47 protein-coding genes, 1 tRNA gene and 4 pseudogenes are annotated in these 57,671 nt (G+C 54.7%); 31 read left to right on the top strand and 21 right to left on the bottom strand.

From position 1 onward, the window contains the following. The first annotated feature begins 168 nt into the window (after positions 1-168). Positions 169-1,245 carry a peptide chain release factor 1 gene (gene prfA, locus OSO_RS0105960; RefSeq protein WP_010582559.1) on the top strand — a complete coding sequence of 359 codons (1,077 nt, stop codon included), beginning with the start codon at positions 169-171 and terminating at the stop codon, positions 1,243-1,245. A gap of 410 nt (positions 1,246-1,655) precedes the next feature. Further along, complete coding sequence (gene prmC / locus OSO_RS0105950; protein WP_040591995.1) at positions 1,656-2,558, top strand: peptide chain release factor N(5)-glutamine methyltransferase; 903 nt, start codon at positions 1,656-1,658, stop codon at positions 2,556-2,558. Between the two features lie 128 nt (positions 2,559-2,686). On the opposite strand, the gene OSO_RS0105945 is transcribed toward prmC, so the two are convergent. The 8 genes from OSO_RS0105945 to OSO_RS0105895 all read right to left on the bottom strand — a co-directional run bounded on the left by OSO_RS0105945 (position 2,687) and on the right by OSO_RS0105895 (position 13,317). Further along, complete coding sequence (locus OSO_RS0105945; RefSeq protein ID WP_010582557.1) at positions 2,687-3,748, bottom strand: ZIP family metal transporter; 1,062 nt, start codon at positions 3,746-3,748, stop codon at positions 2,687-2,689. Positions 3,749-3,785: 37 nt separating this feature from the next. After that, positions 3,786-4,343, bottom strand: coding sequence for a DUF2760 domain-containing protein (locus OSO_RS0105940; RefSeq protein WP_010582556.1), 558 nt, complete (start codon positions 4,341-4,343; stop codon positions 3,786-3,788). 301 nt (positions 4,344-4,644) lie between these two features. Continuing rightward, complete coding sequence (locus OSO_RS0105930) at positions 4,645-6,654, bottom strand: ABC transporter transmembrane domain-containing protein (RefSeq protein WP_010582555.1); 2,010 nt, start codon at positions 6,652-6,654, stop codon at positions 4,645-4,647. Positions 6,655-6,919: 265 nt separating this feature from the next. After that, complete coding sequence (locus tag OSO_RS0105925; RefSeq protein ID WP_010582554.1) at positions 6,920-7,873, bottom strand: ABC transporter permease subunit; 954 nt, start codon at positions 7,871-7,873, stop codon at positions 6,920-6,922. Positions 7,874-8,413: 540 nt separating this feature from the next. Continuing rightward, entirely contained in the window at positions 8,414-9,247 is an 834-nt protein-coding gene (locus OSO_RS0105915) for a thioredoxin family protein (protein ID WP_010582552.1), read from the bottom strand. A gap of 535 nt (positions 9,248-9,782) precedes the next feature. Then, positions 9,783-10,544, bottom strand: a complete 762-nt coding sequence (locus tag OSO_RS0105905; protein WP_010582551.1) for a hypothetical protein — start codon at positions 10,542-10,544, stop codon at positions 9,783-9,785. Between the two features lie 251 nt (positions 10,545-10,795). Next, the gene (locus OSO_RS0105900) at positions 10,796-12,049 is read right to left on the bottom strand and encodes a hypothetical protein (protein WP_010582550.1); all 1,254 of its coding nucleotides are present in this window, start codon (positions 12,047-12,049) and stop codon (positions 10,796-10,798) included. Beyond that, positions 12,049-13,317, bottom strand: a complete 1,269-nt coding sequence (locus tag OSO_RS0105895) for a hypothetical protein (RefSeq protein ID WP_029246697.1) — start codon at positions 13,315-13,317, stop codon at positions 12,049-12,051. The genes OSO_RS0105900 and OSO_RS0105895 overlap by 1 nt, the downstream gene beginning before the upstream one ends. Positions 13,318-13,641: 324 nt before the next feature. Here OSO_RS0105895 and OSO_RS0105890 point away from each other — a divergent pair, with 324 nt between their 5' ends. The 9 genes and pseudogenes from OSO_RS0105890 (at position 13,642) to OSO_RS0105845 (ending at position 21,449) form a co-directional block, all read left to right on the top strand. Then, entirely contained in the window at positions 13,642-15,846 is a 2,205-nt protein-coding gene (locus OSO_RS0105890; protein WP_010582548.1) for a cyanophycin metabolism-associated ABC transporter, read from the top strand. A 489-nt stretch (positions 15,847-16,335) separates the two neighbouring features. Then, positions 16,336-16,677 (top strand): COG3415 family protein, encoded by a 342-nt coding sequence (locus OSO_RS42335; protein WP_010582547.1) that lies wholly within the window; start codon positions 16,336-16,338, stop codon positions 16,675-16,677. Beyond that, complete coding sequence (locus tag OSO_RS0105870; protein ID WP_010582546.1) at positions 16,641-17,261, top strand: IS630 family transposase; 621 nt, start codon at positions 16,641-16,643, stop codon at positions 17,259-17,261. Before OSO_RS42335 ends, OSO_RS0105870 begins: the two co-directional genes overlap by 37 nt. 266 nt (positions 17,262-17,527) lie before the next feature. Then, complete coding sequence (locus OSO_RS0105865) at positions 17,528-18,370, top strand: hypothetical protein (protein ID WP_010582545.1); 843 nt, start codon at positions 17,528-17,530, stop codon at positions 18,368-18,370. A gap of 148 nt (positions 18,371-18,518) precedes the next feature. Continuing rightward, a pseudogene (tnpA, locus tag OSO_RS42330) lies at positions 18,519-18,950 on the top strand (IS200/IS605 family transposase). Positions 18,951-19,153: 203 nt separating this feature from the next. Continuing rightward, complete coding sequence (locus OSO_RS52530; protein WP_390510697.1) at positions 19,154-19,312, top strand: hypothetical protein; 159 nt, start codon at positions 19,154-19,156, stop codon at positions 19,310-19,312. A 143-nt stretch (positions 19,313-19,455) separates the two neighbouring features. Further along, on the top strand, positions 19,456-19,779 hold the full coding sequence (locus tag OSO_RS52525) for a hypothetical protein (protein WP_390510853.1): 324 nt from the start codon (positions 19,456-19,458) through the stop codon (positions 19,777-19,779). 159 nt (positions 19,780-19,938) lie between these two features. Continuing rightward, positions 19,939-20,103, top strand: a complete 165-nt coding sequence (locus tag OSO_RS52520; RefSeq protein ID WP_390510695.1) for a hypothetical protein — start codon at positions 19,939-19,941, stop codon at positions 20,101-20,103. A gap of 251 nt (positions 20,104-20,354) precedes the next feature. Next, positions 20,355-21,449 carry a hypothetical protein gene (locus OSO_RS0105845; protein ID WP_157605057.1) on the top strand — a complete coding sequence of 365 codons (1,095 nt, stop codon included), beginning with the start codon at positions 20,355-20,357 and terminating at the stop codon, positions 21,447-21,449. A gap of 44 nt (positions 21,450-21,493) precedes the next feature. Here the strand turns inward: OSO_RS0105845 and OSO_RS49710 are convergent. Beyond that, positions 21,494-21,753, bottom strand: a pseudogene (locus OSO_RS49710) (transposase); the annotation flags it as partial. A gap of 380 nt (positions 21,754-22,133) precedes the next feature. Between OSO_RS49710 and OSO_RS0105825 the strand changes: the two are divergent. The 3 genes from OSO_RS0105825 (at position 22,134) to OSO_RS0105815 (ending at position 24,147) form a co-directional block, all read left to right on the top strand. Further along, a complete protein-coding gene (locus tag OSO_RS0105825; RefSeq protein ID WP_157605056.1) occupies positions 22,134-22,571 on the top strand; it encodes a hypothetical protein in 438 nt (145 codons plus the stop codon). Positions 22,572-22,738: 167 nt separating this feature from the next. After that, positions 22,739-23,350, top strand: a complete 612-nt coding sequence (locus OSO_RS0105820; protein WP_010582539.1) for a phosphoesterase — start codon at positions 22,739-22,741, stop codon at positions 23,348-23,350. Between the two features lie 101 nt (positions 23,351-23,451). After that, the gene (locus OSO_RS0105815; protein ID WP_010582538.1) at positions 23,452-24,147 is read left to right on the top strand and encodes a type III secretion system chaperone; all 696 of its coding nucleotides are present in this window, start codon (positions 23,452-23,454) and stop codon (positions 24,145-24,147) included. 414 nt (positions 24,148-24,561) lie between these two features. Here the strand turns inward: OSO_RS0105815 and OSO_RS0105805 are convergent, their stop codons facing one another. Further along, positions 24,562-24,747 (bottom strand): hypothetical protein, encoded by a 186-nt coding sequence (locus OSO_RS0105805; protein ID WP_010582536.1) that lies wholly within the window; start codon positions 24,745-24,747, stop codon positions 24,562-24,564. A 330-nt stretch (positions 24,748-25,077) separates the two neighbouring features. Between OSO_RS0105805 and OSO_RS42315 the strand changes: the two genes are divergently transcribed. From OSO_RS42315 to OSO_RS0105785, 4 genes are all read left to right on the top strand, one after another. Next, positions 25,078-25,236 carry a Flp family type IVb pilin gene (locus tag OSO_RS42315; protein WP_157605055.1) on the top strand — a complete coding sequence of 53 codons (159 nt, stop codon included), beginning with the start codon at positions 25,078-25,080 and terminating at the stop codon, positions 25,234-25,236. A gap of 169 nt (positions 25,237-25,405) precedes the next feature. Then, a complete protein-coding gene (folK, locus tag OSO_RS47500; RefSeq protein ID WP_010582534.1) occupies positions 25,406-26,194 on the top strand; it encodes a 2-amino-4-hydroxy-6-hydroxymethyldihydropteridine diphosphokinase in 789 nt (262 codons plus the stop codon). 310 nt (positions 26,195-26,504) lie between these two features. Beyond that, on the top strand, positions 26,505-27,572 hold the full coding sequence (locus tag OSO_RS49370) for a lipid-binding SYLF domain-containing protein (protein WP_010582533.1): 1,068 nt from the start codon (positions 26,505-26,507) through the stop codon (positions 27,570-27,572). Positions 27,573-27,770: 198 nt separating this feature from the next. Beyond that, positions 27,771-28,250, top strand: coding sequence for a cupin domain-containing protein (locus tag OSO_RS0105785; RefSeq protein ID WP_029246692.1), 480 nt, complete (start codon positions 27,771-27,773; stop codon positions 28,248-28,250). A gap of 40 nt (positions 28,251-28,290) precedes the next feature. On the opposite strand, the gene OSO_RS0105780 is transcribed toward OSO_RS0105785, so the two are convergent. Continuing rightward, positions 28,291-30,492: a tetratricopeptide repeat protein gene (locus OSO_RS0105780; protein ID WP_010582531.1), complete on the bottom strand. Its 2,202-nt coding sequence runs from the start codon at positions 30,490-30,492 to the stop codon at positions 28,291-28,293. A 373-nt stretch (positions 30,493-30,865) separates the two neighbouring features. Between OSO_RS0105780 and serC the strand changes: the two genes are divergently transcribed. The 6 genes from serC (at position 30,866) to OSO_RS0105740 (ending at position 36,286) form a co-directional block, all read left to right on the top strand. Beyond that, positions 30,866-31,954, top strand: coding sequence for a 3-phosphoserine/phosphohydroxythreonine transaminase (serC, locus tag OSO_RS0105775; RefSeq protein WP_010582530.1), 1,089 nt, complete (start codon positions 30,866-30,868; stop codon positions 31,952-31,954). Between the two features lie 247 nt (positions 31,955-32,201). Beyond that, positions 32,202-32,420 carry a translation initiation factor IF-1 gene (infA, locus tag OSO_RS0105770; protein WP_010582529.1) on the top strand — a complete coding sequence of 73 codons (219 nt, stop codon included), beginning with the start codon at positions 32,202-32,204 and terminating at the stop codon, positions 32,418-32,420. A gap of 246 nt (positions 32,421-32,666) precedes the next feature. Beyond that, a complete protein-coding gene (rnhA, locus tag OSO_RS0105765; RefSeq protein WP_040591612.1) occupies positions 32,667-33,146 on the top strand; it encodes a ribonuclease HI in 480 nt (159 codons plus the stop codon). Between the two features lie 423 nt (positions 33,147-33,569). Further along, positions 33,570-34,907 carry a hypothetical protein gene (locus OSO_RS0105760; RefSeq protein WP_010582527.1) on the top strand — a complete coding sequence of 446 codons (1,338 nt, stop codon included), beginning with the start codon at positions 33,570-33,572 and terminating at the stop codon, positions 34,905-34,907. 181 nt (positions 34,908-35,088) lie between these two features. After that, positions 35,089-35,871 carry a PIG-L deacetylase family protein gene (locus OSO_RS0105750; RefSeq protein ID WP_010582525.1) on the top strand — a complete coding sequence of 261 codons (783 nt, stop codon included), beginning with the start codon at positions 35,089-35,091 and terminating at the stop codon, positions 35,869-35,871. Positions 35,872-36,196: 325 nt separating this feature from the next. Continuing rightward, positions 36,197-36,286, top strand: a tRNA-Ser gene (locus tag OSO_RS0105740). A 101-nt stretch (positions 36,287-36,387) separates the two neighbouring features. Here the strand turns inward: OSO_RS0105740 and OSO_RS0105735 are convergent. Further along, entirely contained in the window at positions 36,388-37,338 is a 951-nt protein-coding gene (locus OSO_RS0105735) for a site-specific integrase (protein ID WP_010582524.1), read from the bottom strand. A 67-nt stretch (positions 37,339-37,405) separates the two neighbouring features. Between OSO_RS0105735 and OSO_RS51320 the strand changes: the two genes are divergently transcribed. Further along, entirely contained in the window at positions 37,406-37,819 is a 414-nt protein-coding gene (locus OSO_RS51320) for a hypothetical protein (protein ID WP_010582523.1), read from the top strand. 89 nt (positions 37,820-37,908) lie between these two features. On the opposite strand, the gene OSO_RS47490 is transcribed toward OSO_RS51320, so the two are convergent. The 4 genes and pseudogenes from OSO_RS47490 to OSO_RS52510 form a co-directional block, all read right to left on the bottom strand. Next, positions 37,909-38,376, bottom strand: coding sequence for a transposase (locus tag OSO_RS47490; RefSeq protein ID WP_157605053.1), 468 nt, complete (start codon positions 38,374-38,376; stop codon positions 37,909-37,911). Positions 38,377-38,432: 56 nt separating this feature from the next. Beyond that, positions 38,433-38,687, bottom strand: a pseudogene (locus tag OSO_RS52515) (transposase); the annotation flags it as partial. Between the two features lie 278 nt (positions 38,688-38,965). Next, a complete protein-coding gene (locus OSO_RS0105715; RefSeq protein ID WP_010582520.1) occupies positions 38,966-39,499 on the bottom strand; it encodes a hypothetical protein in 534 nt (177 codons plus the stop codon). Positions 39,500-39,987: 488 nt separating this feature from the next. Beyond that, a complete protein-coding gene (locus tag OSO_RS52510; RefSeq protein ID WP_010582518.1) occupies positions 39,988-40,389 on the bottom strand; it encodes an ISAs1 family transposase in 402 nt (133 codons plus the stop codon). Positions 40,390-40,496: 107 nt separating this feature from the next. Between OSO_RS52510 and OSO_RS0105700 the strand changes: the two genes are divergently transcribed. The 4 genes and pseudogenes from OSO_RS0105700 (at position 40,497) to OSO_RS50635 (ending at position 41,935) form a co-directional block, all read left to right on the top strand. After that, positions 40,497-40,772 carry an IS3 family transposase gene (locus OSO_RS0105700; RefSeq protein ID WP_029246688.1) on the top strand — a complete coding sequence of 92 codons (276 nt, stop codon included), beginning with the start codon at positions 40,497-40,499 and terminating at the stop codon, positions 40,770-40,772. 99 nt (positions 40,773-40,871) lie between these two features. After that, positions 40,872-41,048: pseudogene (locus tag OSO_RS52505) on the top strand (IS3 family transposase); the annotation flags it as partial. A gap of 107 nt (positions 41,049-41,155) precedes the next feature. After that, positions 41,156-41,584: an integrase core domain-containing protein gene (locus OSO_RS51865; RefSeq protein ID WP_237729256.1), complete on the top strand. Its 429-nt coding sequence runs from the start codon at positions 41,156-41,158 to the stop codon at positions 41,582-41,584. A gap of 60 nt (positions 41,585-41,644) precedes the next feature. Continuing rightward, entirely contained in the window at positions 41,645-41,935 is a 291-nt protein-coding gene (locus OSO_RS50635) for a hypothetical protein (RefSeq protein ID WP_010582514.1), read from the top strand. A 168-nt stretch (positions 41,936-42,103) separates the two neighbouring features. Here OSO_RS50635 and OSO_RS47485 read toward each other — a convergent pair whose 3' ends face one another. From OSO_RS47485 to OSO_RS0105660, 4 genes are all read right to left on the bottom strand, one after another. Continuing rightward, positions 42,104-43,153 carry a class I SAM-dependent methyltransferase gene (locus tag OSO_RS47485; protein WP_010582513.1) on the bottom strand — a complete coding sequence of 350 codons (1,050 nt, stop codon included), beginning with the start codon at positions 43,151-43,153 and terminating at the stop codon, positions 42,104-42,106. Positions 43,154-43,347: 194 nt separating this feature from the next. Further along, a complete protein-coding gene (locus OSO_RS0105675) occupies positions 43,348-44,415 on the bottom strand; it encodes a glycosyltransferase family 4 protein (RefSeq protein ID WP_010582512.1) in 1,068 nt (355 codons plus the stop codon). A gap of 443 nt (positions 44,416-44,858) precedes the next feature. Continuing rightward, complete coding sequence (locus OSO_RS47480) at positions 44,859-46,004, bottom strand: DUF1559 domain-containing protein (protein WP_010582511.1); 1,146 nt, start codon at positions 46,002-46,004, stop codon at positions 44,859-44,861. A 451-nt stretch (positions 46,005-46,455) separates the two neighbouring features. After that, the gene (locus tag OSO_RS0105660) at positions 46,456-51,897 is read right to left on the bottom strand and encodes a WD40 repeat domain-containing protein (RefSeq protein WP_162130513.1); all 5,442 of its coding nucleotides are present in this window, start codon (positions 51,895-51,897) and stop codon (positions 46,456-46,458) included. Positions 51,898-52,367: 470 nt separating this feature from the next. Between OSO_RS0105660 and OSO_RS0105655 the strand changes: the two genes are divergently transcribed. Beyond that, complete coding sequence (locus OSO_RS0105655) at positions 52,368-53,753, top strand: hypothetical protein (RefSeq protein ID WP_010582509.1); 1,386 nt, start codon at positions 52,368-52,370, stop codon at positions 53,751-53,753. 151 nt (positions 53,754-53,904) lie between these two features. After that, a complete protein-coding gene (locus OSO_RS0105650; RefSeq protein ID WP_010582508.1) occupies positions 53,905-55,662 on the top strand; it encodes a hypothetical protein in 1,758 nt (585 codons plus the stop codon). Positions 55,663-55,809: 147 nt separating this feature from the next. Here OSO_RS0105650 and OSO_RS50630 read toward each other — a convergent pair. Next, on the bottom strand, positions 55,810-57,671 hold a 1,862-nt coding region (locus OSO_RS50630), incomplete at its 5' end, for a beta strand repeat-containing protein (RefSeq protein WP_010582507.1).

Raw genomic sequence — 57,671 nt, 5'->3', positions numbered from 1 at the left:
CGATCTGCGGTCCTTTTGGATTGCCATCGGGCAGAAATGCGATTGCTCGACGTTTCGGTCGATTTCAGGCCGTTGCGAACCGGGTCTGGTCGGCTCGATATAGATGTTTTTTCTGCATTTGCAGCGTTCTGCCGCTTTTAACGGCGGGTCATTCAGCGTTTGACCATCATGTTCCCGACCCTTCAAGTTAAGCTGGCTCGCTACGAAGAGCTGGAACGGATGCTGCAGGATCCCGTGATCCTCGCCGACACGGCCAAAATGCTGGATTGTCAGCGTGAGCATGGCGGGCTGGGGAAAATCGCGCGTTCGATCCGCGAGTTCAATCAGCTCGAAGGGGACGTTGCCGCCGTTCGCGAGATGATCGAATCTGCTGACGATGCGGAAACGCGAGAATACGCTCAGGCTGAGTTGAGCGAACTACAAACGCGCTACGACGCGCTGCGAACCGAGCTGGAAGATATGGTCACGGCCGGTGATTCGCTCACCCGTGGCAGTCTGATCATGGAAATCCGCGCGGGGACAGGCGGAGATGAAGCTGCGCTGTTCGCTCGTGACTTGTTCGACATGTACACGAAGTTCGTGGAAAAGCGGGGCTGGAAATTCGAGGTTCTCGAACTCTCGGCCAATGAACTGGGGGGCATGAAGGAAGTCGTGCTATCCATCACCGGAGAAGCGGCGTTCCATCAACTTCAGTTCGAAAGCGGCGGTCATCGCGTGCAGCGTGTTCCGGAAACGGAAACACAAGGTCGTGTGCATACGAGTGCCGCTACTGTTGCGGTGATGCCCGAAGCAACCGACATTGATGTCGAGATCCGTGATGAAGATCTTCAAATCGACACGATGCGCGCGGGTGGTCCTGGCGGACAAAAGGTGAATAAGACCGAATCCGCCGTCCGAATCACTCACGTTCCAACTGGTATCGTGGTTCGAATTCAGGACGAAAAGAGTCAGCACAAGAACAAAGCCAAGGCAATGCGCGTGCTGCGCAGCAAGTTGATGGAAGCGCGACAGGCCACGCTCGATAAAGAACGATCCGCCCAGCGCCGCACGTTGATTGGATCAGGTGACCGCAGCGAGCGAATTCGGACATACAACTTTCCACAGAATCGCTTGACCGACCACCGGATTAATCTGACGGTGCACAAGCTGGATCAAATCATTCAGGGCGATCTCGACGAAGTCGTCCAGGCACTTGTCCAGTTCGATCGTGAAGAACGCCTTCGCGGCGGAACGGCGCTCGCCTAGTCGAGCTTCACGTCTGTATGACACCTTCTGGCCTTCGCAACGACGAGCAGGACAACGAGGGACGCCGTGAAGCTTTTGTCCGAATGAACCGTCGTAATCTTGCGGGGCAAGGTGCGTGATCAATTCTTCAGGCTCAGGAGGCTTTTGAAGCAGATCCTGTTATGCGGCGCCCAGAATCGGTCCGTCCCACGCATGTCAACGAAAATGGAGTGTGCTTTGAACAAGACGTTCTTCCGTTGATTGAGGAGCTCATTGCGGCGTGCTCGTGGAACTGCCGACCCTCGAGATGCCTGGTGATGTCACTATCTTTTCTGAGCGTCTCGACCTAAAAGATCAGGACACTTTGAATCTCCACGAGAACCCGTTTGCCGAGCGAGGATTTTGCCTCGATCGAACAAGGAAGTCGATCAGTGACGCAACAACCTGTCACGTCGCCACCAACGCCCGAAGAGCCGTGGACGGTGCGACGGGTGCTGGAATGGACGACGGCTCACCTGAAGAAGAGCGGTAGTGATACGCCGCGTCTCGATGCCGAAATTCTGCTCGCCCATGCGCGGGGTTGCCAGCGGATTCAGTTGTACACACAGTTTGACGAACCGCTCAACGACGCCGTTCGTGCAACGATGCGGGGGCTTGTGCAGCGACGGGCGAAAGCTGAACCGGTGGCCTATCTGGTTGGGCAACGTGAATTCTTCAGTCTGAAGTTTCGCGTCACTCGAGATGTACTGATTCCGCGTCCCGAGACCGAGACGCTCGTGATCGAGATTCTGGATGCTGCAAAAGTTCGACCCAATCCGACCATCCTCGATCTCTGTACGGGTTCGGGCTGTGTGGCGATTTCGACGGCGAAGAACAACCCGCAAGCCAAGGTGACGGCTGTTGATATCAGTCGCGCCGCAATCGCGATCGCGCGAGAGAATGCGGCTGCTCACCAGGTGACGGATCGCGTCGAGATCATCGAATCCAACATATTCGAAGCACTTCCGGCCGGGAAGCAATTCGATCTCATCGTGGGGAATCCGCCCTACATCCCTTCCGCCGAGATTGATCAATTGGATGCTGAAGTTGCCAAGCATGAGCCGCGTCTGGCCTTGGATGGCGGGCCAGACGGAATGGACATTCTGCGACGAATCATCGAGCAAGCTCCACGATTTGCGGCCCCCTCAGCACTATTGCTGCTGGAATTCACACCCGAGCAAGCCGAGGCACTCGAACAGCTGACCGTCGCTCATGGCGGCTACGAGGACGTCTCGATCGTCAAAGACCTCGGCCATCGAGCCCGGGTCCTGAAGGCCCGCATTCGCGCAGTGTAGGATTTATTCGCGCCATCTCAAGTACATCGAGCGAAACGTGCGAGGTGCGTTCAAGTTTGGGTGGGAACTGGATGCCAATCTAAGATTCAGTTGGTGACACACGGCCGACCGCATCCACTCAGGCGAATTCAATGTTGATGTTCAGGCTGCATTTCTTGGATTGCAGGATTTGTGGTCGGTCCATGCGAATGTTTCGGTTCGAAGTATCCGATGAGCCAGGCCGAGCCGACGCCGACCAGCAGTGCTAATGAAAGTCTCAGCCGGTCGTGCGAGTGAAACTGAACTTCGGGCAACAAGTCGCTGAGCGAGATACAAAGAAACACTCCGGCCGACATGGCCAACGCTCCGGCAACAACGTCACCTCGAACGCCCGAATAGCGTTGGATTCCGATGCAAAACAGTGCGGCTCCAATCGGGCACATCAATGAATAGCCGACATTGACGATCTGCATGGCCCGTCGAGTCCAGCCTCCCGTTGCCATGAGAGATGCGATCGACAACGAGTCGAGTGGTTTGTGAAGCACGACACCCAAAAACGTGCCGAACCCGAATGGCAACGCGAATCCAGAGTGTTCGTGAAAATGCAGCGCGTCGGCCTGTACGGCGGCCGCCAAGGCGACTCCGTCTAATAACGTATGCAGCGACAAGCCCAGAAAAATTCCAATCCAGCTCGCCTTTTTCGGAGAATGCGAATCATGGCCATGTCCATGGTCGTGCGAATGTCCGTGATCGTGATCATGGGCGCAATCGTGCGTGTGGACGCCATCTTCCTCCAATGGTTCATGGCTATGAAAGTGAAACATCCGAAGCATGAAAAACGTGAGGAGGAGTCCGATCATCAGCCACCACATGCACCAATCCAGTGCGGATGTGCCGCCTTCCGTCTGCGCAGGCATGATTGCGACGGCGTGTGGCAACTGATGGAAGATGCCAACTCCCAGCATCAGGCCGCCAATCAGGCTGACCAGAAGCTGCATGCGGACATGGGTCAGACGAATCAACGTCGGCAAGACCCCGCCACCCAGTGACGACAATGCGATAAGACCGCAGTAGACCGCGAGAATCGTGATCGATGTCATGGAGAAAAACGTACCGTCCGCAGCACGACCGTGCTCGCCCGCGCACAGGATGGACGGTGAGACCAGCATGGTGACAATGGCCGCGACAGCGGACAGACGACAGATTCCCATCAAGGCATTCCTTTGACGAATTCACTTCGCCGCGAACTTACGGCTGAACTTCCACTTCAGCGGGGCAGATCGTCTTCGCCGCGGATTCATTGCCGATGAACTCGGGAAATTCGCTACGGGTGACAATCCAACCATGATGGCGGAGCGTCCCGCGGAAGGGCGCTTGCCCACTGATCTTGCCCGTCAGGCGATAGCGGGCGGGATCGAATCCCTCGGGCACTTCGACCGATGCGCCCTCGTCCTGCTCCAAGACGGGCTGGATGGCAAACATTCGGTTCAGGACTGAAGCACTCTCGCGATGAATTTCACGGACGGCCGCACCAATCTGCTCGTCAGAATATCCGCTGATCTCTTCTTTCAGAAAATCGACGAGCCGTGCTTCACGTTGAAGCGTGGCCAGCAACGTGACCGCTTCATTTTGTTTTGGTCGTTCGGGGGCGGTCTTGACCGGTTCCGCTCGAGAAGGCAGTGCGGGTGCAACAGGGCTTTCTGTTGTCGGTTGATCCTTAAGTGCATGATCGATCCGCTCCGCGGCTTCCCGATTTGCCAGCGCGGCAAAAAACGCACGAAACGCTGTGGAAACTCGACCAGCCACGAGATACTCCTCGGATAAGGATGACGATGCATTGCGAGCCAATTCAGGCCAGATTGGCAAGTAGCGCTGGTCCGCCCCGAAATGTCAACCAATCGAAATGTCCGGGATGGGCCTGAGCTACGAGAATTCGTTGCCGGTTCAGGATCACGCACGGGATCTGCGGGCGACTCTCTGAGTTCCGTCTTCGCCGGATTGGTGACCAACTTCCCTGAAGAGTGACACGATGACGTGAGCGAGTCTCATCTGGAGATGAGATGATTTCGGTTGGGTTATTCAGTTTAAGTTGTTATGCCATTGACGATTACGTGGCTTCGTCTTGGCCGTCGTGGCGAAACTCGTTGAAGTGAAGGTATTCCCAGTGTCGGTAGACTAGCGACTGGGTCACCAGTTTCGAGTGTGGTCCCAATGCGACAACTTTGCCTTCGTGTAGGACGATCACTTGATCGGTTCGCCGCACCGTCGACATGCGCGCGGGCAGGAAGATGACGGTCCGCTCACGACAGATTCGATCGTAAGCATCGACCAGCAGGGTTTTGGTGTCTTCATCGAGCACTTCGGTGGGTTCTTCGACAATCAGCAAGGCGGGGCCGCGCGCAATGGCACGTGCCAGATTCAGCCGAAATTTCTGACCCGCGTCTAACGAGTCTCCGTGACCGGTCAGAATGGTCTCGTATCCGTTGAACAACTTGACGATGAAGTTGTGGGCATGCGTCATTTTCGCGGCCTCTGTCACCTGCTGCAGTGTCAGCTCGGCCTGCCCGCCGCGGATATTTTCCAGAACCGTCCCATCGAATGGCGGGTCGTTTGCGGACACGAAGACGGTTTCGGCTCGTAGCGATTCGAGCGTGCCCCAGGCAATATCTTCGCCATCGATCAAGACGCGTCCCTGGCGGGGCTCAATGAACCGAGGCAGCATCAATGCGACGGCACGTGCCTCAAGCGGATCGAGTGATACGATTGCCGTGGTCGTGTCGACGGGGATTTTGAAATCGATGCCATCCAGGACCAGGCGTCCGGCAGGGGTTTGGTACTTCACATTTTCGAAGTGCAGTGTCTTACTCATCGGTTGCAGGAATTTCGCGCCGACGGCCTGACTGACGGACGGAATCTGTTCGAGATATCTGCGAATCCGTTCCGCGACCAGGTTCACTTCGCGACGAATTTCGGGCAATGATCGAAACGCACGCATTCCGGGGATTGCGAGGAAGGCCGCGAAGATAAACGTGAAGGCATCGCATGCCGCCATCCGTGTCGAGGAAGGCAGTTTTCCAACGACCAGGACGTTTCCACCCACAAGAAACAGCAAAAATGCGAGCAATCCCACACAAATCAGAACCACATTTCCTTGAGGGTGGGCCACTTTGTCTGCGGTGCGTGCTGCGTCCATCAATTGCGAATGGTAGCGGTCCAAATGCTTCTGAAACTGCTCAAGTTCGGTCTGTTCGATTCCCAGCCCTCGTGTCAGGCGGGAATTCTGCAGTCGCGAAAGCAGGGTCTGTTCTTCGTCGCGGATGCGATCTTCCGCCAAGTTTTCTTTTTGTTGTGCCTTGCGTCGCACTCCGTCGACGAGCAGCAGAACGAGAGTGGTCGGAGCGATCCATTGCAGTGCCAGTCGCCAGTCCAGGCTGAAAAGCACGGTCGCCAGGCCGAATAGTTCCGGTGCATATCGAATCGTGGAGCAAATCACATCGTGCAGGCCACGACGAATCGTTTCGACTTCGGTCGTGAACAAGTAGGTCGCGGTGCTTTGCTCAGAACCGTCGAGATCTTGCGGCCCAATGCGAAGTACCTGTCGGAAGAGATTTCGGCGGGTGGCGGTGACGGCTTCAATCGAGCCGCGCTGACAACTCAGTCGCATCTGGCGCAAAGACCCGTCACGCAGCAGATACAGTCCTGCCGCCGACGAGAGCAGGCAGACGAGGGCGAGAATATTCGACTGCAGCCATGGCACCTGTCGGTACAGGTAGGCAATTCCAGGCCCCCACCAAAAATCGCGATTGTGCCAGACTGTCGGCAGAATTCCATGTTCATCGTAGTAAACGTGAATCGGTTCTGGTGGTGCCTCTTCGGCGGGGACCGCGTTCGCGGGAACGGTGAGCTTGACTTGGCCATCGGCGGGCGCTGTCGCACGAATGACACTCAGGCCGGACAAGCGTTCAAACCGTTCGATGTCGGGAGGCAGCAGCGACAGGTCAATGTGGCCGCGATCAATGAGTAATCCCATGAGCAGATTGAGGTTACCCAGGAGCAAAACTAATGCGATCGCCGCGAGGATGGACCAGCATCCGGCGATCCGTGCCCGACCGCGCAAGAGGCTTCGTCTGGAGAGAATTCTCTCAACCGTATTGATAGGAGCCGCGTCCACTAGCGTTGCCGATCTGCAAATGATTTAGCAGTGGTGTCCGTACGCCGAGGTCAGCCGAATCCAGCCAGTCCGTTATGGGCAAGCATCGTCTGTCGAGAGCTCTTGTCTTGAAGTCTCTTAAGGCAAAGCGCGCCGTTGGATGCTTCGATTGATTGTCGCTCCTAAGGCCCCCCCAAGGGAAGTGTTCACGTGGGGGGGATTGCTCCGATTTTCAGGCCAGATCGCGATCTTCGAACAGAATAAACGCCAACAGGATCGCGGCACAGCAGTAAGAAGCGCAGTAGATCGCCGACCAGCCAAGGTAGTCGGGCGGAACGGTCGCCCCGGTGGCAACGGCCGCGCTGATATTGAAGAGGTCCAGCGATGGCAGGATCGTGGCAATCAATCGTGCCATAAACTGAACAAATTCCAGCTTCAGCACCCCAGCTTGTACCAGCAATCCGGTCAGGTGTCCCACGACGAAGATCGCGAAACAGCTTGTCAAATTCACGACCATGGGCAGACGCGTCGAGATGGCAACGCTAACGGCTGACATGACAGCGATTTCCATCAACAGCAGGCCGACGCCCGGCAACACCTGGTACACTTCGACAATTCGTTCGGCATGGGTCGGAATCTCTTTCGAGCCTTCTTTGGCGTCATAGCTGACTTTGAAGTAGATCAGGACCAGGAACACGGTGACAACAGGCAGCATATACCAGAGAATTGCCTGAAAAATCCCGATGTACTTTCCAAGGACAAACTGACGTCGATTGATCGGTTTTGAGAGTAGCGTCATCGCTGTCTTGCCTTCGATTTCGTCGGCAACACTGGTGCTGGCCGTCCAGACCGCGATCAACAGGCCCGTGATCAGAATCGTGGCCAGTCCGCAGTCTTTCAGCATCTTGACGTCTTCACCCAGTGTGAAGAACGGCACGACATAGTTAATCAATAGCACGACCACGGCGAGTGCCAGGCACAACAGAAAGACTGGCTGGCGAACCGCCTCTTTGGTCGTTGCGCGAGCGATAATGCCCGCTTTTGTCATGTAGGAAAAACAGATCAGGCCCACGAGCAGCAGCACGCAGACGATGATCGTGGGGATCCAGTTCACCGCACCGACAGTCGCGATTCCCCCATTTTCCGCGGCCAGAACGCAAAATGACCAACATGACGGCGTCAGCATGAACATCCTCGCACGAACAAAAATGCACCGAAATATCTACACCGTGACCGAACTACGCGGCGCAGAGTACGTCGATCCAGGAGAGTTTGTTGGACCGAACTCAAGAATGTACCGATCGCGGAAGCCGAAGAAAACTCGCTGCGACGAAATGTTCCAATCTTTCGGCGACGGCATGTCCGAACAGACCGTCTGTAAGATCCGGGAACATTCGCGACGATGTCGGAGTTCGCACGATCCCTGCGGAATGGGCCAAGTTTGGCGAATGAATTCTTCGTACGTGTGGAACGGATGTTGCGGCTAGCAAGTTGCGGCTAGCGATGAGCACGAGACGAATAGGCCAGTGGCACGCACGATACGAATTGTGATTTTCTGAGATTGAAGGCGACGAACGTCGCGAAAGAATATGCAAAATGTAAATTTTATTGACGTTACGAGCGAAACACGCCTCGGCTGCTCAACCCACTTCGAGCAACCGAGGCCAGAGGCTTCGCAGTCCCCAGCCCAATTAACCCACTTTAATCGGCAAAACGTCGTTCGAAATTACATCTCGTTGGCGTAGTACGACGGAGTCTGAATGAATCGTCGTTGCCGTTCGCGATCACTGAACATCCAGATTCGTCCTCGCCATGTGACGGCCATTCGCGGATCACCTTTCCCAGCCCGGGAACCTTCACGCGAACTGACCAGACATTGACCGTTGGCGACCGGCCAATATTTTTCCGGATCTTCAAGGAACTTCTGACGTCGTTCTGCCGTTTCGAAGCAAAGCATCTGACCACGATGCTCAGCCACGAATTCGGCAGAACCTTTCCGAACCCGAGTTTCTTCCAACAAGCTGACCAGGCAAAAACCGTCGAAGGCATATTTGACGGCATTGGAAGGCTCGAGTGCCGAAACCGCATCGCCGGCTATTGCCGTCGTCTGGGTTTCGGGCAGCGACCGCGATAGCGTCGCCAACGTGTTGGCCAGACTGTCGGCCGATTGATAACCCGCCATCCGTTTCAGGATTGTCAGGTCGGGAGCAACGATAATCGTGGTCGGGTACGCTTCCACGCGAAATCCCGAGACCAAATCCGGTTGTTCGTCTGCGTCGATGAGCAGCGGCACAAAGTTCGATCGAACGAGTTCGACGACGCGTGAATCCGTGAACGTCAGCTGTTTCATCTGCTGACAAGGAGCACACCAGCTAGCCGTCACCCTCACGAGCACTGGTTTGCCATCACGGGCGGCTTCATCGGCGGCTTGCCGATAAGACGTTTGCCACGAAATCGAATTGCTGGATCCTCCCGAGTCTTGGGCTTGGACAGACAACGCTGTCGCGGCAACCAAGATCAGGCTCCGAAAAAGAGCGGATTCCATTCGCGATTTTCGCATACCAACCTCCTGGGCCGAACCATTGGTTCTCAAACCGTCCTTGTCCCCGCTCGGTCAGCTCACGGCCCATCCTGTCGCCACCGAGTCCAGAGGAGCGGGACAGAATAGTGGTGCTCCAGGGGGGCTGCCACCGACCTGACCGCAGCCAACCTTTCAGTTTTGTAATGTTCTGAAATGTGTCTTGAAAAACGAATCAAAGTTGCTCTGTCCGTTCTCTCAAGGATTTACGCCACCATCCAAAGATTGTTCTGTCAGATGCATAAAGACTTACGGCGAGCCGTTGGCCACTTTTTTTCAAAGATTTAAGTCAGATTTGAGAAAGTTTTTCGTCAAATCAGCGAAAATGCGGCGTCTTTCCGGCCATTTCACGTCCGGTTTTCACCCATTTTCCAACTGTCCAGCAACGGCATCGGCGATGTCAAAGAGTAAAAAAACCGCAGGCACGCGACTGTGCCTGCGGTTTTCGGGAGATCGTGGTCTGACTGCCGAACTCCTCCCGCCAGATTCATCCGGCGACCACGATCGGGACGTATTTTCAAGCCGACGGAGGCAACAACAGCGGCATATCCTCTGTTCCGTCTGCTTCTTTATGATGATTTTCAGGAAGGCCGAGAACTGGCTCGTGTGAACGGGCGTTCTTCGAATTGCTCGTGCTGCGGGGCCCTGCGGGCCATTCACGGATTACGCCATGACGCGTCTTGATCGGCGTCTGGAGTTTGGGTGGTTCAATGACCGGTTGATCGAAGACATCACCTTCATCATGGCCGGGCGAGATCACGACGTCATGCTCATCGACGTCATCGACTGGAACTGCGGCCGCGAGTTCGGGTTGAGAATCCGTGTTTGCCGAGCGTGCTCGGACGACTTCGCCGTTGTTCGATTTACTTGTCCACTGTGAACTTCGTATGCCACCCAGTTTCGCCGAACCGTTTTTCCCCTCTGATTTCGCCGCCGTCTGGTTGACCTGACTTTGCTGGGCAAATGTTGGCAGCTTGGGCTTCCAGCGAGATTTCTGCGCCGAAGGTGCTGGAGGAATCGCGGGGGTTGGTTCGGAATATCCTGGAACGGGAGGAATTGCGTCTGGTGGAATTGGTTCCAGATTTGGTGACTCGACATCATCGTAGGGGCGCGGTGACCGTTCGAATGATCGATAGAACGGAGCACCCCAAGAGCCTGACGAAGAACTCGCCCGGTCAGGCGAGTTCACTGAAGCACTGCGACAACCGGACACGAGAATCAGGCTGGTGACGAATGACACCATTGCGGCAATGCGTTGCGTATGAAAATAGGTCTTCATGGGAAAGTACCTTCAAACCATGCGGCTGTGGTCCCCGGCCTTCCCTGACCTGGTTTGCGAGTCCTGCTGCGTCTCGCTGTTTCAGAAATCGGCTTAACTTGCCGAAGTCAAGCAGTTTTCTTGGCAGAAAACGGCAAATCTGGCCGCCAAATTCTGCCTGGTGCAGTTGGGTGACCTCTGACGCGCGTCTGAGAGCCCCGCGCAGTCGGAACGGCTATCGTTCAAGGCAACTTGGGCGTCTGAGCCGCTTGCTATCCGCCGAATAACGACACGTCACGGCCGAAGTACGAAATATTCAGTTCCGGCGTCTCGATCCGTCGGTGTCCTTCGACTTTGGAATCAAGGCACCGATCGAGCAAGGCACTGACGATTTCGGTCCGTTCCACTGGATATGGGGCCACGCCGGTCGTAATCATCTCTTCGATTTGCGCGACCAAGCATGCGGAATAGGTGACATTGGGTGTCGGTGGCAGGAAAAACTGTGTGGAGACGATGTCGCCACCTTTAATCTGTGCGGCGAATGTATAATCCTCGACGGCACCATTCAGCATCAGCAGCGTGGTGCGAAGTCCGTCGCGGCGCTTGATCAAATAGGCTGCTGGTTGTGTGACAAGTTTCTGCAATTCGCCATTTGTCGCCAGGTTCTGCATGCGAGAATCCAGCTTTGTGACACCTTGAGTTGTGTCGGATCGCGTCAGGGCGGCTTCCAGCAACCGCTTCGACCATAGACCTTCTTCACCCGCCTTCCAGACCGCGTCCCCTTCGATGAGTTGCACCGATTCGATACCGGTCTCACCGCCCTTTCGGCGTTCGACCATGCACTGCATGGCTTCGAGGGCATGGTAGTCCATGGGATCGGAGCCGCCGACACCCACCATCAGTGCTTCGTCGAGTTCTGCACCGTACGGAACTTCCACGGGCGGCAGTCGCCAGGTGACTGGAAGTGATGAACCAGCCAGGAACGGAAATTTCAGGCGTTTGGAGTCCGCCACCATCTTGCGGGCTTTTTTTCCGTCGTATGACAGGTGTTTGTCATTGAAGATTGGAACGGCGCGTCCGTCTTTTTCGAAAACCTCGACGGCCTGTTGAAAGAACTCAAATCGCGGGTATTGAACTTGTCCCTTGGCATTAATGGGATATTTCCCGTGTTCCCCGATGATCACGACCCCATCGACGGCCAGCTTGTCGCCACCGCAACGCAGTGCTTCGGCAATGGTGGGATAGACCTGAAATCCATGCGCTTCGGCTCGTTTCGCACTGAGATCGCCCTCGGGGCGCTGGTCGACATACAGGGAGACCACCTTCAGAGGCGGGGTGTGCCATTGGCCATGACGTGGGTATCCAATCAGAAAACGATCGCCCATGTGCTGGGCATGTGACTGATATGTAAATACCGTCGTGACGATGGCGATTCGCTTCGGTTCCGCCGCAGCCGCAAACAACGAACGGGGGCCAACCAGCGCCGCGGTTCCCATCGCCGCGAGAAATGTCCGTCGATCAAGCATCAGGTTCTCCGGAATGTGGATTCTCGAGTGGGCTGGTAGGCAACCGACAGATGTGGCGTTTCCAATCGGCGTTCCTTTTGGAACAGCGAATCGATGGCGGCCGCGGTCATGCCTGTCGTGAGCAAGGTGCGTTCGATCGGATAAGGCGATTTTCCGGTCAGGAACAGCGACTCAATATGATGAACCTGCGGATTGAAGAAGTTTCTCGTCGTGTAATACGGCAAATAGAACATCAACGAAAAATACTCGCCTCCCTTGAGCTGCGCGGCCATACTGCAATCGCCGACAAGGCCAGGGAACTGCAGGATCGACACCTTCATTCCGTCGTTGTATTCGAATCGGTAGGCATAGGAATCCGGCGCCAGGCGACGAATATCTTCGAGGCCAGGGTACGTGTGACTGTACGTTTCACGATTGGATTTCAGTTGATTGCTGCGCGACAGGCAGGCTTCGAGCAGTTTCTGATCCCATCCGCCGCCACTCCATGTTCCTGAGGCCAGCGCCTTCCAGAACCGGTCGCCCTTAAACGCCTCGACCGCTTTCACACCCGTCTCGCCCCCCTTGCGGCGTTCAACGACGGATTGAAGGGCTTCAATCACATGGATATCGCCACCATCGATCCCGCCAGTCCAGATTCCGACGGCTTCCTCAATTTCGGCACCGACTGGCAATTCCACGGAAGGCTGACGCCAACTGACAGGCAATGACGAACCCGCCATGAAGCCAAAATTCATGCTTTTCGCAGTGTCATACATCTCCTGGGCGTACTGCCAGTTCCAGGACAGATGCTTGTCATTGAAAATCGGCGCGGTTCGTCCGCTGTCACGATAAACCTTGACGATCTGTTGGAAATACTCGTAACGGGGATAGAGCATCTGCCCTTTTTCGTTGGTGGGATACTTTCCGTGTTCACCAATCAGCAGAACTCCATCGACCGCAAGCTTGTCACCGCCTTGTGTCAATGCCTCGGCGATCGTCGGGTAGATCTTCATTTCCGGGTGACGCGCGGCTCGTTCGCGGCTGAGGTCGTTTTCGCCCACCTGCTCGACGTACAGGGAAACCACATCCATCGCCGGAAGGTGATGCTTTCCATTCCAGCCATATCCGTCCAGGAAGCGGTCGACGATGTGTTCGGAGTGGGAATACTTATGGTAGATCGTGGTCACCGCAGCGATTCGCAAGCGACGATCTGCCGCCCAAGTTGTCAGCGGCATTGCTGCCAGGCCACCGGCCGCGGTGAGCAGAAAATCTCGTCGATTGCCAAGCATGTCTGATCCTTGCGTGACGACTGACGCGCCGAGGCTCTGGTTTGTCCCGAGCCAATCGAGAACGTCCGTCGGGGGCACTCGTATCATCGAATTTTGATGATTGCGTTGCAGTTCGTTCACGTCAATCGAGTTGACCGAATTGCTGCGGTGACAACGTGCGATGGCTGGTGGATTCGTTTGAATATTTCTCGTTTGGACTGTTCTGACAATTCAGGTCCAAGGGATTCCGCGCGAACGCTTACGGTGTGCCGCGGCGTTCGTTAATCTGTCGAGCGAACCGTCGTTTACGCTTCATTCCAGGATTGGAATTCACCTTTGAATAACATGCTTGAACCGAACGCTGGCCCGCCCGAGGGTTGGACGCGTGTCGCGTCTTCCTTGCGTGAACCCCTGATTGCGCAGCTCGCGGCAGACGAAATCGTTCTGGCATACATGATTTCTGATATCGATCGTGAACGGTTCTACCGTTCGACTCTATTGGTGCTGACGAACCGTCGGTTTCTAAGTTGTTCCATCGCAAGCGGTATTCAAGAGTGGCCGCTGTCTGCGATTGAGAAGTTGAAAACCAAAGATCGTGGCGGCCTGGGAACGCTCGAGATCCTCGGCACGGAAGGTCGGCTCGGGGTTTGGCACTATACGATTGCTCAAGGTCCCTCGGCGCTTGTACTAGGGGATCGATTCGAGGAACTGAGTGCGAAGGGCGGACATATTGAACGGCCTGAGGAAGATGAAATTCCCATGGCCGAGGAACACGAACCGCCTCCTGATACCGCGGCATTGTTCCGACTTTGGCAATTTGCGCGGCCTCACTTGGGATGGATGCTGTTGGCGCTCGGCATGTCGTTGACTGCTTCGATTGCCGAAGTCAAGACGATCGAGATGACCGAACCGCTGGTCGATTTGCTGCGAGAGCATACCGTAGGGCCAGGGCAACTCTTTGCAAAATGTGGGTTCTATCTGGCTGTCATGCTGGGCGCCGCGGTGGCGGCGTGGTTGCTGGGATGGGGCCAGGGAGCGCTGCTCGCATGGATCAGCGAACGCATTACGGGCGACCTGCGACGCCGGACGTACTCTCATTTGCAGAGGCTGTCACTTGAGTACTTTGGTGGAAAACGTACGGGCGACCTGATGTCGCGAATCAGCAGTGACTCGGATCGGTTGTGTGCGTTTCTCTCTGACAGCATTGTTGATTTCATTGCGAATTCAATTCTGTTGATGGTCGTGACCTACGCACTTTTTAGTTCGAATTTCAAGGTCGCGCTTGTGGCGCTGCTGCCGTTTCCCTTCATCGTCTGGTTGATGTACTACGCCCGTGACAAGTTACAGATCGGGTTTCAAGCCTCCAGTCGCGCGTGGGGGGCGATGTCGAGCGTGCTGGCCGATACGATTCCGGGTATTCGCGTGGTCAAAGCGTTCGCGCAGGAAGATCGCGAAATCGAACGGTTCTCGGTTGCCAATGAACTGGTCGTTTCTTCGAACAATCGCGTCAACAGGCTTTGGACCTTCTTTTGGCCGCTGATTACCTTCTTGAATCACCTTGGCGTGTTTGTGGTTTGGGTTTGTGGTGTCTGGCTGATCGGTAATCACGATGAATCAGGATTTAGCGTAGGCGCCCTGGCGAAAGTGGTGCTGCTGAGTGAGCGGTTCTATAGCAAGCTGGAAATGATGAGCCGCATCGTCAATGCGTCCCAGCGGGCCGCGGCCAGCGCACAGCGAATCTTCGAGATTCTGGATCGCGTTTCGAGTGTTCCAGAGCCCGCAAAGCCGATCAATATCGACAAGCTTCGTGGTGATCTCGAGTTCCGCCACGTGGGTTTCCGCTATGGAAATCGCAAGGTCATCCGTGACTTCTCGCTGAAGATTGAAGCGGGCGAGATGATCGGTTTGGTGGGGCATACCGGCGCAGGGAAAAGCACGCTCATCAATCTCGTCTGTCGATTTTTCGACGTCGCGGAAGGCGCCATCCTCGCCGATGGAATCGACATCCGCAGTTACAATGTCGAGCAGTACCGACGCAACGTGGGGATCGTGTTGCAAGACCCCTTCTTGTTTTACGGCACGATCGCGGAAAATATTGCGTACGGATCGCCAACGGCCACGCGCGAACAAATTATTGAAGCCGCAAAGGCGGCCCGCGCGCATGAATTCATTCTGCAACTGGCGGATGGTTATGACTCACTGGTCGGCGAACGCGGCCAGTCGTTGTCCGGCGGCGAGCGACAGCGAATCAGCATTGCCCGCGCGTTGCTGATCGACCCGCGAATCCTGATTCTGGATGAAGCGACGTCCGCACTCGACTCCACGACAGAACGTCAGATTCAGGAAGCGTTGCAAAACCTGGTTCGTGGCCGAACAACAATTGCGATTGCACACCGCCTGAGCACCTTGCGGCAGGCCAATCGCATCATGGTGATTGATCGTGGCCGCCTGATGGAAATCGGGACGCACGACCAATTGCTGAAACGAGACGGCGCCTATGCCGCACTGCATCGAGCTCAGCAGGAACTGACGAAAGACATTGGCTGGTAGCCTGAAAAGGGTTTATGAATGTCACCTTTCCTGTGTGTGCGATGACAATGACATTGGCGGCCATTCCGGCCAGGATACTGTAAAAAACAGAGGAGTCGGCACATTGGGCTGCATACTGTCATGGCGTTTTTTGAATCCTCGAGGAGTCAGTCCCTGCTGCGTCATGACGAACTGTTGGCCATCGAATCAGCAATTCTACCAGTCGCCGTCGTTCCCATTCAGTGGGTTTATGGATGGCGGGCAAGCATGGAGATGTGGGGTTGAGATTCTTACGAGCCTGTTTCAGTTTTAGCTGACAATCAATGTCGCTTTGCTGCCGATGCAATTGCATTGGGTGGCCTCTTCCGCATCGCGCTCGATGTTCCCGCAAAAAAGCATCCGGCCATTTTATTGGTTAGAAGCGATTCTCTGCGAATGCGCGTGCTTAGAGTGGTTCAACCGATACCCTAGCGCCCTCTGCGTAGTCTTGGTCTACCAAGGAGGTGGCGGATGTCCTATTCGAAGGAATTTCGCGGCGCGGTTCTGGCGGCATGTGATGCGAATGAAGGAACTCAATCTGTTGCGTTGCGATTTAAAGTCTCAGAGTCGTGGGGACGTCGAGTCAAGCAGCAGCGTCGCGAGACGGGCCAAGTGGCGGCAAAAACGACTCGCAATCGCAAGCGAATTTGGCAGGATTGGGCAGACTGGCTTCTGGCAAAGATTGACGAGCGACCTGACGTATGCTTGCGTGAACTGCAGGCCGCTTTGAAGGCGGAACGCAATGTCGTCGTCTCATTGCAAACGGTCTGCAATGCTTGTCATGCATTGGAACGAAGTCGAAAAAAACTCTGATCGCCTCCGAACAGGATCGGCCCGATGTCGTTGAGCAACGAGTTCAATGGCACGCCACACAGCCAACGATCGATCCGAGTCGTGTGGTATTCATCGACGAAACCTGGGCCAAGACAAACATGACGCGTCCATACGGCCGTTCGATCATCGGAACGCGTCTGATCGAAAAGACCCCGTGTGGTCGATGGCAGACGACGACGATCTTGGGGGCTTTACGAGCGACGGGGTTCATTGCTCCTCTGACTGTCGAAGGGGCGATCAACGGAGACATCTTTCGAGCCTGGATCGAGCAGCATTTAACTCCGACACCGGCACCGGGCGATATTGTCGTGATGGACAATCTCTCCAGCCACAAGGTGGCCGGCATCCGCAAAGCCATCCAGGCTGTTAGCGCCGAAGTTCGCTACTTACCGCCGTATTCGCTAGACCTGAATCCCATTGAACTCGCGTTTTCAAAACTCAAAAACCTGCTCAGAGACGGTGCAGAACGAACGACGGAGAAACTCTGTGGGAAAATCCTCGATTTCTTCTCTGAGCACGAATGCCGAGGTTATTTCAAGCACTGCGGATACCGCTACGATTAATGCTGAACCGCTCTGGAAAGATGCTCAAAGTTCGTGTTGAAACGCGGCGCGCTCCTTTTTTCATGTGCCGTCAATTTCACGTAATTTTTACTGCGAATGGTTGACGTTCTGTGTGTGGTGTAATAAGTTGCATGTGGCTAATAATGGTGCGTTGTGTTTCAGTTTGCGTTCATGGGGTAGTTGTCGCGAATTGCTAGGGGATAGAGGTGGTAGCTAGTCATTGGTGCTCGTTACCGATTTTGTTTCGCAACTTGTGGAGGTGTATTATGTCTCGTATCAACACTTTCTTAACTGTCGTTGTCGCTGCGCTTTCATGCATCAGTAATGGCCCGTCGTTTGGTGCCGGAATGACCTGCAAGCGCATCGACACATATTATCAAGATCTCACATTTTTAGATACGACTGTCGCCGCGCGATCGTCATCAAATCTTATGTGGGCGTCGGATGGAGATGGGTTTAATTACCTTGGAGATCCAACGTTGGCTACATATCCCGTAAGTTTACAAGCGAGCAACGGAGGCAGTTCTGCCGGGCAGGTTGCGAACTTGACTTCGGCAAACATCTACCCTTTTGGGACAGCTAATATCGTAGAGCCCCAGGTCTCGTTTTCAGCTGGTACTGCGATGAGCGCCGATATTTCAGCAAGCGACCCCAATGCTCAGGCTCAATCAGTCCTTCATTTCGGGGACGATGGATGTGGGGCGAGAGGGCTTTTCCAGGCTCAAGGGACTCCAGGTCAAACAGGGACATTCAGTGGTAAAATGGATATCATCATTGGTTTTGATCCGGTAGTAGGGAACGCTGGAGTGACTTATGGTGGGTGGAAAATCGTATGCGGAGGTAGCTCGTTGCAAGGCACGCTTGCTCCGGGGGGCGCTGGTTGGGATGTAACCGGAACGATCACTGTCAGCGGTGTATCTCAGGGGGTGAGTGCATCTTGGCCATTGGATGTTAATACGATAATAATTACCAGCCAGCCAGCGCATGCGGGAGATGTTTTTCGTCTTGAGGCCATCTCATACTATTTTGAAATTATTGCAATTGCCAATCCTAATTCGGCGGTAACCGCAGGCATATCACTTGCGCCATCTTTTTCGATACAACCGTGAGTAGGGGTTGTGCTCCAGGGTCAGTGCCCACATTGGGGGCCGTTTAGAGAACTTGCGCTTTGGCCGTTTGTTGTCCTCGCGATGAGTCTAAACCCCTCGCCTTCAGGCGAATCCTTTAGGTTTTACGCTCTCCGGTTAATATGTGGGCATGGAGAACTATCGATCAAGTACCCATGGTCGTTTCGACATCAAATACCGCTTTGTATGGGTGACAAAGTACCGCAAGGGAATGTTGGCCGGTCCGGTTGGGGTTCGCCTTCGCGAAATCTGTCGGACGCACGAGATTGAGATCCTGCAAGGAGCTGTCTCATGAGACCACGTGCACGTGTTGCTGTCTTGCCCGCCGAACATCTCTTACAGCAAAGTGATGCAATATCTCAAAGGAAAAACCTCCCGAAAACTCATGATTGAGTTTCATCATCTGCAGAAGCAATGCTGGGGTCGTCACTTGTGGGCTCAAGGCTACTTCGTGGCTTCCAGCGGCACCGTAACAGATGAGGTGATCATGGAGTACATCCGGCAACAGGATGGAACGGAACCGAAGGATGGTGGGGCTGATTTTAAGGTAACTCAATCGTGAGCGAAGGACTTCAGTCCGTAGTTCACGATTTCTTCGAACCTACCGGCTTACAGCCGGTAGGCTTCAATTGCTTCGTGTACTATCCCATTTGGATTGCTGAGGATCGGGCCCCTGTTCATTCAGGTTTGGGAGTTGTCAGTCAGCATTTTTAGAGCTTGGAGGATCCTCGTTCCGAGATCAATCTTCAGCATCCTTTGGTGATCATGATTGTGAATTCGATCATGGCGATCCTCGCGGGAGCTGATGGTCCGACATCGATCCCAAAGTGGGCTTTGCTGAAAAGTGACTTCCTGTTGCATCACCTGGATTTGCCTACGGCATTCCTCGAATGGATGTCTTCCGTCGTGTCCTTTCCGCCTTAAACCCGCTCGAATTTTTAACCTGCTTTGCGTCCTGACTGCACTCCTTGCGGGATGCTGCCACTAAAGCCCTCGGGGTCGAATAGTCAATTCTGGCGATCGACGGCAAGACCTTGCGACGGCGCCATAAGCGTTCGGCCGGGTTGGTGGCCTTGCACTCCGTGAGAGTCTGGGCATCGGAATTTGGCCTGTCGCTCAGATTAGTGGCCTTTGAGGAGAACTCGAATGAAAACGCTGCGATTCCTGATGTTTTGAAGCTGGTGGAAATCCGAGGTGCGATCATCACGATCGATGCCATGGGCACACAGGCGGCCATTGCGCCGCAGGTTGTCGGCTTGTATTCGCACTCAAGGGCAACCAGGAAACGACACACCAGGGCGTGGGCGACTACATCGATTAGCAAGCAGAGTTCGATTTTTCCCACGTTGCCGCGAGCAGTAATTAAACCGTTGAAAGGGGTATGGCCGTGAAGAGATCAGAACCTACATTCAAATGGCCACTCCGAAGACCCTGTCAGGCTTCAGTCCTGGAGGGGCTTCAAGTCGATTTGAGCCGTGTTACTCATCTGAAATTGGAATGGGAAGGAAATCGCGGAGTCACGCTATTCTCTGAGCAGCCTGAGTCTGGATGTGAAACAGTTCACCCGAGCAGTCCGGGCTCACTGGGGCATTGAAAATGCATGCCACTGGTGCCTGAACGTGGCTTATCGCGAAGATGAAAATCGAATACGAGACGAGAACCTTAGAGAGGGCTTTGCCTGCTTCAGACGCTTCACACTCTCCCTGCTGAAGTAAGCCGCAGGAAGCGAAAGCGTTGCCATGATGCGACGCTTCTTCGGATGGGACGACAACGTTCTACTCAATGTTGAAAGGGCTTTGTGGCCGCTGGCCCTGGGGGTGCTCATGGGAGGGGTAGCGTTGACGCTTTTTGCTTGGCAGGTGCGACGAGGGTGTTAGCGATCTTCAGAGGAATCTCCAGGGTCGCATGTTTCAGCGAGCAAGAGTTGTCCGCTGATTTGTCTCAATTTCACGCGTGGAGTGTATCTGTGCGAGCGACTTTCTTTTTCATCGTTGCAAGTTTATCCGCCGACGTCTCGGTGGAATTAATGCCCAATGCATCAATTGCTGTGAAATATTCAGAGATCTGTAGAGGCTACGATCAAGCGATGGCAATTGCGCGCGGCAAGAATGCGCCCTCTAGCGAGCTGCGCCGCATTGGTGAGATACGCCAAGAAGCGTTTCGTGAATTGATTGTGGTTGGACAAAGGGCGGCGGAGGAGATGGTTGCTGCAGACTGGGCGGCGATTTCAATGGCTGCCGAGAGCTTATTTCAGCGCGACGAGTGTATCAGATGCGCGGTACGGGCAATTGAGTTAGATCCTCAGACAAGGGAGGCGTACGCCCCGCTGATTCGTTCTTTGTTGAATAGCAATCGGCTTGGCGATGCAGAGGCTATTTTGGTTTCCGCGAAGAAACGTTTTAATGATGGAAGCAAGTGGTATGGATTTCATTACTTCTTGTTCATAAAGCATCGAGATCAGAAGCATTGGGTACAGGCAGTTCCTCACCTTCAAGTAATGTTGGACGCAATATTGTTGGAGGGGAGCAACAATGCGATTGAAATGAGGAATGCGCTCAAGTACTTCAGCGAGTATCGAATCGCCACTCAGCAAGCGTGTTTGGATGAGAGCGGCCGCCGCCAGCTTGAAGTATGGATACTCAAATGTGCGGATGCGATCGATCGGAAATTGAACGATGATGGTGCTGGCACCCACGATTTGGCGCAATGTGCAGCACTCTGTGAAGCCCGATGCGCAATTGCTAAATGTTCTCCTGAAGTTGATTGTGATGAGTGCATCATTGCGTGGGCCAAAGTTGTCTTCGACGGACGGTGGGCTTCTCACGAAAACGCTAGTAGATTAGAGCAATTGTATTTTAGAAAATATTTTGAATCCAATGCCGCGAATGTCATCAGCTGGAGCAAGATTGCTGCGGGATTGTCGGAGGTGCTAAGTAATCACGTCGCCATCGAGAATGGTGTGGATAAGTACGCTGCAAAATCGACTTTGAAGAAACTTCAGGAGTTTGCGCGCGACCGTATTTCAAAAGGCCCCGGTGGCAACGATGATGCGATACCGTAGGAATCGCATGTGTGTCGAAATAGAGCTCGCTTGTGGACCCATCAACGCTGCTCGCGAGCCTTGGAATATACCTCGCGAGTTGCCGCCCAGAAGCCCAAGTCGCCGATCACCAGCTTGGGCTCGATCGTCAGTCCCTCTGCTTCAGGTTCAGCAGCAATTCCATCCACCTTTGCTTGCTCTCCCGATGGCCAGCAATGACGGCGATCAGTTCCTTCCCCACTTTGGCCATCGCTCCCATCAACACGAGCAGACATTGACGGGAATTGGCCTCATCTTCCAAGCGGACATTCACATAGATTCCGTCTTCCCGTACGTAGGCATAGTGCCTGCTCGAAAGGCTACATTTGCGCCATGCGTCATACTCCTTCGTGAGTCAGACAACAACATTGGCGCTGAACCCGCTTGCCTTCGGACCGATCAGTGATTGCAGGGCTTCCGAGAAATCACCTGTCGAGATTCCCTTGAGATAGAGCCAGGGAATCAGCTCTTCAATCGACTTGCTCTTTCTCAGGCACGGGGGATGATCGATGACGAAAAACGAACACGGTCTGTCCCGTCTGCCAACTTGTCGCGGACTCGAGGCTGAAAAACTTCCAGAGGTCTGGCTCCGGTTACGATCTCGCGAGAGGGCAAGTAACGGTTCCGAACAATTTGTCGTCGGTCCTGCTCGTCGACACGGCCCCAATGCTGCTCCAGGAAGGATTCCACTTCACCCTCCAAGACGCTTGCGGCATCTTCCTCGCGCCCTCCCGAACTCATGTATCCATGGGGCTGCGGCTCTCGTCATTTGCAGGGAAATTGATCGGAGATCAGTCATTTGCTTTCCTTCCAACCGCTGGGCTCTCAGTCTCGTTCGTACTAGTCTGTCGCATCAGTGGCGTTCCTTTCGTGCCCCGGGTGGGGCTGCTGATGTTTCATAAAACAGCAGGAGACGCCGCCTTTTCCCGTTCTCGACTCAAACACGGCTTTCAACAATATCTCGTGCGCGATTCTCGCTCATTCATATTTCGTATTGATCTGCGTGATCTCCAGGGCTCGCAAAAAATCAGAAGAAATGTGCCGAGAAAAATTCGCCGCCTCAACTTCGTGAAACTTTTTGAAGTTGGGGGCGGTTGTCGTTAATCATTTCTAGGTGCTTTTGTGCGGTGGCATGGTGAGCGAACTCACGAGAAATTGGAAGCGCGTCCTCTGATCTCACGAGATCCACCGCTTGGATATCACGGCGAGGCTTCTCTATGATGCCGGCCGGATTTCCTTTGAATTCTGCATGAACATTGAGAGCACCTGAAATGTCAGTTTCCGCGACGAATGAACCGATCGAGCACGTTCTGGTTGTGCCCACCGCCCTGTTTCGCGAGGTTGGGTACTTTCAAGGGTTCAATGCCAACGTCGATCGCTATATCTCGACGCTGCTCGATCCAGCTCATACCAGCTTCCGTCCGCGGAATGAAGTCGAGGAAGATCCCAGCTTCAAGCAACTGATTCCCTACTGCATTTTTCGTCACAATGGACAGGTGTTCTTCTATAAGCGGGGTAAAAAGGGCGGAGAAGGACGGCTGCATAGCAAGCGGTCGGTCGGGATCGGCGGACATATTTCGTCGACGGATCGGATGTCGGGTGACCGTCGTTATTTGGAGGCAATGCATCGCGAAATCAGCGAGGAAGTCTATTTGGAATCAGGGTTTAAGGATTCCTGTGTTGGTCTGATTAACGATGACGAGACCCCGGTCGGACAGGTTCATTTGGGGATTGTTCACATTTTTGACCTCGACGCGGCCAAAGTTCGCCCACGGGAAGAGTCGATCTTAGAGACAGGATTCGCAGAACCCGCAGAATTGTTACAGGTGATCGACCAGTTCGAAACATGGTCGCAGATCTGTCTCAAGCATTTGTTTGGGTAGATCCTTGCCGGTCTCCGCCTGGTGTTCGAGTGAAATTCATTCGGCCACAGTGTGTTGTCGCTGGCAAATCCGATGTTTTTGGGGCCAAGGAGGGTCAGGTAATGGCGATGATTTGGAGTCGACGATCGGTATTGGGAGCGGCCCTGGCAGCGGCGATTCCCGCAGTGGCAGGCGCGGCGACCCCTGATGAAAAGTCCGCGCCAACCGCCAAGGGCAAATTGACGGATCAATCGCTCGGCACGCTGCTGAACGCGATGGGATACGAGACGAAAGTCGAAGACAAACGCTACGACTTTGTATTCAAAGCGACCATTGAAGACGAAGAGTGGGATTTGTCGATGTCGACAGTTCTGAGCCAGGATTCCAGTTCGATCTGGGTGATGGCATGGCTCGACGAACTTCCCAAGTCGGCCGCCGACGTGCCGCGCACCGCGCTGCTGCGTCTGTTGTCCGACAACGACAAGCTGGGGAAAGGCAAATTCTTCACGTATATCGCGGCGAATCGTCGATTCGTCCTGCAGCGCGTGATTCCCAATGACAGCATGACGTCGGAAAAATTCCGCGCGGTGCTGGATGATCTGGGGCAGTCCGTTGTGGCAACGCATCCACACTGGAAGGTTTCCAACTGGACCGCGCCCGTCACGGATGATCCTGCCCAATCGGCTCAAACGGGCACTCAAGTGAAAGGAAGCGTTCCGGCCAGCGGGGTGTCTGCTTCCGGGGCCAAAAACACGGCTCCTAAAGTGGACAGAACCGCCGTCAACGATTCAAAGTTTGGTTCGTCGACGAAGAAGTGATTCCATCGGCAGCCTGTTGAATTACCGGGGACTGGATCCACTGCGGATCAAAAACGCCATGCCATCGTCAAGCGCGGTGTGGCTGTGCTCCTCGTTCCAGCAAGCTGTCACGCCAGGGCGACACTTGGCGGCGGGAATCGTCGATTCGGAAAGAACAAAGCCCGCTCACCTTTATGAGGGAGCGGGCTTGATTCTTTTCCACACCAATCTGCGTTTGGTCGAATTGGGATTCAATTCAACACTCGTTTCGCACCAACGTCACGTGCACAAGACATCGCGAGTGCTTTTGGCATGACAGTCCACTCATTTCCCGTTGCCGTGTCGATCAACTCACATTCGTAGGATCAACATTTCCAATGGTCCGTCGGCCCAGAACTGGCATGGGACAAAACTGATGCAATCGTCGGAAGCCTCTTATCGCGGTTTGATTTGCGTCTCGCGGTCCTTGCGAAACATTTCATCCAAGACAACTGGATGCCAGTTGCCGTCACGTTGTTCGGCGGGTGCATAGTGCCGCCGGGCCCAAGTACGCATTCTCATCTCTTCCACAGGATCGACGTCATGGCTACTGACCTGCTCTAGCATCACCAGCGCACTCACGATCTCCTCCTCCACCGCTGAACGGCTCCGAATTGCGAAAGACCCGGACGACCGAACTCGTCCGACAGCTTTGATGCTACAACTTTGAACAAAATCCGCAAGAAAAAATCAAATCAACCGTTATTTTTCTGGACAAAACATCGTTCCGTCACGCCTTAATTGACTGATCGATTGAACAACTCAATACCACGTTGGGTTTTCTGTCCGTTTCGATTTGACCTCCTTCCAATCTCGACCTAATGTTGAAACTGCCGAGTATCATCAGGCGATGCTTGTCCGTCACCATTCCGTCGGATGCACCTCGTCATCTACAATCGGAAAGTCGGAACAATGGCTGCGATCAAGCGATTTTTGCTCGACGAAGAAGCGGCATCGGCAACCGAGTACGCGATCATGCTGAGTCTGTTGTTGATGGTCATTGTTTCCACCGTGGCGACGTTGGGGACGAAGGCGAACAACGCATTTAATAACGCGGCATCCAATTTGTAGCGAATTTCGTCGCATTCGTTACGATCAAGAGCGGCCGAGTTCGACTGTCATTTCAGATGATTACGTGGCATGTCTCAATGACTTGCTGGTCCGTCACTGTCGGGTGTCCTGACTGAAAAAGCTGGCTTTCAACGATGATCGAACCGCGTTCCACGGAGGGATCGTGACCATGTTCTCGCGAACATGTCTCGCATTCGCGAACGAGACCCCTTCTGATCAGGCGAATTTGGATCGCGTGTGTTGCTGGATTTCATTCGGCGGAAACGTCGGTGATGTGAAAGCCACATTCGACGCGGCACTGGCATTGTTGAGCTTGCATTGCCACATTCAATTGGGACAACGATCCGGGCTCTATACCACGGCTCCAATGGGTTCCAGTGCGGGTCGGCCCTTCATCAATTCCGTCTGTGAGCTGACAACGAAGCTGTCGCCGCTACGCTTGTTGAACGTCCTTCAGTGTGTCGAGAATCAGTTGGGCCGCGTCCGCGACATTCGCTGGGGGCCGCGAACACTCGATCTGGATATTTTGACATACGGCCAGTATGTGCACGATGAACCCGACCTGATCGTTCCCCACCCCGCCCTGACCTATCGTCGATTTGTGCTTGATCCACTGGCGGAAGTCGCCACCGATTGGCGGCACCCGGTCAGCGAAATGTCTGCCAGGCAATTGGTGGCGCGGCTTGAACCGCGACCATTGCGTGTCGCTCTGCCCGAGATCTCTCCCTCGCAGCTCGACAAGCTGAGCGGTCAGCTTCGCACTCGATTTCCCGAGGTGAAATTGGTCCACGCGGATGTCGAGCAATCCGACGTTCTGCGAGTGCGAACCAGCAGTCCGGCCACCGAAGGCGAACGTGCTGTCATCGATTTGCGGAGATCGCCCGGAGATCTGCTTGAGCAATTGACATCGACACTGACGGCGGCGCTTGATGCCCCTCAGCGCCTGTCTGATTGGTAGACGCTGGACCGACATGTTTTTTCGGTTCCCTGCCTGTCGAAAACTGACGTGTCGAGCCTTGTCATTTCTCCAATTATCATGGCCCAATCGAAGCATGGCAGCGTTCGGCGGGGACCGGAAATTGACAGGTCATCGTCCCGTGGAATGTTGACGAGGCGCTTGGATCATAGCGACGACTTCCCTGCGCAATTCTCACATAGAGAAGAGTTAAGTTCAGCTCCCCATCCAAAAGGCGTGCAGAGTTCGCTAGAATTTGGTGCGGGCAAAATGTCCAAGGAATTGTGAGTGGTTTGGAAATGGAGTTCGAACGATGCGCAAGTATTTGATGCTGGCGACACTGGTTGCCGTGGGAATCTCGGCATGTGCGACGTCCTTCGCGCAGGGGCCTGCCGAAAAAGTCGTTGAGGCGGAGCAAGTCTTGAGCGAGCTGATGGCCATTCCGGCCAAGCAGATTCCGGCTCGGTTGCTCGAAGACGCTCAAGGCATCGTCGTGGTGCCGAATGTGATCAAGATCGGATTCATTGCCGGTGCTCGGCGTGGCCATGGTGTTGTCATGACGCGCGATGCCGACGGAGAGTGGAGTTTACCGCAGTTCGTGACCTTGACCGGTGGAAGTGTTGGGTGGCAGGCAGGCATCCAGGGAACCGATGTCGTGTTGGTTTTTACGACGCGGAAAGGTGTTGAAGGCCTTTTGAGCGGCAAGTTCACGGTCGGCGTTGATGCGGCGGTGACTGCGGGGCCAGTTGGACGTGAGGCCGCAGCGGGAACAGACGAAACACTTCGGGCCGAGATCTATTCCTACTCACGCAGTCGAGGACTTTTTGTGGGTGTTTCGTTAGATGGCTCGGCATTGGAAATTGATCACGAGGCACATGCTTTCTTTTATGGATCGCCATCAGGTGAGCTTCCACGACGTGTTCCCGCTCAGGCCGCAGAGCTGCGTCACTATTTGACGGAGATCACCCCGCATGGCGTTCATGTCGGACCGGGCAATGATCGCCCCGTCAATGATCGTCCTGTGATTGAACGCCCTGCTCCAGTGGCGTCGCCGCGACAACTGGAAACCATCCGTCGTTCACTCCTACGAAGCTCCGATCAACTTCAGGCCATTCTCAATCCAGAATGGCGTCCCTATCTCGGCTTGCCGAACGGGATTCAAGAGCCGGGGATGCTTCCAACGCCAGAGCATTTGTCTCTGGCCCTTCAGCGATTCGCGCATGTCAGTAACTCTCCGGAGTACCAGCGGCTGACCAAACGGCCCGAGTTTCAAAATACGTTCGAGCTGTTACGGGAATACGAGCAGGCGGTGGCATCGATTCGACCGACGCTGCAACTGCCTCCTCCGCCAGTTCACTTGCACGAAGTTCGGCCAAATTGAAGCCGGTGGAACTCGGTGAGCGATTCTGAGGGCTTATTTGCGATCTTGGCGGAGTGGAAGTCGTTTCCTCCGCCGAGATCGCAAGTGCGACGATGACATCCGAATTGTCATCCACTGATCTCGATGCAAACCTGTTTGTGTGATTGGCACCTGATCAACATGTCGCTGCATCCTGAAAAACGAAGGGCGATCGACTTCATGTCTCGACAACCAACAATCGTCAATGCGACCGAAGGGCGAATGATCGCCGTCGTTGGCGACGTGTATCGATTCCTTGTGACAGGTGCTGAGACGGAGGGGCGATACGCAATGTGGGAGGCGACCGTTCCTCCGGGTGGTGGACCACCCCCGCACGAGCACACGCGTGAAGAAGAATCGTTCTATATTCTCGAGGGAGAAGTCACTTTTCAGCTCGGCGACCGGCGCATCGTGGCCAGAGCCGGCGAATTTGCCAACATGCCGGTTGGTGTCGCACACTCGTTCAAGAATGAAAGTCAGCAGACCGCGCGAATGGTGATTTCGGTCGCCCCGGCTGGACTGGAACAGATGTTTTTCGAAGTGGGAACACCCGTCGCACCGGGCACGACGACAGCGGCACCACCCACGAAAGCCGAAATCGAAAAGCTGTTAGCAGCCGCACCCCGTTACGGAATCACGATCCATGTCCCAGGGCATTGAATCGTTGTACACCGCGCTCGCTAGCAGGGCCTGAACGAGGTCATTTCGGCGAAGCGTTCGCCGGGGTCGTGGCCGACACCGAATCAGGTGATTCTTTGGTCGAGGCGGCGGGGGCCTTCGGAGGTGTCAGGCCCGCTGTGGACGGTTCTGGATTCAGCGGTGGTGGTGGAATGAAATCGAGCGGCGCGGGGACGTCGATCGATTTGTCTGATGTTGTTGCCGGTGGTTGTCCGGGCGCAGGCGGCTCGGATTTCTTCGGCAGCTTGTCCTCAAAATGCTGAAGGACCTTCTGAGCAACTTCATCACGTGGTGCGAGTGCGACGCACTTTTGCAACTGCTTCACCGCATCGGCGGCGTAACCCAAAAAGCCATAATGATAGCCCAGCAGGAATCGCATGCTGGGTTCATCGGGCTTCTCTCGCGCGGCCTTTTCCAGAGCTCGAAGCTGGGACGTATAGTCTTCGCCCTTGCCGTAGAGATCACGGAAATTCTTGATGACCACATCCCATTTTTCAGGGGGCAAGGCCTGGACGGCTGCCTGTACCGCGCCTGCGGATTCGCTGTACTGTTCGGTTGCGAACAATGCCTGCGACAACATCATCACCAGGATGGCGTTCTGTGGATCATCAACCAGTCCATGTCGCCAAGCACGAACGGCGCCTTTGTAGTCACGATTCTTAAACGCGGTTTCGCCAATCTGTGCGAACTGTTCCGCCGTTGGCAGGCCGCTCGATGCTCCCGAGGTGGTGTCCGCAGGTTGTGCCGCCTGCACCGTCGACGCGATGACGGCGGGTGCGGCGTCCGTCGCGGTGGCGACACCGAGCGCTTCAATTTGGGAGGTCGGGCCGTATGCCAATCCCGAGGAGATCAACGTACTTGAGGTTCCGTATCCGGCGTTGCCTGCCAGATTGCCGACGCCGTACGTCTGATACGCGCAGTTTGGCATGTAGCCAATGGAGTTGCATCCAGCATAGCCATAGTTCGGGCTGTAGAGGTTGCCATTTAGGCAATAGCCGTATCCGTTCAGGCCATACCCGTATCCACCATAGCCGTAACCGTTATAGCCATACCCTCCATACCCGTAGCCCCCGTAATAGCTGGGCCAGTAGCTTCCGTAGTATCCGCCGTAGTACCCCAGGCCGTAACCGCCGTAGTAACCGCCATAGCCTAATCCATATCCCAAACCGTAACCGAGCCCCAGGCCCAGGCCGAATCCAGACCCGTACCCGTAATAGGGATAGCGCCAGTAGTTTGATCCGCCGTACCAGCCGTGATTGTGGTAGTAGTGGTTCGAGTTCCAGTAGCCATTGTGATTGTTATGGTTGTGGAACCCGTTGTTCCAATTCTGGTGGCCGTTGTTCCAGCCTTGATGATTGTGGTTTAAGGCTCCATGGTGCGCCATCGAGACGGCAGAGGCCTGATTCGCATGGTGATGGGACAAGAAGTTGTTCGAACCAAAATTGCTCGAGCCATGGTGCAGGCCCGCGCCACCCAACCCCAGTCCATTTCCCGAGCCATGATGCAGCATCGCGCCATTGAGCCCCGCACCCGACTGATGGGCGTGGTGCGAGAGGAATTGCGATCCTTGATGGGCCGACGAATTGAATCCATGCACCGCGTGCCGGGTGCTGACGTTCTGATAGAGCCCGTTTGCGCCCGAATGCCCCAGCCCGTTTTGATGTCCGTGGTTCTGATAGAAAGGCGCATGGAGCTGATGTTGAGTCCCCTGGTTATGCATGTTCGCATAATGGCCTTGTTGGCCGAAATGTTGATGCTGACCCAGGTTCTGGCCGCCCAGGTTTGGTGCTCCCGTGTGCGACAGATGCTGATGTGTTGAATTGAAGCTCTGGTGTTGCTGGCCGAAGTTTTGTTGTCCGACACCTTGATGTTGATTGAATCCATGGTTTTGGACGTTGCCCATGTGCTGCTGCACCTGATGCTGGACGCCGCCCATGCTGTGTTGTGCACCGATATGCTGCTGCACGCCGCCATAGTGGCCGGTGTGTCCGCCGCTGAATCCAGAATGCCCGCCACTGAATCCTGAATGGCCACCAAAGGTGTGTCCGCCCCCGCCGCCACCAAAATGGCCGCCCCCGCCACCCATATGCCCGCCGCCCATATGCCCGCCGCCACCGCTGTGACCACCACCGCCGCCATGTCCATGGTTGGCAAGAACCAGCGGCTGGCCCATCAATGATGTTCCGATCGCGACGACCAAACAGAACCGGATTCCGCGAATCATGCTCGCATCTCCTCTCGAAAGCGTCGGCAGGGGCCGCGCTTGTACCGCCTTCTGGCGCATGGACTTATTGTGCATGAACTTTACAGGGCGCAGAAATACTCTGCCATGGGGCAGTCGATCGACCTTGCTGATTTTTAATCAGACAACAAATGTCTGGTGAACCTGTCGCGACTGTGACCTGTCCGACGGTCTCGGCTACCGTCGTCGTAAATCGCGTGACGGTCTCGATTTTGTCCTGTTGTGGACTCTGGCACTTAGTCCGGCATTTGGATTCCGGAACATCGGTTTGACGGATACGGCGCTTTCCCGACATACTACGTGCAAACAGGCTCCATTGTAGTGAGCTTTCGATTTTGTGAAGGATATATTCAGCATGACTCAGCGGATTTGGAATTTCTCAGCAGGCCCGGCCGTTCTCCCCGAATCGGTGCTGGAAGAGGCAGGTCGCAATCTTTTGTCGCTGGGCAACTCCGGAATCGGTATTCTCGAACACTCCCACCGCGGCAAGGCGTTCCTGGCCGTTTATGAAGAGACCGAAGCTCTCGTTCGAGAAGTCGGTGGTGTTCCCGCCGACTACAAGGTCTTGTTTTTGCAAGGTGGCGCATCGACACAGTTCTTCCAGATCCCCATGAATTTTCTGACCTCGGACCGAACCGCCGACTATCTGGTCACGGGTTCGTGGTCTGAAAAAGCGGAAGAGGAAGCCCGTCGGTTCGGGATCACGAACGTGGCGTGCTCGAGCCAGGACAAGAACTATTCCTATATCCCCTCACAGTTTTCGTTCAGCGAGAAGCCTGCGTACGTTCACTACACGTCGAATAACACGATTTTTGGCACACAATGGCCGGGATTGCCGCCGGTTCCCGCAGGTCTCGATTTGATCTGCGATGCCAGCAGTGACATTTTCTCCCGTCCGATCGATGTGTCGAAACACGCAATGATCTATGCCGGGGCTCAAAAGAATCTTGGGCCGTCAGGTGTGACTCTTGTCCTGATGCGTAATGAACTGATCGAACGCGGCGCCAAAAACCTGCCAACAATGCTGCAGTATCGGACGCATGCGAAGAACGATTCTATGTATAACACCCCTCCAACCTTCGCGATTTACCTCGTCGGACTGGTGCTGAAGTGGATCAAACAAGGCGGTGGATTGTCGGCGATCGGCGAACGTAACCAGCGCAAGGCCGGAAAATTGTATGCGTTCCTCGATCAAAGCAAGTTGTTCAAGCCCACGGCCGCAAAAGAGAGCCGTTCGCTGATGAACGTCACGTTCGTCACTGGCGATGCGGACGTCGATGCAAAATTCTGCTCGGCCGCGACCAAAGCTGGATTCGACGGGCTGAAGGGACATCGAAGCGTCGGCGGAATGCGTGCGAGTATCTACAATGCGTTTCCCGAAGCGGGCGTTGATGCGCTGGTTGACTTCCTCAAGAAGTTCGAAGCGGACAATACCAAGGCGTAATGCGGTGCAGTTCATCAAGTACTTCGATTCAAGGCGCCGGTGTGATGCACCGGCGCCTTTTTTTACGCCTGTTTCATAGCCGCTGCGACAGGCGCTGGCGTCGTTTTCACTAAGGGAACGCAAAGGATCGGATATTCTCTGGCGCGAGAGGGTTGGTTTTGCTGCTCCGATGGAGCTATAATGCCATTTCTCTTTTCGCGGCCACGGATGTGGGCCGCTCATCAACGAATCTCGGAGGTTGCTGTTTATGGCCAAAGAAGAGGCCATCGAAGTCGAAGGCGATGTTGTCGAGGCACTCGCCAACACGCAATTTCGCGTGAAACTAAAAACGGGCCATATGGTTATGGCTCACGTTGCGGGCAAGATGCGCAAGAACTTCATCCGAATCGTGCCGGGTGATCATGTCGTCGTCGAAGTTTCGCCATACGACCTCAATCGCGGACGGATCGTGTTCCGTGAACGTTAATCGCCATCAATGGGGTCTTCATTCTCCTTGAAGCGGCCGACGATTCTTGTTCTAACGATGGGGCATCGAGTCTGTTCATTGTGTCTCTGTGGGATCAAATTCGATGCCACAGATTGTTACTCGCATTGAACAGATCGCTGGGTTGGATCGACCTGACGTTGCTTTCCAGGGTATCAGGCTGCGCCGGTCTAAATGCACGCCGTGATGAACTGGCCGATTTGACGACTCTGTTTGGCGTTTTATCCCATGTCGGCCTCCACCTCGAGTTCGTTGCCATTTGTGCATCTTTTTACGGATGGCGCCTGCCGCGGGAACCCTGGACCTGGTGGTTGGGGGTGCATTTTGCGTCATCCCGCTTCCGGCGCGGAGAAGGAGCTTTCCGGCGGGGTTCCCCTGACTACCAATAATCAGATGGAACTGCAGGCTGTGATTTCCGGCCTCTTGGCGCTCAAGTCGCCTTCCGAAGTGGAAGTTGTGACAGACAGCAGTTATGTCGCCAAGGGCAGCGCGGAATGGTTACCGGGGTGGAAACGCAACGGCTGGAAGCGTAAAGAGGGGACGAGTTGGAAGCCGGTGAAGAACGTCGAATTATGGCAGCAACTCGACAAGCTTCTCGAGCTCCACAAGGTCCGGTTCAAGCTGGTGCGAGGCCATACGGGCCATCCGGAAAATGAACGCTGCGATGAACTTGCGGTTGCCGCGGCAATGAATTTCATGGGCGGCTGACGTGCCGCGGGTGCTCGATCGGGCTTCCGGATCTGGGCTCGCATCGCTGCGACCGGGCCCTTGTCGAAATTGACGCGGACATTTCGCGCCGCATGAACCTTCTCTTCCGTGGTCCTACCAGCTGTGATTCTCGTTTCTCAATGCAGATTTCGGAGAATTTCACTACCCGGATCATCGGCCACAACTCGGAAAGTCGATCTTGAGGTTTCCCGTCTGAATTGCGATTACGGATTGAACTCCGTCGGCCGCGCCGTATTCTATTGGGGTGGGAATCGTCCATAGGGAGACCTCGGACGACGACGTTTGTGAGCCGTGCAGGGGTGTCCGTCTCACAGGCGACAATTCACTTTTGTTTCCAATCCGAATCGGATGCGGTTCCTCTTTTGCCGTCGTCGCTTCAGGACAACGGGATGAGGTGCGGGTATGGAAGAAATTCTCAGCGGTTACTACGTCAATGAACCGACGTGGTTTTATTTGTCGTTGCTACTGATCCTCGCCGTATTTTTCAAATTCGGTCGCATGTGGTCTGTTCGCAATCTCGACTTGGCCCTTCTGCTGTCTTTGGCGCCCGGGCTGCTACTGATTAATTCGACCAAATCTGGCTCGACGTTGGGTTACTGCTGGTTGTTCGTGGTCAGCGGTTGTCTGTTGTTCCGCCTGCTGTTTGATTGGGCCTTGACCCGCCGGCCGCGGATGGAACAGAACTTGAATCCCGCCGGCATGGCGTTCCTCTGTGCGGCAGCCATGCTGTTTCAAACAACCAAGATCGCAACGGAAGCGCCTGACGCGGGTGCGATGCAGACCGTGAAGAAAACGGATGAACTCCTGAAACGCCACGATGCGTCTGCTGCGGCGAACGTTGCAGATGGCGAAGTCAGTGAAGTGGGTGAGGTCACCGGTCCCGCTGGACCGCTTCTTGCGTCGACCGTCGTCCCGTTAATGGGGGGCGCGGAAATCGCCGCCGCGCGGGCAATGGCGTTTCTGTCGCACTTGGCCGTGTTGTTTGGGCTGATTGCCGTCGGACGCTGGCACTTCAGCGACACGAATCTTGGGCTGGCGATGGGGACTTTGTATCTCTTACTGCCGATCACGGCCTATGACGTGACAAAAGTCAATCACCTGTTACCAGCGGCTTTGATCGTCTGGGCAGTGGCCGCACATCGCCAACCCACGGTTGCGGGGGGATTGCTGGGGCTCGCCTGTGGTACGCTGTTTTTCCCAATTTTTCTGCTGCCGATTTGGATGTCGTTTTATTGGGGTCGCGGGGCGATGAAGTTTACGCTTGCGCTGGTGCTGACGGGGGCGATCCTGTTGGGAAGTCTGGTTCTGACGTCGGCAGACTCACACAGCTTTACCCGGCAAGCGATCGGTTCGATCGACTGGAGTGTCTTGAAGTTTCAGGCTGATGACGGAGTCGGGTTCTGGAGTTTGTACAACCCTGCCTACCGAATTCCTGTATTCGCAACGTTCGTCGTGTTGCTGGTATCGCTTTCCATCTGGCCGCTCAGAAAGAATTTGGAGACGCTGCTGGCGAATTCAGCTGCGATCATTGTTGCAACACAGTTCTGGTACCCGGATCAAGGGGGGATTTATGTCCTCTGGTACCTGCCGTTGATGTTGATCGTGACCTTCAGGCCACGCCTGGCCAATCTGCCATCTGATCCGAAAGACGCTGATTCCAGGTTGTCTTTCTCAGATGGCGGCAAAAACGTCCGGCAAGATGTAATCGCTGGCCTTCCCAAACCGCAAATCTATCGGTGATGATGACAAGGGCGAGCAAAGGCGTCGTTCAGATTCGGGCTCATTCGGTCGCGCAGGGCGTCGTGTCCAGACGCGTGGCCGTGTCTCCAGTCGGCTCCCTATCAGACGATTTGTTGTTAGGCCATTTGACGTCTCAAGATGACCGAGAACTGTTGGTGCTTTTCTTCGAGGAATTTCGTTAATGTCTGCCCGTACAGGCCCGGTTCGCGTTTTGGCGATTCATGCTCATCCTGACGATATCGAACTCCAATGCGCCGGAACGCTCGTGCTGCTGAAGCAGCTTGGGTGTATCATCTCTGTCGCGACCATGACGCCTGGCGACTGTGGCAGTGCCGAGCTGTCGGCCGACGAAATTGCATCGGTACGACGCATGGAAGCCGAGCGTTCCGCAGAAATGTTAGGGGCCGACTATACATGCGTTGAGTTCCGCGACCTGAGCATTACTCACGACAACGACAGTCGGCGGCGTGTGACCGAGCTGATACGTCGAACCAGGCCGGATTTGGTGATCACCGCACCACCCATTGACTATATGAGCGATCATGAAGTGACCAGTCGCCTGGTGCGGGACGCCTGTTTCAATGCCAGTTGTCCCAATTACGTCACGCTGCAGTGGGATCCCGCGGCTCCGACAAGCCAGATTCCGCATCTGTACTACGTCGATGCGATTCAGGGGATTGACTACTACGGACGACCTCTGGCGACGGATTTCATCGTCGACATTTCGACGACGTTTGAAGAGAAACTCAAAATGCTGGCGTGTCACGAAAGCCAACGCGAATGGCTTCGCCGCCAGCATGGTCTGGATGAGTATCTCGATGGCTGCCGAAGGTGGTCCGCGGCGCGTGGTCTGCAGATCCGCGTCGAGTATGGCGAAGCGTTTACTCAGCATCGTGGCCACCCCTACCCGCACGACAATCTGCTCGAATCCCTGTTGGGGCCCAAAGTAGTCGTGGCAACGTGAATTCATGGAGAGGCATTTTTCGTAGCCCGGCAACCTGCTAAAACCAGGGGCACAGAGATCCAGGAATTTCGGATTTCATGGCGTTTTCGAGTCAATGTGGAACGCATCACCAGGATTTTGGCGGGCCGTCAGGGGGCGAAATTGGGGACAGATGAGTGCCGAGGCCCGTTCCGTCCGATCCAAAATCGGAGGCCGGTCGCGACCGAGAAGAAATCAGGCAAATCCGATTGGAGGAATGTCATGAAAATGCCGAAATTCAAGGGGCCTGAGCCCGACTTGTTTTTCAGGCATCAATAGATATAGTTGTCGACGCTCCAAGCGAGCCGGAGAGGTGGCTGAGTGGCCGATAGCACCGCTTTGCTAAAGCGGCGTCGGGGTATTCCCTCGACCGGGGGTTCGAATCCCCCCCTCTCCGCTAACCCATCGTGAAACGTAGTGTTTCCGGTGGGTTTTTCTTTTGGTGGTCACTCTTCGACCACCGTCGAAACGGGTCGCGCGCAACACATTTTGCAACAATCAGGCAAGCTTCACTCCGAGAACCCGGTCCATGTCATCGGCGGCACGATCCTGCATGCCTTTCGCGAGGTGGGAATAGGTGTCCAGCGTCAGGCCAATTTTGCTGTGCCCGAGACGCTCCTGAACGATCTTCGGGTGACAACCTGATTCGAGAAGGTACGTCGCCGAACTGTGTCGGAGATCGTGAAAAACGACCGTGGCGGGAATTCCGGCCGCGAGACGACATTGTTTCCACGTTCGCTCACCGAAGTTGCTCTTCCTGAGGAATTCGCCGAATTGATTCGCGAACACAATCGGACACGCCGCCAGCCCGTTGGCCATCTGCCATTTCTTGTGTGCCCACCGCGCCGCGATTGCCATTGCGGGAAGTTTGACTAGCCGCTTACCGGATTTCGATTTCGGTTCCTTCACCCGAAGCACGCCCTTGAGTTCCTCCAGGCTGCGCTTCACCGAGATCACCCCTTCATTGAGGTCGATGTCTTCCCAGTGCAACGCGAGCAGTTCGCCCTTGCGCAATCCAGTCGTGAGGGCCAGTACGAACACCGCTCCGTTCGCCACGTCCTTCGAAACTTCGATCAGCTTTTTCGCTTGTCCAACCGTTAACGGGTTGATTCGTCGCCGTACGACCTTGGGAGCGTCTACGCAACTGCATGGGTTTCGAACCATCAGCCCCCAGCGCATCGCCACGTTGAACGCCCTTCGAATGACTTGGAACGCGTATCGGCGGGTTTCCTCCCCTGCATTCTTCTCCTTGAGTGATGTGAGCATCGATTGAACGTGAAGCGGGCTGAGTTGCGAAAGCTTGCGATTGCCGATCAGCGGGATGATGTGCTTTTCGACGAGACCGCAGTACCGACACAGGGTCACCGCTCCCGCCTTGTCCGGCGCGGACTCCTCAAGCCATTTGAGCAGCAGTTGTTTGACTGTCATCTTCCCGGTTTCGAGCAGCATCCCGTTTCGATGCTGCTCTCGCAGCTTGCCTAATTCGTCGATGACTTCGGTTTGAGTCTTCCGTCGAATGTACTTTCTGAGCTGCTTCCCGTTCCCGTCGGTTCCGAGTGAAAGCGATCCCATCCAACCGACACTGCGCGAGACGATCGAAGCCTACTTTGCAAAACATCTGGAAACCGATCTCGAAGACTTGCAATACCGCAGTTATAAGACTTACGAGGAAGGTCACGGCCGGATCGATGAACGGACCTATTACTTGACTCGAATCCCAGCAGACTTCCCGTTAAAGAAAGAGTGGCCGTGGGTGAAAGCGATCGGTTACTCGTTACGTGTATCGCAACAAGGGGACGGGCCACAAAGCTGCGAGGTTCGTTATTACATCGTCAGTCGTTATCTCAGTCGGAAAAGATTCGGCGAAGAGGTTCGGGGGGCATTGGGCCATCGAATCGATGCACTGAATGTTGGATGTGACATTCCATGAGGACGATAGCCGAACACGTGAACGAACTCTGGGCAACAATCTCAGTTAGCTGCGGAGGTTTGCGGCGACCTTACTTTAATGCCATCCTCTCAAAGACAGCATTCGAGGAAAGATGATCCGCTGTGCAATGAATACCGACTTCCTCTCGCAAGTAACGACGTTGCAATAGGTTCTATTCGTTCCACCACATACCGATGGCGATATCGCCGACACGCGCGACCGTCTTGGGTCGGCGGCTTTTTCCGGCTTTTGCGATGAGGGCACACCAATTCGATACCGCGTTCGTCGCGGAGCCGCTCGCGCAACGGATCGCTGTCGGCGGCTCGATCGTAAATCAGATGTTCAGGGGCTTTGTCGAGAATCTGCAACCGGTCGAGAGTGGGCTCGATCAGTTTCACCTCGCTGTGGTTAGCAGCGGTCAAATAGACGGCGAGGGGGATTCCATTCGAGTCGACGATGTCAACAACCTTGGTTCCCTTGCCACATTTGGTATTGCCGACTCCGTCGCCCCCTTTTTCGCTCGTGCGAACCAAGCGTCCGCCGCAGCTTCCGTCCAATCGATGTCATCGCGATTGTCGAGTTCGTTCAGGAGCTCGAACCAGAGTCCTTCGAAAATTCCCATCCGCGTCCATTCGTCGAATCGCCGCCAACATGTGCTGGGTGAAGGAAAGACTTTTGGCAACTTTGACCATTGGCAGCCTGTAATAAGTACATACAAAATCCCTTCCAGACAGGCTCGTGAGGTGTGAAACGGTCGTCCGCCATGCGGATGGTCCGCCGGCTCCGGAAAGAAGTGAGAAATGCAATCCCATTGTGCGTCAGTAAGATACGCGTAACCAGTCAGCTCGATCGTCCGTGTGTCAGCCATGAGTGAAACTCCTTTCACCCCGTCTGGTACGCAGTTTCCTTGCCAATCGTCGTTATGAAATGTGCTCTAGTATCCTGTTTTCTTCAGGTTGCGTTCCGCTTTGCGGCAATGGAGCATGAAATTGCCAGACCGACGGTATGCTGGATGCGCGCTGCCCCCGTGCTGACGCGGGTTTCTGATGGTGCATTTCAACCAAGGCAGGCCAAGGGCAGTCACAGAACGTCGCGTGGGCCAACGGAAGTTGCTGCCACGTATTCTGAATGCACATTTTTGTTGATCTACTTCTTAAGATGAATTGTATATTCGCACAGCGAGCGTTGCTTGCTTTCAGTTTGAAACACATTAACTGTGAAGCTTGGAGGAAGCTCTTCGTCTAGTTGTTTCTCGAAGCCAAAAGTGACTCCCGACCTGTCCCATACATATTGCTGGTTTCGGCTTTTGCCATTGAATTCTATCGTAACTCGCTTCTCGCTAGTAATTCCTGATGACCTATCAAATCTGATGCAAATCCTCTTTCCAGCCTTTCGTGTAGATTTTGGAAATGAATTGAGATTCTCGACAACGAACTCTACCCACGCTTCCTTCGGCCTAAACTCACGCTTTTGGCCGCTTGCTTCGACAATCTTTATTTCAATGTTGCAAATGAACACTTTCTGCCATTTGGCCGCATTCGACGAATTGGAAGGCCCACTATATTTCAGCTTGTTCCCGCCGAATCCGTAAGTTACAATTATCACGCAGGCAATCAATACGCCTGAGCACAATACGACGGCGATTTTAGCGATATAGCCTATGTGAAAAACAATCGCCATCACTGTCTCCATCTGCGTGAGACCCATTCGAGGGTGCACCAATTTTTTGTGGACTGCAAGACGCCTCGTCAGTAAGCATCTTTCTCATCTTAAATGATAAGCCAAACGGCACTTGACTTCATCTATACAGTTGGATACATGGCTGGCGTATTGTTATTGATAAGAATCAATTCGATTTGAAGATGTTTTCAGCTAGCACTACACCTGTACTTCAATTTCTTGGAGGATCGTGCCCTCTTGCACGATAGTGGCAGATTTGTGCTGAGTGATGATGCCTTCGATGCCAGCTGGCCAATTCAGAACATTTGGTTCCTCAGGCGGGTTGAAAAGCAGGATTCGTTCGATGACATGTCGAATTTCCGGCACAGTCAGCGGAATGAGCTGACACTCTTTTCGAGGGAGACGCGCTTGAGCTCGGACAGCTGTGAGCGCCACATGAGCCATGTACGGACAGTATGATATGCCGGTACCAGCAGGGCAATCGAGCGTTAATCCTCAGAAAAACCAGCGAGAAGCCTTACAAACGCGGATTCATCCCGGCCGCAAATCTCTCGTTTGCTTCGAAGACTTCCGTTGATCCAAGTGTCCTGTTGTAGAATCGTGAGCTCGAGTCGGCGGAAAACGGAACTAATTTCAGGCCCCGTTCCTTTCCGAATTCGACTCGAATCCTCTGTAAATGTTACATCTAAGATATGGTGCTGGCAGTTTTCGATACTCCAGTGAGATCGAAGAAGGTCGCGATGATTGCGGACCTTCGAAGACAGGCTGCTGATGAAGCAGTCTTGCCATTCGATCTGTTTGCCGTCGACGTCGCGTGTCCGATAGATCGCACCGATGGTTTGGATATTCGGCCACCTCGAGAAGATTTTCGAATTCTTCGGAGCGGGCATCACTGGAGTGGACCCCGTTTTTCGGACCAGCGGCTTAGATGGAAAAACGGCTTTGGAAAGGGTTAAAACAAGAGGCATCGTGGCGAGCAAAGCTCGGAGAGAAAACGATGCCTCGGCAGCGACGAATATTCGATGGTGCGTTTAAGGCCAAGGTGGCCTTGGATGCGATTCGTGGCTTGAAGACGGTGAGCGAGCTGGCCTCGTTGCATAAGGTCCACCCGACGCAGATCACGCTCTGGAAGAAGCAACTCTTGGACGGAGCGATGAGCGTGTTTGACGCGCCATCGGCCAAGAAGGCGGCGACTGACGAACCGCGTTCCGCAGAGCTCTATGAGCAGATCGGGCGGCTGAAGGTTGAACTCGATTGGCTCAAAAAAACGTAGCCGAGAACGGTGGCTGAACGCCGGTCTTGGGTTGATCCCGGCAATCGGTTGCTGAGTATTCGTCGCCAGTGTGAGCTGCTCGGCCTGCATCGTTCGAATATGTACTACGAGCCTGTTCCTGTGAGCGAAGGCGACCTTCGCCTGATGCGGCGGATCGACGAGGAATATCTGCAACATCCGCACTTGGGCAGTCGTGGAATGGTGTCACATCTGGAGCGTCACGGCCAAGTGGTGAATTGCAAGAAAATGCAGCGATTCCTGAAGGAAATGGGGCTCAAGTCGCTCGCACCAAGCCCTCGGACGACGATGCGAGCAGCGGGTCACAAGATTTATCCTTACCTGCTTCGAGGTGTTGAAATCGTCCGTCCCAATCAAGCGTGGGCGTGCGACATTACGTTCGTTCCGATGCGTCGGGAATATCTGTATTTGACGGCGGTCATGGACTGCTACACCGCTACGAATGGGCCTGGCAACTGTCCAACAGCATGGACGTGGAGTTTTGCGTTGAGACCCTGGAGGAAGCGTTGCAACAGGGCCGATTGGAAATTTTCAACACGGATCAGGGATCTCAATTCACGAGCCAGATCTTTACGAAGCGACTGGAACAGGAATCGATTGCCATCAGCATGGACGGCAAAGGTCGAGCGATTGACAACGTCATGATCGAACGACTATGGCGTACCGTGAAATATGAGAACATCTACCTCAAGGAATACACGACGGGAGCCGATTGTCATGAAGGATTGAAGGCGTACTTCCAGTACGATCGCCACGAGCGACCTCACCAGGGATTGGCCAACCGCACGCCCTAGCAAGCCTATCAAATCCCTCTCCCCCGAGCCCGGTGAATACCATCTAAGAAATGGCTCCCGGTGGTCCGAAAAACGGGGTCCACTTCAATCTACCTTTCGATCTTCAAGTATTTTAAGGCGATGATGATCGTTCAAGTTATCTCCATTCGTCCAGCCTTTAGTGCTTCCGGCTGTGCTGGCATGAGGGAATCCATGATTTCCTGGTTGGAGTTTGTGTTCCAACAAAATAGAGGCAGTTTCAAAACGATTTTAAGCATTTTATCAGGCATGCCAGATGCAGAAAGCCTTCGAAGAGGTGGGCAAAGTATTCGTGACGTACGAGAAGGCGGCGTTGATATCCCAGCCAACTGATTGTTCGCTCGATCTTCCATCAGTGTTTATTGAAGTGACGTCCCATGTGAAAGCTGAATAACAAATACAGCGTTCACAGGAAAAGTCTTCGGTTGCGCTGGTGCCACGAGTGATGTTTGCAATGCCGACGCGATGGAAGTGGGGTCCAGAAGCCCAATCGCCGTTGGATTATTCCGCGGCGGGGCGTCGTGCGATTACCGTCAGTCTGCCTCCCTGATGCAGGCCAGCCAGAAGAACGGCGAGAGGGGCCAAGGCTAGTTGACACCAGAGCGTGGGACGGTCTGACCATGCGAGAATTTTCTGTGCCAACGGGCTGTTCGGAAACCAGCGTGTGAGCACGAGTCCGACGCTAGAGACGACATTCAGAAGGTTGCGTTGATGGACCACAGTGACGCGGTCGTAGCCACAGTCATTGAGCAATCGAGTCAGCCGCCGCGGGGTGAAGTGCTGCAAATGTCTCGGCAGGTCGTATGCGAACCAGGACGTCGAAAACAGGATCGGCTCCCAGCACCCCGCATTCGGGACGCTAAAAACGAGCCACCCGTCTGGACGTAATGCACGGTGAATTTCAAGCAGCGTGTCTTTCGGATTCAGCAGGTGTTCGACGACCATCCAGGCAAAAAACGCATCACGCGAATTGTTGTCCAGCACCAATGATTCGAGCGTTCCCGCGTGCACTCGAAAACCGCGACGCTTTGCTTCTTCGGCGGCCGAGGCAACCGGTTCGACTCCTTCCACGTTGCAGCCACGGGCTTGAAGTTTCTGTAGAAATGCACCATTCGCGCAGCCCAGTTCCACGACCTGGGCCCCCGACTTCAATCCGGTGGGAATGATGTTCGAATAGTCGTTGGTGAGCCAATAGTACAGGGCACGCAATCCAGGAATGCGTCTCGCTGCGGGAGACAGATACCAGGGGCGGCTTTGCGGCGTTTCGGTTTGCTTTTCGGCAACTGTTGACGGTGCCGCTTCCTGGGGGGCCTCAGCCTCAGAATGCACGCGGTGTGGGCCGTAGTCGGTCGGATAGCAGTTGAGAACCGTCTCAGGCGTGGGCCGCGGATTCGTATAGAGATGTCGGCAATCAAGACACCGGACAATCTGGAACGTGCCGCTGACCGCTTTCGAATTGTCGGCCGAGACCAAGTATCTCGCAAAGTGGCTCGCCCCGCACAGTGGACAAGGCTTGTCTTCGAGCTCAACACGACTTTGAGGTTGGTCCATTGGTGTTTCAGTGGCACTCGGGATCAGATGTTGCCCATCGGAAGGTATTCGAGGCGGTGTATCATGATGCTCGCGCATCCAGGTTACAACCCACTGCAAGCGGCACCTGTTTTCGCCAGCGGGCATGGCGAGCAGAGGATGCGGTGCTTGCCGGAACGGGCTGCCGGGGTTAGGACTTCCTCAGACATGATCGATCATTGCGAGAATTCGAGTAACGCCTTGATCAATTGTGGCGTTTGAGCCTGTGTCGAGTAATGTTGCATCACGGTTATTCGAGCTGCGTCACCAATTCTCGCACGGAGTTCAGGTGATTGAGCGAGCTTCTGGATGGCGTCGACCCACTCCGCCGTATTTGACGCCAGATACCCGTCAACGTTTGGTGTGACGATCTGTGCATTGACTCCGACAGGCGAAGCGATTGCGGGAAGGCCAATCGCCATGTATTCGATCAGTTTCAAGCCGCACTTATAGTGATTCCAGGGATCATCGTGTTCCAGCGGCATGATTCCGATATCGCAGTGCTGCAACTGCTGCACGGCGTCGTGTGCGTTCCATGGTACGAAGCGAATCGAGATCCCTTCGGTGTCCATCGTATCAAGTGGGTCTCGCCGCGACGTAATAATCCGAAGCTCGATCGGCGTCTGCTTGGAGACCTCTCTTAAGGCCGGAAGGACGAGCGAGAGCTGAGGGAGATTGGACGCGGTTCCAATCCATCCGATCACCGTCCGATCTGTCGGTGACGAGGGGGATCGTTGAGGGTAAAGATCCATATCGACGCATGTCGGAATCAATGCGACGCGAGGATTTCGCGTTTGAAAATATTCGACGAGCCGCGAATTGCCCGCGATGATTCCATCGCAGAGTTGAGCCAATCGATCAAACTTTTCCGGATACCTCATGAAGACGGCATCGTCGATGTCCAGCACAATCTTGTGCGCAAAGCGTGTCAGTTGTTCTTCGAACTCGCAGGTGGGTTCGTCGAAGAGTTCGCGTTCAAGGATGATTACATCGGGTTTCGACCACTTGAGCTGCAGCAGATGATATCGCCGGACCATTCGCTTCAGTTGGCGGCTTAAACGCCATCCCAGCCAGGGAAAGTAGTCATATTTTTCAGGGAAGCTGTTGGCGACCGTGCAGCGAAATCCCAGTTTCCGCAGGTGCGGAATGTATTGAAACACTCGATATCGACTTGAGGGAGCGTTGGGGCCCGATGTCAGAAAGGCAAGGTGCAGCCCAGGACGCATCGGCGGCGGAAGACTCATAAATTCCGTTCTCGTTTCGGTTCGCCGCGTTGGAAAGTGTCAACAGGTTTTCGGGTTTTTGTGCTGATCACGTTGCAGGTGGGGCTCATGCGGTCGCGGTCCACGTCGGTTGTGGAGTTCAACTCCAGGCCTCGCGATCACGATAGTTTCGCCATGACGACGAGGCAAAAGCAACCGTCAATCTGAAGGTGGAATTGAGGTGAGCACTGTATTGCGGCGTGCACGTCGAAATGCAAACGGAGGGTCGCTCTTGGTGAGTTGAGTCCGAGAGCGTGGGACAGGTACAGATTCCCGGTTTATGGCAATCTGCAGTGCATCGACTAGAGCAATCGTTCTGTTTGCTACGGGAAAATGAGCCGGTCCCCGGCCTGTGAAGGGTTACTTCACCATGCCATGGTTTCTTGAATCTGCGCCGAGCCCGTCCTCGTTGACGAAACAGGCTGCTAGATCTCACCCACGACAGCGCCATCGGACACACGGGAAAGCTGCCGAAACGTATTGACGTTCATGTTTTGATTCAGAAAACGGACACTTCCGTCACCCATCAGGAAATGACAGCCACCGGTATGCAGACTACCGAACCCTGTTGTCTGCGGTCGCAGGGATGACCCGGTGAAATTGTAGTTGATGGGGTTCGTCGCTTCTCCCAGTACCATCGGCTGGCCATGGAACGTCGAATCTTCGGCGCCGACCCATGATGCGTCGCCGATTAGATCGAGCAATCCCAACGCGGCGGTTGGCGATGGACTGTATCGTTCGCCGACGATGATCACGTTGCTCGAGCCATCGGTCATATCGCGCAAACCTCGTTTGCTGCCATTTCCGAATGTGCCTCCGTAGGCGTCGACGAAGACCGAATTGGTGGTTTGCAGATTAATTGAGGCGGGTGCGTTGTAGAAACTCATCGCACCGATCGCGAAGCCGGAAATGGGAGACGACGACGACGCCAAACCATCGGATGCATAGGCGGTGGGGATCACTGATGGAGAGTATGAACTTGTTGAGTTGAGCCAGTTTGGATCTGTCCCGCAGACACCGACATAGTTCGAACGCCCGTAGGACATCGTCGAAATTCCAAATCCAACCGCGCCATCGAAATTCGCCTGCATGGTGGGATTGCCAACGTCGGTCGGACAGCGAAACGCTGGAAGAGGAATCTCGATCGTGCCTGTCGTGGGTGGGGCGGTGCTCAATCCCAACAGTCCCGATGAGAAGTTCGGATTGGTTGTTGATTGGCTGAAGAGGTTGTAAAGATTCGTCTGGTCGACTTGCGGCAGAATCATGGTCATCCAGCCCCATCCCGAATAGCCGTTTCCTCCGAGCGTCGCACCAATGTATCCCGGTGGGAACGTGTTCGTTGTGAGGTCATGGTAGTTGTGAAGTGCCAGTCCAATTTGCTTCAGGTTGTTCTTGCACTGGGTTCGTCGAGCGGCTTCGCGCGCCTGTTGGACGGCGGGCAGCAGCAAGGCGATCAACACGGCGATAATCGCAATGACGACCAGAAGCTCAATCAGGGTGAAGCCCGAAGGTCTGTGTTTGAAATACGTTGCGGCTTGCTGGGACGAATTGACTCGCGTGGATGCGGGCATGTGATTTCGCCTACTTTCGAGGACACGTTCGATTCGACAGAATCAGTTCCGCAGGCAACAGGCATAAATCCACACAAGATCCGCGAGTCGGCTCAACGATGACTGTGCTTTGTATTCCGTCAGCGTCGAAGTCGATCGACTCATGAACCTGATTTGCGGTTGTTGGAATTTCACCGGATTCGATCGACACCGTTTCTGCTCATTGACGAATTGCCAGATCCCATTCTGGGTGTTCTCTCTTGCGGATCAATGGTGGGATTCGTCCCAGGTGGTGCGGATTGCCAAATGCGAAATGGGGGCGAACTTGGCAATGTCTGCAGCGCACCACCTAAATCGTAGGCGATTTCGCGAAAGGTGAACGGACGAAAAAACGATTCCGTGCATTCTTCAGGAATCGGCGCATCGCAGAAATCAGGCTGCTTCGGATCAGACCATTGAGTTCAAGTGCGTGCTATTCCACACCGATTCGTACGTCTTGAACTTCTTTTAAGAGATCTACTCGCGCTTCGATTCGGCCTGGGAAATGTTCGCGGGCCGAGCGGAAGCGATCGTCGATCGTACTCGCCAGCTCTCGGACGAGGCGAATTTGTGGAAGCGCATGTGTTAAGGCGCTGATGAGTCGTGTTTCGCCGGGTTGCTGTTCCTGGCCCATCCAGTTGGAAATGACAATTCCCAACTGCGGGGCTTTCGGCCAGACGTCCTGAAGAGTGACGCTTTGATCGTTCTGGTTCAAATCAAGAAAAAGTAAGTGTGCTCCATAGGTGTCATTGAGAGTCCGTTGCAGATCTTTTCCGGTGACCGATTCTTCTGAGGGGGACTGTTTGTCGTAAGTGATGAATTTAAAGTCTTCACCCGTCAGGTGAATTCGTCCTTGAAAGTAGATCATGAGAATCGTGTGCGCCCCGCTGCTGGAACTGCGTCGACGATTGTCTTTCATCCGGTTGACAAGGTGATCCAATCGCGTGTTGGCCTTGAGGGGACGAACGTTGAGGGCGCTAAACACGTGAACATTCGAGAAAAGTTCTGATTCCCATGTCTCTTCCGCCGATCGCCTTGCATCCGTCTGAGCGTGCAACGCCTTCATGGCACTCTCGCGTAGAACGTCGGCGTCACCGGTTCCGAGGAGCATCAGGTACAAATCCTGATGTCGTTCGTGCTTGTCACAATCCAGCGTCAACGATTTGGGAGCGTCCAACAGTGAAGGGAGCTGTCCCGAATCGCCGTAGACTTCAACTTTGATCTCGTTCTTCTTGGGGCGTCCGAGTGTCAGTTCGGTCGCGAATGTCCCCGTCGTCGCTCCCTCGGAATCCATGATGACATTGGTCGTCTGCAGGAATCCATTGACCCACACGCGCGCTTTGAGGTTTTGGGCAATGTCTGGTCGACTATTGAGTTTCAGCTTTCCCTGCAGCTTGATGCGGGCTTTCGTGGCACTCGAATCCAGAACACCTTTCCCGTCGCGCCATCGCGGTCGTTGTCCGTCGATACTCACAATCTCGACCGAGGCCGGATGCGTCACATAAGACGTCGTCACGATTTGTTTCTCGCTATAACCTCCACTGTTGTGTGCGATCAGTTCAATCTCGTTGGGGCCATCGAAAAGTTCGATGTTCAGGATTCCAGTCGATCCGTCGATGGGAACCACGTCGATCGAAGATGTGCGGACTTCTCCCTGTGCGGCACCTTGGCATCGTGTTTTAACGGTCGTGGGCGCGACCGACTTCACTGAGTATTGAACAGCGAACAGCTTGGACGGTGACGGCGTACTGGAGATCGGGCCGACAATCTCGATTCTTGGAGGTGCAATGGGTTGCTCGACTGTCATTTCGTGAAGGGATGGGACGAGGTTCGAGCCTTCGTCGTTGGTTGCCGTGATTTGAATGAGATGTTTGCCATGTGCGATACCGGTGCGATGGGCCTGCAGGAGATAGTTGCCGGGTTGACCGGCCACTTCTGAGAGTGTCCCGGGAATCTCGTTGGTGTCATCGACGACAATCCTGGCCGAGCGTAGCGGAATGACGGACTGAATCAGGCAGTTCAGTTCCAGCGGCTTCTCGATCAATTTTACGGGGACTTCTGCGGAGACAATTTCAGGAACGCGGAGAAAGCGGAGTTCCAGTTGCTTGCTTTCCGTTTCACGACTCCAGTCGTTCTGGACCTGAATCGAGATCTGATTGATCCCTCCCTCAAGCGGGATTGCCAGCTCAAGGTGATGTTGATCAGGTCGGCTTCGATCGATCCGGAGGTTGTCATTCAGGACAATGCCGTTGATGCGCAGCGTCAGGCGGTAAGAGTGTTCGAGTAGTCCTTCAAGACGTGCCGACACTGTCGCGATTGGCTCGTGATAGCGTGAATAGAAAACATGCGGGATTCGGACCAGCCCAGGTGGGAGAGCATCAATCTCCTTCACGGACTCCGTCATCTCGACGAGTTGCGGGGCTGGCGGCTCGTAGACGAAGAGCAGCCGCTTTTCGGATTGCGCATCGCCGATACTCGACTTCAATATTACTGAATTGGGGCCCGGTTTGAGCGCCAGTGTTTGGTCGAATGTGACGACCCGATCTTGGCCAGGATCAAATCCTGCGAGAGTTTGCAATTCGCCAGCGAGCATGAGAGCGGCGCTATCGAGACTGGCCTGTCCGGTGATGTTTCCTCGGAAGCGAACACGCGGGGACGCTGTTCGAAACGTATCAGGGGCATCGGGATCGGCGGTGAGCGTTTTTGTTTGGCCCGTGGCGTCCAATGCGACGATCTTGTCGTCAACTTCGATTGTTGGTGCTGTCGGTGGATTGGAACGTCGAACGAACGTGAGAATCCGAGTGGTCTCAAGTTCTCGATCTTCAGGCGGTGCGTTTCGGTTCCACGTGACAAGTTCCAGACGATTCTCGCCCGGATCAATCGTGACGCTCTCGTCAATCTGCAGCTGTGACTGCGCTTTCCAACTTCGAATGACAAGCGGATTCTCAATTCCAGGTCGTAGCAAGAGTAGTTGAACGTCCGCCTCATCGCCGGTTGGTGTAACTGTGGCATTGACGGTGATTTCCGCCGCCTTGAAATCTCGCTTCCAGGTTGGGTCAATGTTCCAATCGATTTCGGGGGCGGCGGGATGATAGTCCGCGCGGCCAATACATCGGACCGTTCGCTCCGATGTTTCGAGTTGGACGACCAGTCTGTGTGGACCACGAGTCCAGGGATAGTTCGTGAGATTGGCGACCCAATCTTCTGATTCACGATCACGCTGGAAGTTGATGGTGGTCTGGTTCGAACGGTCATTGTTTTCAACCACAACTTGCAATTTGATCTCGTGCATTCTCCGTGGAGCGACACCGTTCACTTCAGCGACGATTTCAACTTGATTGGTTTCGAGTTGCGGGACGTCGTCGTAGTCGAGTCGAAGTGGCGTTCCATCTGGATGACGCAGAAAGAATGTGACTTTGGGTTCGTCGGGTGCGATCGGTTGAGCGGGCGGAAGTTTTTGCAGTTCGATCAGTTTTTGCAGCATTCCACGATTGAAGAATTTGTCACGGTACTCGCCCACGACCGCGAACGTCGCGGGTCGTTCCGGCTCGCCGGTGTTGAAGTGCCAGCCCAGCCATTGATCGATGCGGTCGCCGCGCGAATCAAAGAATCCCAGTGGATTCCAACCGATCCATTCCCACTCAGGTCCATTCTCAGAGGGGATAACAAACAATGTGAACAATGGCTTGGCTTCGTCGATTGCCTGATCAACGGGGCACGTCATCGCCTTGACCTGTCCATCGCGCCGGACTGTGAACTCGACCGTTTCTCCTGGTTTTCGATCTCGAATGAATTTATGGAATTCTTTCTTTGAGCCAAATTCAACGACCTCACCTTGCTGGACTCCTGCGACGATCTCATCCTCGCGTCGCAAATCGATTTCCGGATGCGTGCTTTTGACGACCAGTTTGTTCGCAATTTCCTGAACGCTCAGCCCCCGGATCATGCCTCGTTTGCCAAGGTTCCTCTCGGCCAGATCGACGATCGTCCAAACACTGACCGTTCGATCGTCGGCGGCCGAGAGGAGCATGCGCCCGTCCTCAGAAAACGACAACGATCGAATGACTTCTGTGTGCCCGGTGAATTGGCGGACATGCTCTCCAGTGGCCCCATTGAACAATTGCAAACGCGATTCGCCTTGCCGTTGAGACGCAATGGCAAGTAGAGGAACCGGGCAACCAAATGGCTTGGGGCAGAAGGCAATCGCAGTCAAAGCGAATTGATCATCCAATGACAATTCAAGATTCTTGGAATCGTCGGGGCGATTGACGATGACCTTGCCCGGTGTCCTATAGTCCACGACAGACCAGCCAGACTTCGTGACATTGGCAACGCGCCATTGTGCATTTGGAGATTGGATGTCTCGATGATTGATGTCAAAGATCATGGGATTGGTATTGGGACTTTCGGCGTCGCCCCGACGAGACTGGCTCAATCGCAAACCCCATCGATCGTCGCATCGGACAAACTGGGCATCCTGGAATCGCAGAGCTTCGCTTCCGAGACGCTGTGGATTGAGGGGCTTGCCGCCGATCAAATCCTCCGTGGCATAGACCTCGATTTCCGCTCGCTCGTGTCCGGCAAGGGCCAGTGACCGGCCATCCCGAGATACGGCAATCGACGGGCGTCTGATTCCTGTCCAGGGAAGTTCGATTTCTCGAATCGCCTGAATGGGAGAATCCGTGGTCGCAATCAGTAGGCGATAGGAATAGGGAATCGTGTCGAATCGTGTCACGACGAATGCGGCGCGGGCTGGTTGTGTGTTCGTCGAAGGAATCAATGCGGCGGCACTCACGTTTCCATCCATCCGTTGTCCACGTAAGGATTCGATTTGTGAATCTTGAAATTGAGTACTGCTTAATGCCGCCAGATGGCCTGCTGGTGTATTGGCGAGTTGCCATACCCCGAGTTGCGAATTTCCGCCCGTCAGGATTCGTTCTCGTTTGCGGTCCAGTGGCAAAACTGTCCAGGTCGATTTTGACGCCTGAATGACCGACACCTGACCAGACTTGGTATCCCAGACTCGAAACTGGTTGTCGCCCCATGCGAGTGCGACACGAGCCTCGTTGCGGTCAGGGCCCGTGGTCCATGCCGTCAGCCCCGGCTGTGCTCCATCGAGGTTTGGAAGGGGGCCCCAGGCCTTCCCTTCGAGGTTCGGCACCGCTTTGAGTTGGGTGATTTCGGACGAGGTCACGACATCCCAGAGTCGCACCGTGGGCACGAACTTGGTCAGGTCATCCGTGCGATCCTCTGCGATGGAGACCAGGCTTGGTGCCGCTGGCGGACGGCCATGGGCGAATGCCAGCGACCATACATTCCCACGGTGCCCTCGCAACAGTTTTGTCGTTCCCGTCAGAGTGTCGAAGACATAGATCAGGCCGTAGTCCAATTGTGATTCGAGGCTCAGATTGCCCGCAGGTTGAATCCATCCAGATTCCCGTTCGCCGGCAAGTTCTCGCACCAGCCCCACTCCTGCGGTTGCCAGCCACCGGCCATCCTCGGTCGTGGCGAGTGTAAACAACTGCCCATGAATCCCGGGCCCGATGGGAGTCCGCAGAGTGGCCTTGGGGTTATATTGAAATTTTCCGACGTCGTTCTGGTCCCAGATTTGAACGGCCTTGTCCCAGCCAACTGAATAGAGCCGTTTGCCATCGGGAGAGAATTCGAGCGCGTTGACGTGACTTCGAGGCCCATTCGTTTCCAGACGCAGGACCGGAGCACCACCGGCTGGGGGCAGAAGCGATTCATCCGCGAACAATTCGAACGACGCAAGTGCGCTCAGCAGGAAAGCGATCACGAGCGGCAGAGCCATGCGACGCTGACAGCGCCTCGTGCATTGCCCGCAAGCCTGCTCGACGGTGTGTGGCAAGTTCATCGACGGGTCGATTGGGGTTTGATGCTCCAACAGTCTATCGTTGCAACGCATGATTCCGTTTTTCGGGTTCGAGTGAGTCGAGGCTCGGCATCGCAGTGCCTCACCTTCGTCCTGACTGGATCGCAATCGAAGACGGGCTTTGAATGATCGTCAGGAGATCTCAGAAGTTGCTTGAGTTAGTGGCTTTTGTTCAGTTTTCTTCTCTTGAGGATACTTCGCGAAGTGAGGTTGTTATATACGCGAGTTCAGAACTTCCTTTTGGTTTGGAGGCAATCGGTCGTTCGTGCAGCCAAATCCGCCGTAATTATGCAGTTACAACCCGCTGAATCTGCCGATGATTCATTACGAATCGGTAATCTGTAACGCCAGCGATAACTCTGCTGGTCATACTAAAGTGTCTGAGATGACTGAACAAGGCAGTCCGATTATGTACACGTGGATATGCATTCTTGAGCAAGGAGGCCCGCTGAATGCCGATTTTTCCCCGTGGAACGAATTTGCCGATCGCCTGTGTGGCCGTTGGCCTTCAGATTTTGTCCGGATCCAGTTCAATTACTGCAGCAGATGGAGCACCCGTTCCTCCTGCGCCGGCGTTCACTAGTCCTGACATTAAGCCGACACTGTGTGACTGGCTGACTGCGAGTCCGATGGCGTTGGCGAAGAAAATTCGGATCACCGATCCGCTGCTGAAGCCACCGTTCACAGCGGCGCCTCCCGATTCATTGAAAGGGATGGCCGCCGGGATCCGTGCGGTTCAACTTGACGTTCCAAATCGTGTCAAAGCCGTGCGTTACCTGGGAACACTCGATTGTGTGACCTATCCACAGGCACAGGACATGCTGATTGCAACGATGTTGGAAGATCCTTCCGAGATCGTGCGGTATGAAGCCGTGATGGCGCTGCGAAACATGCTGACTCGCGGTTGCTGCAACATCAACACGGCCTGCGAATGTGAGACGTGTTCGAATCGCAAGCAGATTGTTCGCGCGACCGAACGGCATGCCAAAAATGGTGAGAAGCAGTTGATTCGAGAAGCCAAAGGGCCGGCGAAAAAGCAGGCACGAAAGGCGTATCGCGATCGCGAGTCCGAGGAACAGCGATATGACTGCTGCCGCGGATGTGCCAACGAGAAAGTCATGAAGGCATTGGCGAAAGTGGCGTCTGAGAAAGACGACGAATGTTGTTGGATTGAGCCCTCGGAACGAGTGCGTGAGGCGGCGAGTGAAGGGATGTGCCTCTTCAAGTCGTACTCTGATGGATACGCATTGCCGCCCGTCGATCCCGCGCCAGTGGACGGGACCCAAGATGAGAATCGGACCAAGGAGAGCGGCGAAGTCGAACCGTCCAACGAGAACGAAGTCACCCCCGACAAAACGACCTCAATTCCACGCCAGTCGCCGAGAGCGGCTGAAGGTCAAGTGGCGACATCACAGTTGATCCAGAGTTCCGCGGTCGCAATCCCACTCTTAAAGGCCACCCCTGAATCGGTGACGGCGCCGATTGTTCCGGGCCTTCGGGGCAGGTGTATCGTGGCGCTCAAGGCTCGCCAGGTAATGCCGACAGATCCGCGGTTCTCGTCGACCTTTGAAGATCGAACGTACTATTTCTCGAGTGCTCAGGCAAAGGCCTCGTTTGATGAGAATCCGAAATGCTATGCGCCGGCATATGGGGGGCTCGATCCGGTCGAATGGTTGAACGGGCGGCAGATGGCGGACGGCCAGATCCTTCGGGAGCACAACGACCAGTTCTACTTATTCGTCACGAAGGAAAATTGGGAAACGTTCCAGAACAACCCGCAGAGATTCGTGCTGAGGACATCGGAAACGACCATCAAGACTGTGAGTGGTACACGGTAGGTCGACCTGAAAATCGGAGATCCAGGCCAACTGTTTGATCGATGTACGTCCGAGACGGATCTCAGACGTACATCGATCAATGCGAATCACCAACAGTTCGAAATTGCAGAGCCGACTGACCGGCCGATCAGAATAAAAGGGAGTGACGTTGATGAAGAGGATTCGTTTTCCAGGATTCACTTGTGTTTTGCCTTGGGCGATTGTCAGCGGGATGATTGGCTCATCAACAGATGCCTACGGAGCGGGGAAGACGACCTCGAAGACACGCAAGAGTGACATAGCTGCGGTGCGGGTACGGGCACAAAATACGGACGAGGCCGCCCCGCCTCACAAGCGTCTCACTGACGAGGAAATCTTTGATCGCGAGCTGACTCCGGCCAGCACGCAAGAAGGTGGGACGAGTGCTTGTGTGTTGCCGAGTTCACCGGGATGCACAAACACTTTGGGGAATACCGCCGTTCCATTGTTACCAGGTATGGATTCGTCGACGGCACCTTTGCCTCCAGCGACACCCTCGATGCCACAGCAGATCGAGACGCCGCCCGCCTATGCCCAAGGCAATAACGCACCGAACCAAGGCCCTGCGTTTCAAGGGCTCGCTCGCAATTCGACGGATGTTCCATTTTTGGGGGACTTCTTCGGTGGAAGTATGACGGGCTCGTCCGTTGTGAACGGAATCATTGGTCAGGCCGTGCTGAACCCCACTGATCCCTCGCAATACTTGATGCTGACGTCGTTGGGGGGAGTGCCCCACGAGTTTCAGACGACCGGTGACGTTGCTACCGGGACAGCGACGAACCTCAATGCATTGGGGCAAGAGCATTTGGTTCTGACGGCACATTCGGGACAAGAATCGGTTCTGATCAATCCGCCAACGATCGTGGTCCCACCGAATCCTGGGCAGTACCAGGTCTATGACGTGGTCCGTCAATCGACGATTGGGGGGCTCGATCCCGCACTCACGACCGGCCGCACCAAGCTCGCCGAAGGATCAAGTCCGATTCCCCGTGACAGGGTCTTTTTCAATTACAGCTATTTCGACAATGCTCAAATCGCAGCGAACGGAGTGAATGTCAGTCGATATACACCGGGGTTCGAAAAAACGTTCTTCAATCAACGTGCGTCGGTGGAAGTTCGAATCCCCTTCGCATCGACACTCACTTCGAATGTCGATACGACGACTGGCGTTGCGAATCCGACGGATCTGCAATTTGGGAACATGACAATTTATGCCAAAGCGCTCCTTTTTCAGTCGAGGACATTTGCGTATTCGACAGGGATGGGGATGAGCTTGCCAACAGCCAATAATGTCAATGCCTATTCGGGATCAATTCAGACCTTGCATATTTCGAACGATGCGGTGCACTTGCTGCCGTTTGTGGGTGGAGTCTATACGCCCAACGATCGATTCTATTCCCAGGGTCTTCTCCAGTTTGACTTCGATACCAATGGGAATCGAGTTTATAGCAATACGAGTCTCGATGGTTCAACATCCTCGGGAGCACTCGGCCGGATCGGATCGTTTCAAGATGCCTCATTTTTGTATGCGAGTCTGAGCGCGGGTTACTGGGCGTACCGAACGCAGACACCCGGCCCCACGGGGCTGACGGGATTCTCACCGCTTGCCGAACTTCACTACAACCGATCGTTGCAGAGCGGGGATGTGATTCGCGACAACAATGGTTTTGCCATCTATGGCCAGTCATTTTCGAATATCGAGGTTTTGAATGCCGTGATCGGCGCGAATATGATCTTCGGTCGAAACAAGATTTTGACCGTGGGATATACGACACCCTTGGGGATGGGAGTCGACAGGCAATTCGCGGGTGAAGTTCGCGCGATGTTCAACTGGTACTTCGGTGGCGGGAATAGTTCGCCGCTGACACGATTGGGGCGAGCCCAGTTCTAGCAGATCGCAAAGTCGTTCTATCGCGACGACCCCGGCAATCAGATGGCTGCCAGGGTCGTCGTATTTTCTCAGATCATTGATTGAACGAAGGACATCGAGGCGATTCCTCATTAAGGGCGCGAACCTCGGCTTTGATGCTCCGATTCCTTATGGCGTAAAGTAGTCTCCATACTGATTTGCTTTGGTGAAGTTTAACAGAGTTACGTTTGATTTTATCAGCGAACTCGATTTGATTCCGATCACATTTGTGCCGCCGGCGCCTCCGTCAATTCGAACAGTTCCTTGCACGGAAACGTGATCCAGGATGATCTGGTCATCGCCTGCGCCGCCAGTCACCTGCAAATTGCCTGTGATTGTATTGGGCAAAGTTGCGACCGTTGCTGTCGTGAGTCCAGCGATATAGGCGTAGTTGTTGCCGCCGCCCAGTTGGATTGTGGCGTTGCCTAGAATTTTGCAGAGTTGTTGTGTGTAAAGATCACTTCCGTTCCCCAGGGTGACGCTCAGGTTTCCGGCCGTCGATGATGAGACGTAAACCGAGTTGTTGGCGTTCACTCCGTCCTGTGCACCGGTGACCTGCAGTAATCCGTCGATGAGCGCATCATGGACATACACGGTTTCGCATGTCTTGCTGCCGGCGGCCGTACGCGGATTGGGGTTGGGTGACGTACCTGTATAGTTGAGGTTTCCGGAATCAATCAGGACGGAATTGGCGGTGCCCGGAAAATTCCCCATCACCTCAATCCAATCGCGCCCGTTCCCTCCATCGACGACGGTCGTCGTTCCACCACCCAATCCACTGACCAGGGTGTGGCTGCTCGTGGTGTTGATATACAAACTGTCGTTGCCATCCCCACCTGATAGCGTGTCACCTGTTCCACCGACGAGGATATCCTCGCCATCACCACCGACGATTGTATTGGCGAGCCCATTGCCCGTCAGGCTGTCATTGCCGATCCCGCCAGTCACATTCTGGATTCCGGTGGCGGATGAGAGCGTCAGCTTGAGGTTTGAATTGACGTTCTGTTGTGCCGTCGATCCCAGGTTCAGGCTGACTCCAGGTGTGCTTCCCGTGAAGTCAATGGTCCCCTTACCGGTGCTGTCGATGATGGTGTCCGCGCCGAGTTGCGAGGAGGTATTGAAGTAGTAGGTATCAGCTCCGCCGCCGCCGGTGAAGGTGTTGTTGAGCGTGTTGCCGGTCAGCTTGTCATTTCCGAGTCCGCCAACGATGTTCTGGATTCCCGTGGCGGACGAAAGCGTCAATTTCAAATTGGCGTTCACGATCTGCTGCGCCGCCAGTCCTAGATTGAGGCGGACGTCAGGCGTGCTTCCGCTGAAGTCAACGGTCCCCTTGCCGGTGATGTCGATGATAGTGTCGGCACCTAGCTGCGAAGAGGTATTGAAGTAATACGTATCAACTCCGCCACCGTTGGTGAAGGTATTATCGAGTGCGTTTCCGGTGAACTTGTCGTTTCCGAGTCCGCCGATGGCATTCTGGATTCCGGTGGCGGATGAAAGCGTCAATTTCAAATTTGAATTGACGTTCTGCTGTACGGGAGATCCCAGATTCACGGTGACCGCAGGCGTGCTTCCGGTGAAGTCGATAGTCCCCCTACCGGTGCTGTCGATGATGGTGTCCGCGCCGAGCTGCGAAGAGGTGTTGAAGTAGTAAGTATCAATCCCTCCACCGTTGGTGAAGGTATTATCGAGTGCGTTACCGGTGAACTTGTCGTTTCCGAGTCCGCCGATGACATTCTGAATGCCGGTGGCGGATGAAAGTGTCAGCTTGAGGTTTGAATTGACGTTCTGCTGGGCCGTCGATCCCAGGTTCAGGGTGACCCCAGGCGTGCTTCCGGTGAAGTCGATCGTTCCCTTGGTTGTGCTGTCGATGATCGTATCGGCACCGAGCTGCGACGAGGCGTTGAAGTAGTAGGTATCAGTCCCGCCGCCGCTGGTGAAGGTGTTGTCGAGCGTGTTGCCGGTAAGCTTGTCATTTCCGAGTCCGCCGATGA

This window comes from Schlesneria paludicola DSM 18645 (genome assembly GCF_000255655.1).
Taxonomy (GTDB): domain Bacteria; phylum Planctomycetota; class Planctomycetia; order Planctomycetales; family Planctomycetaceae; genus Schlesneria; species Schlesneria paludicola.
Note: the sequence above shows the minus strand (reverse complement) of the source record. Positions and strands in the feature narration are given on the sequence as shown.

What these genes read in the sequence shown, in the direction of transcription:
- OSO_RS0105750 (WP_010582525.1), top strand. Translation starts at nt 35,089, where the DNA reads ATGTCTGCCCGTACAGGCCCGGTTCGCGTTTTGGCGATTCATGCTCAT.
- infA (WP_010582529.1), top strand. Translation starts at nt 32,202, where the DNA reads ATGGCCAAAGAAGAGGCCATCGAAGTCGAAGGCGATGTTGTCGAGGCA.
- OSO_RS0105785 (WP_029246692.1), top strand. Translation starts at nt 27,771, where the DNA reads ATGTCTCGACAACCAACAATCGTCAATGCGACCGAAGGGCGAATGATC.
- OSO_RS0105890 (WP_010582548.1), top strand. Translation starts at nt 13,642, where the DNA reads ATGCTTGAACCGAACGCTGGCCCGCCCGAGGGTTGGACGCGTGTCGCG.
- OSO_RS0105700 (WP_029246688.1), top strand. Translation starts at nt 40,497, where the DNA reads ATGCCTCGGCAGCGACGAATATTCGATGGTGCGTTTAAGGCCAAGGTG.
- OSO_RS42335 (WP_010582547.1), top strand. Translation starts at nt 16,336, where the DNA reads ATGTCCTATTCGAAGGAATTTCGCGGCGCGGTTCTGGCGGCATGTGAT.
- OSO_RS0105780 (WP_010582531.1), bottom strand. Translation starts at nt 30,492, where the DNA reads ATGATTCGCGGAATCCGGTTCTGTTTGGTCGTCGCGATCGGAACATCA.
- prfA (WP_010582559.1), top strand. Translation starts at nt 169, where the DNA reads ATGTTCCCGACCCTTCAAGTTAAGCTGGCTCGCTACGAAGAGCTGGAA.
- OSO_RS0105820 (WP_010582539.1), top strand. Translation starts at nt 22,739, where the DNA reads ATGTCAGTTTCCGCGACGAATGAACCGATCGAGCACGTTCTGGTTGTG.
- OSO_RS52510 (WP_010582518.1), bottom strand. Translation starts at nt 40,389, where the DNA reads ATGCCCGCTCCGAAGAATTCGAAAATCTTCTCGAGGTGGCCGAATATC.
- OSO_RS0105660 (WP_162130513.1), bottom strand. Translation starts at nt 51,897, where the DNA reads ATGAACTTGCCACACACCGTCGAGCAGGCTTGCGGGCAATGCACGAGG.
- OSO_RS0105655 (WP_010582509.1), top strand. Translation starts at nt 52,368, where the DNA reads ATGCCGATTTTTCCCCGTGGAACGAATTTGCCGATCGCCTGTGTGGCC.
- OSO_RS0105825 (WP_157605056.1), top strand. Translation starts at nt 22,134, where the DNA reads ATGCTGCTCCAGGAAGGATTCCACTTCACCCTCCAAGACGCTTGCGGC.
- rnhA (WP_040591612.1), top strand. Translation starts at nt 32,667, where the DNA reads ATGTCGGCCTCCACCTCGAGTTCGTTGCCATTTGTGCATCTTTTTACG.
- OSO_RS47485 (WP_010582513.1), bottom strand. Translation starts at nt 43,153, where the DNA reads ATGGACCAACCTCAAAGTCGTGTTGAGCTCGAAGACAAGCCTTGTCCA.
- OSO_RS0105735 (WP_010582524.1), bottom strand. Translation starts at nt 37,338, where the DNA reads ATGCTGCTCGAAACCGGGAAGATGACAGTCAAACAACTGCTGCTCAAA.
- OSO_RS0105760 (WP_010582527.1), top strand. Translation starts at nt 33,570, where the DNA reads ATGGAAGAAATTCTCAGCGGTTACTACGTCAATGAACCGACGTGGTTT.
- OSO_RS0105900 (WP_010582550.1), bottom strand. Translation starts at nt 12,049, where the DNA reads ATGCTTGATCGACGGACATTTCTCGCGGCGATGGGAACCGCGGCGCTG.
- OSO_RS52530 (WP_390510697.1), top strand. Translation starts at nt 19,154, where the DNA reads ATGATTGTGAATTCGATCATGGCGATCCTCGCGGGAGCTGATGGTCCG.
- OSO_RS0105815 (WP_010582538.1), top strand. Translation starts at nt 23,452, where the DNA reads ATGGCGATGATTTGGAGTCGACGATCGGTATTGGGAGCGGCCCTGGCA.
- OSO_RS0105905 (WP_010582551.1), bottom strand. Translation starts at nt 10,544, where the DNA reads ATGAAGACCTATTTTCATACGCAACGCATTGCCGCAATGGTGTCATTC.
- serC (WP_010582530.1), top strand. Translation starts at nt 30,866, where the DNA reads ATGACTCAGCGGATTTGGAATTTCTCAGCAGGCCCGGCCGTTCTCCCC.
- OSO_RS0105915 (WP_010582552.1), bottom strand. Translation starts at nt 9,247, where the DNA reads ATGCGAAAATCGCGAATGGAATCCGCTCTTTTTCGGAGCCTGATCTTG.
- OSO_RS49370 (WP_010582533.1), top strand. Translation starts at nt 26,505, where the DNA reads ATGCGCAAGTATTTGATGCTGGCGACACTGGTTGCCGTGGGAATCTCG.
- OSO_RS47480 (WP_010582511.1), bottom strand. Translation starts at nt 46,004, where the DNA reads ATGCCCGCATCCACGCGAGTCAATTCGTCCCAGCAAGCCGCAACGTAT.
- OSO_RS0105715 (WP_010582520.1), bottom strand. Translation starts at nt 39,499, where the DNA reads ATGGCGATTGTTTTTCACATAGGCTATATCGCTAAAATCGCCGTCGTA.
- OSO_RS0105945 (WP_010582557.1), bottom strand. Translation starts at nt 3,748, where the DNA reads ATGGGAATCTGTCGTCTGTCCGCTGTCGCGGCCATTGTCACCATGCTG.
- OSO_RS0105925 (WP_010582554.1), bottom strand. Translation starts at nt 7,873, where the DNA reads ATGCTGACGCCGTCATGTTGGTCATTTTGCGTTCTGGCCGCGGAAAAT.
- OSO_RS0105865 (WP_010582545.1), top strand. Translation starts at nt 17,528, where the DNA reads ATGTCTCGTATCAACACTTTCTTAACTGTCGTTGTCGCTGCGCTTTCA.
- OSO_RS42315 (WP_157605055.1), top strand. Translation starts at nt 25,078, where the DNA reads ATGGCTGCGATCAAGCGATTTTTGCTCGACGAAGAAGCGGCATCGGCA.
- OSO_RS51320 (WP_010582523.1), top strand. Translation starts at nt 37,406, where the DNA reads ATGTACTTTCTGAGCTGCTTCCCGTTCCCGTCGGTTCCGAGTGAAAGC.
- folK (WP_010582534.1), top strand. Translation starts at nt 25,406, where the DNA reads ATGTTCTCGCGAACATGTCTCGCATTCGCGAACGAGACCCCTTCTGAT.
- OSO_RS0105650 (WP_010582508.1), top strand. Translation starts at nt 53,905, where the DNA reads ATGAAGAGGATTCGTTTTCCAGGATTCACTTGTGTTTTGCCTTGGGCG.
- OSO_RS0105895 (WP_029246697.1), bottom strand. Translation starts at nt 13,317, where the DNA reads ATGCTTGGCAATCGACGAGATTTTCTGCTCACCGCGGCCGGTGGCCTG.
- OSO_RS0105675 (WP_010582512.1), bottom strand. Translation starts at nt 44,415, where the DNA reads ATGAGTCTTCCGCCGCCGATGCGTCCTGGGCTGCACCTTGCCTTTCTG.